This window comes from Phytomonospora endophytica, from assembly GCF_014202425.1.
GTDB classification, from domain to species: domain Bacteria; phylum Actinomycetota; class Actinomycetes; order Mycobacteriales; family Micromonosporaceae; genus Phytomonospora; species Phytomonospora endophytica.
Genome location: NZ_JACHGT010000001.1, coordinates 443,996 through 501,210 on the forward strand (window position 1 = coordinate 443,996; position 57,215 = coordinate 501,210).

Below are 57,215 nucleotides of genomic sequence, written 5' to 3' on the forward strand. Positions count from 1 at the left end.
ATCGTCAACGTCGACATCACCGCCTACATCAACGGCGTGCACGGCGACAACAACGCGACCTTCCTCGCCGGCGAGGTGTCGGAGGAGGCGCGGCTGCTCGTCGAGCGCACCTACAACGCCACGATGCGCGGCATCAAGGCCGTCGCGCCCGGCCGGATGCTCAACACCGTCGGCCGGGTCATCGAGGCCTACGCCAAGCGCTTCGGCTACGGCGTGGTCCGCGACTTCACCGGCCACGGCATCGGCGAGACCTTCCACTCGGGCCTGTACGTGCCCCACTACGACAAGCCGGACCTCGACGTCGTGATGGAACCGGGCATGACCTTCACGATCGAGCCGATGATCGACCTCGGCACGCACGACTACGACATCTGGGACGACACCTGGACCGTGGTCACCAAGGACCGGAAGTGGTCGGCGCAGTTCGAGCACACGATCCTGGTGACCGACACCGGCCACGAGATCCTCACGATGCCGACCGAGGGCCCGTCGGCGGGCACGCCCGTCGCCGCCTGAGCGCACCCGAGACGACGCCCCCGAAGGTGCCTGACCCGCACCTTCGGGGGCGTCGCCCTACCCCGCACCCCTATCAGACGGCGCGTCTCTCCACCGGCAGGCGAGACCTGGTGAACAGACCGGCGCCGAGCATCGCGATCACCGGGATCACCACAAGGGCGACCAGCAGGACCGGCCACGGAACCTCGACCGGGAAGAGCGGCTCACGCGGGTAGTACCGCCCGAACTGGACGTTGAGGGTCCACACGACCGCGAACATCGCGCCGAGCCCCGCCAGTACGCCCAGGAACGCGCCGAGCAGTGAGATCACGCCCGACTGGCACAGGGACAGCAGCCTGCGCACTCCCGGGGCCGCGCCGACCGCGGCGAGGGTGCCGAGGTCCTTGCGTCCCTCCGCCGCGGCGAGGCCGGTGGCCATGGCCGTGGCGCCGAGCGCGACGACTCCGGCGATGCCGGCCAGCACCCAGATCATGATCGTGTCGGGCGTGATGCCGCTGTCCTGCTTCACCACGTCGACGTAGACCTGGAGGGTCCCGCCCTCACCGGGGGCGCCCGGGAAGTCGTGGTTGATGCCACTGGTGTCGAAGGCGGCGGTGAAGCGCTCCTCCTCCTCGTCGGTCGGCATCCGGCTGGTGAGGGCCATGAGGAACTTGGTCTCCTGCTCGGTCTCCAGTCCGTCGAGGGCCCCGGGGCCGGCCACGAAGATGTTCTGCCGGAGGCTTCCGGTCGTCATCGCGTAGCCGGGGACGGTGACCGTCTTGAGGTCGGTGGACTTCGGGACCTCACTGTTGTAGTCGGTGGTGCGCAGGGCGACCGTGACCTTGCCGTCGACGATGTAGTCCGGGTCCTGGACGACCACGCCGCCCGCGTCGAGGACGGCCTTGGCGTTGGCGAGGTCCTGTCCCTCACCGTTGGAGAGGATCCCGAGCAGGTTGCCGTCGGCGACGAGCACACCCGGCGCCAGATCGGCGCTGCTCCAGGCCCAGTCGGTCGTGTTCGCCTTGCAGTACCGGTTGTCGACGGCCTCGGCCATCTGCTCGTCGGTGAGGAACTGCTGGTCGCTGTACGGGCAGGTCCGCTCGGGCGGCATCACCGCCGTGACCTGACAGTCCTCGCGCATGCCGGCCTCCTGCACGCAGGAGGCGTAGACGACCTCGTGGATGTCGCTGACCGGGTAATGCTGGCGCATCAGCGCCTCGGTGGCGGCCTTCGCCTCGGTCAGCTGCTGCTCGGCGTCGGCGGGGAGCTTCAGCGTCGCACCGGTCTGCTGGTCGTAGCCGGGCCACATCTCCACGTTGGCCATGACCGTGCCCTGCGGCAGGTTCGTGCCGAAGTTGTCGTTGTACCTGGACCGCTCCGCGACCGCGAACGCGCTGATCGCGATGGCCCCGGCGACGACCGCCATGACCGCCGAGATCGCCGGTGAGGTCGAGGCCCGGTTGCGTCCGGCGTCGCGCAGCGCGATCCGCGGCGAGAGCGGCAGGAAGCGCCCGAGTTTCGAGATCGCGCCGACGATCGCCGGGGTGCACATGACGAGCCCGAACTGGGCGAGCGCCGCCGCGCCGACGAGGAGCATCTCCGTGCCGCTGTAGGCGCCGCCGACCCCGACGAGTCCGCCGAGGGCGATCATCGAGATGCCGATGACGACCCAGCGCTTGCGGGACTTCGTGACGCCCCGGCGGCCGGTGAGGGCCTCGATGACGTTCTGCCGCGCGACGGTGAAGGCGGGGACGAGCGCCGCGAGGACACCGGTCAGCACCGCCAGGAGGGCCAGTGGGCCGGTGAAGGCGATCAGGAAGCGGATCCCGCCCGCCCGCTGGCCGATCATCGGTTCGATGAAGGGGATGGCGATCGTGGCCAGGAGGGCGCCGAGCACGACGCCCGTGATGGCCGCGATCGAGCCGAGGACGAGACCCCCGGACAGGACCGTGCGGCGTACCTGGGCGGCCGTGGCGCCGTTGGCCGACAGCAGCGCGTACTCCCGGGAGCGGCGCTTGGCGCTGATCGCGAAGGCCGGGCCCGCCAGCAGGACCAGTTCCAGCACGACCATGCCCGCGACGGTCGCGATGAGGCTCACCGTCTCGGCGCTGGCACCGTCGTCGACGTAGCTCCAGGGCGTGTCGATCGTCGGCGGGTCCAGGCTGACCGCCCGCGAGTAGACCACCACGCCCTTGGCGTTGAGGGCCGTGACCTGGTCCCAGGAGATCGGGCCGGGCGCGTCGACCAGGAACTTCGTGGCCGCGCCGGGGAAGGTCTCGGCACCGCCGATCATGTACTCGCCCTTGAGGGCGTTCGGGTCCTCGACCAGACCGGTCACCTTCAGGGAACGGGCCGGTTCGGTCAGTTCGACGCTGTCGCCGACGTCGAGGCCGAGCCTGTCGGCCGCGGCCGAGCTCAGCAGGACCTCGTCCTTGGCGGCCGGCGTCTTGCCGTCGAGGATCTCGTACATGCCCTCGGCGATCGGATCGGCGGCGTCGAACGCGACCCAGTCGATCTTCCCTATGCCCGACGGCGTCTTGACCGCGAGGCCTTCGCCGGAGCTGTAGGGGACGACCCGGCTGCCCGCGGGCAGAATCGCGGTCAGCTCGGCCACCGGGTCGGCGCCGAAGACGTGCGCGGGCGGCTCGACGTAGGGGCCGTCGGTCTGCGGCGGATAACCGCCCAGCCACTGGTTGTCGGGCTCCTGCTCGATGAGCCCGTCGTACTGCCACATGACGGCGGCGTCGGAGGTGCCGAGATCGCGGTCGAGCCGCTCCTCGGTGGTGAGTTCGAACCTGTCGTACAGGGTCGCGCCCAGGGCGATCGCGACCACGGGGAACGCCAGGAGGCAGATCACCAGGATCGAGCGCCCCTTGGTGCGCTGCGCGTCGCGCCTGGCGATGCGCAGCGCGAGACGGATGCCGGACATGCTCACGAAGCGGCCTCCAGCAGACCCTCGGCCTCGGGAAGCGGACCGGACGCGTCGACGACGAGACCGTCGCGCAGGAAGATCACCCGGTCGGCCCAGCCGGCGTGCCGGGCGTCGTGGGTCACCAGGACACCGGCCGCGCCGGCGTCACAGCGCGCGCGCAGCAGACGCAGCACCGACTCGCCGGTCTGCGAGTCGAGCGCACCGGTCGGCTCGTCGGCGAGGACGAGGCGGCGCTCGCCGACGACCGCGCGGGCGATGGCGACGCGCTGCTGCTGGCCGCCCGACATCTCGTCGGGGAAGCGCAGGGCGAGTTCGGAGATCGCCACGTCGTCGAGGGCCTTGGCGGCGACCGCGCGGGCCTTGCGCACCGACATGCCGTCGAGTTCGAGGGGCAGCGCGACGTTCTCGATCGCGGTGAGGCTGGGCAGCAGGTTCAGGTCCTGGAAGACGTAGCCGATCGCACGGCGGCGCAGCGCGGCGAGGCTGCGGCGGCTCAGTTGCGAGATGGCGGTGCCTTCGACGAAGACCTCGCCGCCGGTCGGGCCGTCGAGCCCTCCGGCGAGGTTGAGCAGCGTCGATTTTCCGGACCCGGAGGGGCCCATGACGGCGACGAGTTCGCCGGGCTGCACGGCGATGCTGACTCCCCGCAGGGCGTGGACCATCGCTTCACCCGCCCCGTGGGTGCGGTGTACGTCTCTCAGTTCGAGCACGGTCATCGTGGTGTCGTCTCCCCGGTACTGGTCGGCACGGCCTCGGGCGCCTGGTCGGGCACCTCGGTCTCGGCCGTGCTGGTCTCCTGTCGAGTGCGCTGGTGCCGCAGGAGCGAGGCTTCGCAGTGGTCGAGCCACCGCACCTCGGCCTCCACCCGGAAGATCATCGCGTCGATGATCAGCAGCCACGAGATGTCGTCGCCGCCGGTGGCCCGGTTCTTGAGCCGGGTGTACTCCTGAAGCGCCCGCACACTGGCGGTGCGCTGGGTCTGCACGACGGTCGTGATGTCGACACCGGGTGTGGACAGGGCGAGCGCGAGTTTGATGGCGAGCTCGTCCCGTGGGCGTTCGGTGTCGCCGACCGGAGTGGCGAACCAGGTGGCGAGCGCGGCGCGCCCGGCCATGGTGATCTCGTAGGGGCGCTGCCCCTGGGGGTTCTCGCCGAGGGCCTGCACGAGTCCGTCGCGTTCGAGGCGGGAGAGGGTCGTGTAGACCTGCCCGATGTTCAGGGGCCAGGTCGACCCCGTGGACTCCTCGAATGAGGCGCGCAGCTGATAGCCGTACGCCTGGCCTCGTTCAAGCAGGGCCAGCAGCCCGTACTTGATGCTCACGTCGGTTCCTCCTCGGCGATGGGTGGATACATACGTCGTATGTTCGTGCGCTTCGACAGTATGTATACCGGGTATGCGCAACGGCAATGGGGAGGGCTCCCCGTTTTTTGTGCCCTTGCGTCCCCTCCGCCGTGTTAGTCCAGGTCGAGACGGTAACCGCGTTTGATGACGGTGCGCGCGCAGGTGCGCAGGCCGAGTCCGTCGCGCAGGCGGGTCACGGCCATCTCGACGGCGTGGCCGTCGGCGCCGCGCGGCAGGTGCCGCAGCAGCTCGGCCCGGGACAGGACGCGGCCCTTGGCCGCGCAGAGCGCGCGCAGCACCGCCATGGGCGCGGGCGGCAGGGGGCGGGCGGCGCCGTCGACGAAGACGATGTGGCCGCGCAACTCCAGTCGGTGGCCGCTGGCCAGCCGGACCCGCCACGCCCGCCGGGGGAGCAGCGCGGCGACGGTACGGACGAGGGCGCCCAGGCGTGAGCGTTCCGGTCGCGCGACGGGGACGTCGAGTCGTTCCAGCGGCGCGGCCGTCACCGGTCCGACGGCGGCGGCGAGCACCGCGCCGCCGCGCAGCGAGTCGAGCATCTCCTCGGCCTGGTCGCCGGCGATGCGCAGGAGGGCGTTGACGGCGGGGGCGCTGGTGAAGGTGACGGCGTCGACGCGGCGGGCGCAGATCGCGTCGACGAGTCGCTGCACGGGCGCGAGGTCGGCCGGGACGGTCCAGCGGTAGACGGGTACCGGGATGGCGACGGCGCCTTCGGCGCGGATCGCCGAGAGGTAGTCGTCGCTGGGATCGCCGTGGAGCTGGACGGCGACGCGCCGCCCGGCGACGCCTTCGGCCCGCAGCCGTGCGAGGACGTCGCGCCCGTCGCCGCTCGGCGCCCACCACGACTCGGTGAGGCCCGCGGCCCGTATCGCGCCGAGGGCCTTGGGGCCGCGCGAGAGGATGCGACCGCCCGTGAGGACCGAGCGGAGCCGCGAGCCGAAGCCCCAGCCGTCGGCGGCGTCCATCCACCCCTGGAACCCGATCCCGGTGGTCACGACGGTGACGTGCGGGGGATCGCGCAGCAGCTCGATCGTGGCGGCCCGCAGCGCGTGGTCGTCGGCGAGGGGGACGATCCGCAAGGTCGGGGCGACGATCGTGCGGGCGCCCCGCCGCTCCAGCAGGGCGGCGAGCTCGCCGCCGCGACGTTGCGCGGTGACGGCGACGGTGTACCCGGTGAGCACCCCGGGCTCGGTCCAGTGTGGAGGGGACGCGGCAGGACGAGTCGGGATTGTCATGGGTCGAGCGTGTTGGGTGAGGGTTTCGTGGATTTGGCGACGATGTTTCGGGAGTGCTAAACGCGACACGGGGGAGACGTGAGGGGCGCCTTCGGCGACAGGCGCGCACCGGCCGATCCCCGCCGAGACGCCCACCACATCCGACATCGAAGCGGTTGACTTCAACCACCCTTGAAGTTGCACCCTTGTGTCATGACCGTGATCGCCGACGACGCGCCGCCACCCGCCGTTCCCGCACCACCCGCCACCACGGGCGAGAGCGCGACGAGGGCCACGCTCACGGCCGTGGCGCCGAACCGGGAAGGCCAGGGCGAGAACACATCCCCGGAGGCCCCTGGCAAGCCCTCGTCGCCCCCCTCCCTGTTCTCCCGCCCCTTCCGCGCCCTCTCCATCGGCTCGATCGCCCTCGCCGCCCTCATCGCCTTCGAGGCCCTCGCGGTCTCCACGGCCATGCCCACCGTCGCCAAGGCCCTCGACGGCCTCAGCCTCTACGCCGTCGCCTTCGGCGGAACCCTCGCCGCGGGCGTCGTCAGCATGGTCGTCTCCGGCCTGTGGAACGACCGGGTCGGCCCGGTGCGTCCCTTGTGGACGGGCGTCGCCCTCTTCGTCGCCGGTCTCGTCCTCGCCGGCACGGCCACGTCCATGTGGACCCTCATCGGCGGCCGCGTCGTCCAGGGCCTGGGCGCCGGGCTCCTGAGCGTCTCGCTCTACGTCGTGGTCGGCAAGGCCTACCCGAAGGACCTCCAGCCACGGATCTTCGCCGCCTTCGCCGCCGCGTGGGTCGTGCCCTCGATCGTCGGACCGGCGCTCACGGGCGTCATCGTCGAAAGGCTCGACTGGCGCTGGGTCTTCCTCGCCGTCCCGATGCTCGCGATCCCCGCCGCGCTCCTGGTCCGCCCGGCGCTGCGGGGCATGACGACACCCCTCGCCCAACGCGAAGGCGGCTGGTCGCGCGCCTCGACCGGAAAAGTCGCCTGGGCCGTCGCGGCGGCCTCCGGCGCACTGCTCTTCCAGTACGGCGGCCAGCAGACGGGCGTGTTCGCCATCGTCGTCCTCCTCGTCGCCTTCGGAGTCCTCGCGCTCGCCGTCCCCCGCCTGCTGCCCAAGGGCTCCTTCACCTTCAAGCGCGGCCTGCCCTCGACGATCATGCTGCGCGGCCTGGCCGGCGCCGCCTTCGCCGCCGCCGACGTCTTCATCCCGCTCATGCTGTCCCGCGAGCGCGGCCTCTCCCCGGCCATGGCGGGCCTGGCGCTCACCATCGGCGCCCTGTTCTGGTCCCTCGGCTCCTGGACCCAGAGCCGCCCGAAACCGCCCGTCGGCCGAGCCGGACTCGTCCGCGCCGGCATGGCCGGGATCCTCCTCGGCGTGGGCGTCGTCAGCCTCGCGCTGATCCCCGCGGTCCCGGTCGCCCTGGCGATGGCAGGCTGGTCGCTCGCCGGGTTCGGCATGGGCCTGGTCTACCCGACCCTCTCCGTCCTGACCCTCGCCGCCTCCGCACCGGGCGAGGCCGGACGCAACTCTGCGAGCCTCCAGCTCGCCGACTCCCTCGCCTCGGCGGCGGTGCTCGCGGTGGTCGGCGCCATCTTCGCGGCCCTCGTCACCCGGCCCGGCCCGCTGGCCTTCGTCGCCGTGTACGCGATCTCGGCGCTCTTCGCCGCCGTCGGCCTGATCTTCGCCGGGCGCGTCACGGCCGAAGAGGAGTGACCGCACGGGCCGCGCGCCACCCCGGCACGCGGCCCTCCACTCACATCAGCTGCCGGTACGCGGGCATCGGCAGCCCCTGCGCCGCGCACGCGCCGTCCAGCGCGGCCAGGTCGTCGGCGTAGTCGTGCCCACGCCCGTAGCCATAGATCCGGTACTGCTTCAAGACGGCCTCGTCGCGGAAGGCCGCGAAGCGATCGTCGTTCTCCACGAGCCCCGCCGTCGCCCGGATCGAGGGCGTCCTCGACAGGGAGGCGTTGTACCCGATCGCGTTCATCCAGAGGACCGGGAGGGCACCGTCGGGGTCTTCGAGCCAGTGCTCCAGACCCGTGCACGCCGACGCCCCACGCGGATCGGCCGCCTGGAAGCGGTCGAAGGGAGTCGGCTGATACGTCGCCACCCACACGACGTAACCGAGGATGGTGATGACCGCCATGACGAGCACAGTCCTGCGGTTCTGCGTCTTCTTCCTGAGGGTCTCCATGGATTTCACGGTATGCCCGCAGGCCACAGTGGACGAAGCCCGCGAGCGTGGACTGTCGGGACCTCTACACCGTTCTTGACGCGATATTGACGCGGCGGTCCGCGCGAGCCCTCGCGCGGACCGCCGGAACGCTAGAAGTCCTCGTCGAGACTGACCTGTCCCGAGACGGCGACCTGGTAGGCCGAGACCCGCCGCTCGAAGAAGTTCGTCAGCTCCTGCACGTCCTGCAGCGCCATGAAGTCGAACGGGTTCGCCGACCCGAAACGCGCGGGCATGCCCAGCCGCGCCAGACGCTGGTCGGCGACGTACTCCAGGTACCGGCGCATGTCACCGGTGTTCATGCCCGACAGGCCCTCGCCGCACACGTCCTCGGCGAAGTTCGCCTCGCAGTCCACCGCCTCCTCCAGCATCCGCGTCACCTCGGCGGTCAGCGCGTCGTCGAAGAGCTCGGGCTCTTCCCGGCGGACCGTCTCGATGACGCTGAAGGCGAAGTTCATGTGCATCGACTCGTCGCGGAAGACCCAGTTCGTGCCCGTGGCCAGCCCGTCGAGCAGGCCGCGCGAACGCAGCCAGTACACGTAGGCGAAGGCCCCGTAGAAGAAGAGCCCCTCGATGCACGCGGCGAAGCAGATCAGGTTCAGCAGGAACGAACGCCGGTCGGCGGCCGTGTCCAGCCGATCGAGACCGTCGATCGAGTCGATCCAGCGGAAACAGAAGTCGCCCTTCTCCTTGATCGACGGGATGTGCTCGATCGCGGCGAAGGCCTCGGCCCGGTCCTCGTGGTCGGGGAGATAGGTGTCGAGCAACGTCAGATAGAACTGGACGTGCACGGCCTCCTCGAACAGCTGACGCGACAGGTAGAGCCGTGCCTCGGGCGCGTTGACGTGCTTGTACAGGTTCAGCACCAGGTTGTTGGCCACGATCGTGTCACCCGTGGCGAAGAACGCGACCAGCCGCTTCACCAGGTGGAACTCGCCGGGCGTGAGCTTGGCCAGGTCGGAAACGTCGGCGGCGAGGTCGACCTCCTCGACGGTCCACGTGTTGCGGATCGCGGCCCGGTACTGCTCGTAGAAGTCCGGGTAGCGCATGGGCCGCAGGGTCAGATCCATGCCCGGGTCGAGCAGCGTCTGCCCGTTGCGCTGGCTGGGGACGGTCACTGGCATTCCTCGCAGGTGTCTTCGATGGAAGGGGAACGGGTCACTGGCAGGCCTCGCAGACCTCGGGGTTCTCCAGCGAACAGGCGACGGCCTCGTCCGGCGTGAACCGCGACGGCTCCACGAGGGACACCGGCGCGGCCGCCGCGACCGTCGTCTGCTGGATCCGCGTCGCCGGACGCGAACGCAGGTAGTAGGTCGTCTTCAGGCCCTGACGCCAGGCGTAGGCGTACATCGACGACAGTTTCCCGATCGTCGGCGCGGCCATGAACAGGTTGAGCGACTGGCTCTGGTCGATGAACGGCGTCCGGGCCGCCGCCAGCTCGATCAGCGCCTTCTGCGGCAGCTCCCAGGCCGTGCGGTACAGCGACTTGAGTTCCTCGGGCAGCCAGCCGAAGTCCTGCACCGAGCCCTCCGAGCTCAGCAGGGCGCCCCGGGTTGCCTCGTCCCAGCGGCCCAGCCGCTTGAGGTCGGCGATCAGGTACGGGTTGACCTGCAGGAACTCGCCCGACAGGGTCTCACGCTTGAAAACGTTCGACACGACGGGCTCGATGCACTCCGCCGAACCCGCGATGGCCGCGATCGTCGCCGTCGGCGCGATGGCGATGAGCAGCGAGTTGCGCAGACCGGTCCGCGCGACCGTCTTTCGCAGCGCGTCCCAGCGGGCCGGTTGGGTCACCGCGGCCCGCGGGAAGTGGTCGACGTGGAGCACCCCGTCGGCGGCCCGTGTGTCGGCGTACGACGGGTGCCGGCCCAGTTCCTCGGCGAGCGCCGCCGAGGTCTCGTAGGCCGTCAGCGCGATCTCCTCGGCGATCCGCGTCGACAGCTCCTTCGCCTCCGGCGAGTCGAAGGGCAGCCGCAACTTGAAGAACACGTCCGCCAGGCCCATCACGCCCAGGCCCACCGGCCGCCACTTCCGGTTGCTCCCGCCGGCCGCGTCCGTCGGGTAGTAGCTGCGGTCGATCGTCCGGTCGAGGAACTTCACCGCCGTGCGGACCGTCCGCGACAGGGCCGCGAAGTCCACCTCGCCGTCGGCGACGTGCTCCGACAGGTTCACCGAACCGAGGTTGCACACCGCGGTCGTCTCGTCGTCGGTGACCTCAAGGATCTCCGTGCACAGGTTCGACAGGTGCACCACGTTGCCTTCGCGGGCGGTCTGGTTGCAGGCGCGGTTGGCGGCGTCCTTGAAGGTCATCCAGCCGTTGCCGGTCTGCGCGAGGGTCCGCATCATCCGCGCGTAGAGCGTCCGTGCCGGGACCGACCGTTTCGCCAGGCCCGCGGCCTCGGCGGCGGCGTAGGCGGCGTCGAAGCGCTCGCCCCACAGGTCGGTCAGGTCGGGCACGTCCTTCGGGTCGAACAGCGACCACTCGGCGTCGGCCTCGACCCGGCGCATGAACTCGTCGGGGACCCACACGGCGAGGTTGAGGTTGTGCGTGCGCTGGGCCTCGTCGCCGGTGTTGTCGCGCAGTTCCAGGAACTCGTCGATGTCGGCGTGCCACGGCTCCAGGTAGACGCAGGCCGCGCCCTTGCGACGGCCGCCCTGGTTCACCGCGGCGACCGACGCGTCGAGGGTCCGCAGCCACGGCACGATCCCGTTGGAGCGGCCGTTGGTGCCCTTGATCAGCGAACCGCGCGAACGCACTCGGGTCCAGGAAACGCCGATGCCCCCGGCGAACTTCGAAAGGCGGGCGATGTCGGTGTAGCGGCCGTAGATCGCGTCGAGCTCGTCGCGCGGGGAGTCAAGGAGGAAACAGGACGACAACTGGGGATGGGCGGTGCCGGAGTTGAACAAGGTGGGGGAGCTGGGCAGGTAGGCCAATCGGCTGGTCAGGCCGTAGAGCTCGGCCGCCTCGTCCACACCGGACGACAGGCCCGCCGCGACCCGCAGCAGGAACCACTGCGGTGTCTCGATCACCTTGCGGGTGGTGGGATGGCGCAGGAGATAACGGTCATAGACGGTCCGGAGCCCAAAGTAGCCGAAGCGGTCGTCGGCCTCGTCGGCCTCGTCGCCAACGAGCGAGTCGAAGGCGGCCGCGTTCGCGCCCGCGAGTGCGGCGAGCGCGTCGTTGTGCAGTCCGAGTCGGTGCCCCTGCGCCACCGACTCGCTGAAGGTCCGCAGTCCTCCTGCCAGGACCTCGTCGCGGATGAGGCGGGCCAGCAGGCGTGCGGCGAGCCGGGAGTACTGCGGGTCGGCTCCGATGAGGGCGGCCGACGCGCGGACGGCCAGTTCGAGGTCCTCGACCGCGGTCGCGCCGGGTGCCCGGCCGCTCTCGACGGCACGGACGACGCGTGCCGGATCGGTGTCGGGCAGGCCCTCGGCGGCGAGCCTGATGTGGGTGTGGAGGGCCGGTGCCGCTTCCGCGGTCTCCGGATCCCCGGTGGTGCGCACAGTGGTGATTGCCATGACGAGACGGCCTCCTCGCGTACGTCGATCCGATCGCCGCTCGGTGACGTGGACGGAGGCGGACGCCTGGGCGGGGCGTGCGCTGCGGTCCTGTCCACGAGACCGGTGAGCGGTGCGCGCCGGTGGCGCGCACGCCTACGGCAGGTGTCCGGACTCGCGGCGAACCGCTCACCGTTGCGGGACAGTCCCGGAGTCGCACCGGGTTCCCTGTTGCCTCACGGGAAGCAAGTGGCCTCCTGTGAACCGTTGGCTGGATCAGACTACATGTTGGGGTTGCGAGAAATTGGGACCCCAAGATGTTCGGGCGTGGCGGCGATGAGGTAGAGCGAGGGCGTGTCGCGGAGGGCGCGGTCGCGCGCCATGCGGCGACGTCACCACGTCTCGCGCGGGGGCTTCGTGCCCGGGCCTTTCAGGCCCCGGGAAACGCCGTCGTGCCCGCGACCTCGCCGAGCCACCGGCGCCACAGCGCCGCCCGGGAGGCGGCGTTGCTCAACCCGTCGAGGGCGCGGCGGCGGTCGTCGCCGGTGGTCGTGGTGATCACGGTCCGCCACGTCACGGCGGTCGCGTCCTCCAGCGCGACGAGAGCGGCGATCGCCGCGCCCTCGTCGTCCATGGGGGCCATGGTGTAGGCGGCCTCGGGCGGCGGAGGGATCAGCCCGATCCCGGCCATGTACGCGGTCAGCTCGTCGCGAAGATCACGATGCGAGTACTCGGCGTCGCCCGCCAGGGAGCGGGCGCCGTCGTCGGAGATCTCCGCCCCCGCCACGCCGTAGGCGTAGATGAGGGCGTACTCGGCGGCCAGACCGGCGGCGAGGCCGTCGGCGGGCGCGGCGGTGGGTTCAGCCATGGAGCAGCTCCCGGTGTGCGGCACGGCTGGCCGCGATGGATGCGAGCAGGCGTGCGGCCTGCGGTTCCTCCGAGGCCACGCACTGGTCGACGGCCTCCTTGTGGGCCTCCGACTCGGCTTTGCGCAACTCCTTGACGGAGGGCTCGGCGTCGAAGGCGGCCGCGGTGATGAGCGAGGCGCCCGCGCCGATCCGCAGCGCCAGCGCCGAGGCGTGCGCCTCGTGGTCGGCGCGCAGGGCCGTCAGCAGCGCCTGCCGGTCTCCGTCGACGGTGGGAAGGACGGCGTCGTAGCGGGCGATCATGGTGCGGGACGTGCGAAGGGCGCCGTCGAGGAAGTGTTCGACGACGTGGACGTCGGGGGAGCAGGCGACCGACACGGCCGAGAACAAGGCGAGTCCGCCGAGGAGGACGGCACGCCGGGAGGCGCCGCGGCGTCGCGGGGAAACAGGCACCCGACCAGTTTTCCAGACGCCGGGCCGATCTCGCGGCACCGTGACGTGGGTGACGAGCCGGGGCAAGTTAGGCTGCTTCAACGATGACGTACCCGCCGAACAGCGGGCTTCGAACGGGCTGGAGGTGTGGCATGGGGGATCCGACATCGGATCGGCTGGAGGCGGTCATCGCCCCGGTCGTCGAAGACGCCGGATACGACCTGGAAGAGCTCAAGGTGTCCAAGGCGGGCCGCCGCAGCCTGGTCAGGCTGCTGGTCGACCGTGACGGCGGGATCAACCTCGACGCCGTCGCCGAGGTTTCCCGCCTGGTGTCCAAGGCCCTCGACGAGGCCGAGGAGACCGGTGGCCCCTTCGCCGCAGGCGCCTACACCCTTGAGGTCAGTTCGCCCGGCGTCGACCGTCCCCTGACGCATCCCAGGCACTGGCGCCGCAACGTCGGACGCCTTGTTTCGGCCCGTATCGGGGACCAGACGCTGACCGGACGGGTCAAAGAAGCCGACGACCGGGGTGTCAGCCTCGAAGTCGAGGGCGAGACCAGCACTGTGCCGTACGGTGAGCTCGGGGCCGGACGGATCCAGTTGGAGTTCTCCCGGTCCGACGCGGCCGAGGATGAGAAGGAGTAACGCAGTGCATATCGACCTCGCCGCCCTCAGGTCGCTGGAGCGGGAGCGGGACATCTCCTTTGAGACGATCCTCGGGGCGATCGAGACCGCGTTGCTGACCGCCTACCGGCACACCGACGGCGCCCAGTCCCACGCGCGCGTCGACATCGACCGCAAGAGCGGCGCCGCGAGCGTCATCGCCCAGGAGATCGGCCCCGAAGGCGGCGTCGTCCGCGAATGGGACGACACCCCCCACGACTTCGGCCGCATCGCCGCGATGACGGCCAAGCAGGTGATCCTCCAGCGCCTGCGCGAGGCCACCGACGAGATCAACTTCGGCGAGTACGCCGGTAAGGACGGCGACCTCGTCACCGGCGTCATCCAGGCCCACGAGGCGCGTGCCGAGAAGGGCATCGTCGTCGTCGACCTCGGCAAGATCGAGGCGCTGCTGCCCCCGACCGAGCAGGTCCCCGGCGAGTCCTACGACCACGGCAAGCGCATCCGCTGCGTCGTCGTGCACGTCTCGCGCGGCTTCCGCGGCCCGCAGATCACGCTGTCGCGTTCGCACCCGAACCTCGTCCGGCGCCTGTTCGCCATGGAGGTCCCCGAGATCGCCGACGGCTCGGTGGACATCGCCGCCGTCGCCCGCGAGGCCGGGCACCGCACGAAGATCGCCGTGCGCTCCACCGTCGAGGGCCTCAACGCCAAGGGCGCCTGCATCGGCCCGATGGGTCAGCGCGTCCGCTCCGTCATGAGCGAACTCGACGGCGAGAAGATCGACATCATCGACTGGGCGGCCGACCCGGCCGAGTTCGTCGGCAACGCGCTCTCCCCGGCCAAGGCCCTGCGGGTGGAGATCCTCGACGAGGCGACCCGCACCGCCCGAGTCATCGTCCCGGACTTCCAGCTCTCCCTGGCCATCGGCCGGGAAGGGCAGAACGCGCGTCTCGCCGCCCGCCTCACCGGCTGGCGCATCGACATCCGGCCCGACGTGGCCCCCGACGGTCAGGCGGACGAAGCCGCCGCGGTGTGAAACCCGTCTCAAGCCCCCGGTGAAATGCGATGACCGGGGTCCCGGGCATCGTTACGCCCCATCGCCTTGCGGGGGCGAGTCCCGCTTACTCGTTAGGAACGGTAGACTTTCCTGTGGTCCGACGCGCACCGGTCATCCGCACTTGTGTGGGTTGCCGTTCCCGCGTGCGGTCCACCGAGTTGTTGCGGGTCATCGCGGTCGACGTCGCCGGTCTCCGGCTGGTCGTCGATCCCGCTCGCAGACTGCCGGGCCGGGGAGCGCACGTGCATCCCGACCCAGCCTGCTTCGCATTGGCCGAACGCCGCCGCGCCTTCGGGCGTGCGCTTCGCCTGGCCGGTGTCGTGGACACCGCCCCGCTGGCGGAGTACATCGAGCAGGCCCGTGCGGCGGCTCTGGCCATCGAAGACGGACGCGAACCCGCGGCCGTCCTCAACGACCAACAGGTTAGGTAGACCGACATGAGCACACGATGAAGTCGCTGAAATGACCAGGCTTCAAGTGCACAAGTGAGGTCGCGCGGGCCGATGCCCGCACGACCTCGAGATGAGGAGTGCAGTGGCAGGCAAGGCCCGCGTACACGAGCTCGCCAAAGAGCTCGGCGTGTCAAGCAAAGACGTTCTCACCAAGCTCAGTGATCTGGGCGAGTTCGTCAAATCGGCGTCGAGCACGGTAGAGGCTCCCGTTGCGCGCCGGTTGCGTGAGGTTTACGCGACCGACCAGACCCCGGCCGCCCCGGCCCCGGCGGCTTCCGCCCCGGCCGAGACGGCGACGAAGAAGCCGGCGCCCGGTGGCGCCGTGAAACCAGGACCCCGCCCGGGCCCGAAGGCCCCGGCGAAGAAGTCCGACGACGAGAAGACCACGCCCGCGAAGCCCGCGGCCGAGCAGGTCGCCGAGAAGGTCGAGGCGGCGGCGACGCCGACCCCGGCTCCGGCGCGCAAGCCCGGTCCGGCCGGCCCGCGTCCCGGTCCTCGTCCGGCGCCTCCGGCCAAGCCGGCGAGCGCGCACGACATCGAGGTCGCCGCGGCCGAAGCCCGCGCGGCCAAACTGAAGCAGGAGCAGGAGGCCGCGGTCAAGGCCGCGACCGAGGCCGCCAAGCGTAAGAAGGACGAGGGCGGCGACAAGCCTCCCGCGCGTCCGGCGACGCCCGGTGGTCCCGCACCCGCGCGTGCCCCGGGTCCGCGTCCCGGTCCCCGTAACCCCTTCGGGGTCGGTGGCCAGCCCGCGCCCGCGCCTCGTCCCGGTCCGGCGGGCGCCAAGCCCGCCGCGCCCGGTGGCGGCGGCGAGCGTCCCGGCGGTCCGCGTCCCAGCCCGTCGAACATGCCCCCGCGGCCGAGCCCGTCGATGATGCCTTCATCGCGTCCGGGCCCCGGCGGCGGTCGTGGCGGCCCCGGTGGGGGTCGTGGCGGTCCCGGCGGCGGTCGTGGCGGCCCAGGAGCGGGTGCTCCGGGTCGTGGCGGTCCCGGTGGCGGCGGTGCCGGCGGCGGCGGTAACTACCGCGGCGGCGGTGCCGGTGGCGGTGGCGGTGGCTTCCGTCCCGGCGGCGGCGGTGGCGGTGGCTTCCGCGGCGGTGCCGGCGGTGGCGCCGGTGCCGGTGGCGGCGGCGGTGCTCCGGCCGGTGGCGGCTTCCGCGGTGGCGGCGGTCGTCCCGGTGGCGGCGGCCGTGGTCGCGGCGGCGGTACCGCGGGTGCCTTCGGGCGTCCCGGTGGTCGCCCGTCGCGCGGTCGCAAGTCGAAGAAGCAGCGCAGACAGGAATTCGACAACCTGTCGGCCCCGACGATGAGCTCGGGCGCCCCGAAGGGCCAGGGTCAGACGATCCGGCTCGCGCGTGGTGCCTCCCTCGCCGACTTCGCCGACAAGATCAACGCCAACCCGGGCACGCTCGTCCAGGAGATGTTCAACCTGGGCGAGATGGTGACCGCGACGCAGTCGTGCACCGACGAGACGCTTCAGCTGCTCGGCGAGCACCTCGGCTTCGACATCCAGATCGTCAGCCCGGAGGAAGAGGACCGCGATCTGCTGGCCCGCTTCGGCATCGAGCTCGGCGACGACGATGACGACTCGGAAGAGCCGCAGCGTCCGCCGGTCGTGACCGTCATGGGTCACGTCGACCACGGTAAGACGAAGCTGCTGGACGCGATCCGCCGTGCGAACGTGGTGGACCGCGAGGCCGGTGGCATCACCCAGCACATCGGCGCCTACCAGGTGCAGGTGGAGCACGATGGTGAGCAGCGCGCGCTGACGTTCATCGACACCCCGGGTCACGAGGCGTTCACCGCCATGCGTGCTCGTGGTGCTCAGGTGACCGACATCGTCGTGCTGGTCGTCGCCGCGAACGACGGTGTCATGCCGCAGACGATCGAGGCCTTGAACCACGCCCAGGCCGCCGGTGTGCCGGTGGTCGTGGCCGTCAACAAGACCGACCTCCCCGACGCCAACCCGGCCAAGGTGCGCCAGCAGCTCACCGAGTACGGGCTCGTGGCCGAGGAGTACGGCGGCGACACGCTGTTCGTCGACGTCGCGGCGAAGCCGGGTATCGGCATCGACACGCTCCTCGAAGGCATCCTGCTGACCACCGACGCGGCGCTCGATCTGCGCGCCCCCGTCGACGGTCAGGCTCAGGGTGTCGCGATCGAGGCGCACCTCGACAAGGGCCGCGGTCCTGTCGCGACGGTGCTGGTCCAGCGCGGCACGCTCAAGGTCGGTGACTCGATCGTCGCCGGCGACGCGCACGGCCGCATCCGGGCCATGCTCGACGAGCACGGGAACACCGTCGCCGAGGCCGGTCCTTCGCGTCCGGTCCTGGTGCTCGGTCTGACCTCGGTGCCCGGTGCCGGTGACATGTTCCTCGTCGTGGACGAGGACCGTGTGGCCCGCCAGATCGCCGAGCAGCGTCAGGCACGCGTCCGCGCCGCCCAGCAGGCGGCGAGCCGTGGCCGACCCACCCTTGAGAACTTCATGGAGACGATCAAGGAGGGCGAGCGTTCGACCCTCTCGATCATCATCAAGGGTGACGTGTCCGGTTCCGTCGAGGCTCTGGAAGACGCTCTCACGAAGATCGAGATCTCCGACGAGGTCCAGCTGCGGATCATTCACCGCGGCGTGGGTGCCATCACGGAGAACGACGTCAACCTCGCCCGTACCGGCGACTCGACGATCATTCTCGGCTTCAACGTGCGGGCCGACAACCGGGCGCGCGAGATGGCCGACCGCGAGCACGTGGAGATCCGGTACTACACGGTCATCTACCACGCGATCGAGGAGATCGAGGCCGCGCTCAAGGGTCTGCTCAAGCCGATCTACGAAGAGGTCGCCCTCGGTTCGGCGGAGGTCCGCGAGGTCTTCCGTTCGTCCAAGGTGGGTCTCATCGCGGGTTCGATCGTTCGCGACGGCATCCTCAAGCGGAACGCCAGCGCGCGTCTTCTGCGCGACGGCGCGGTCGTGGCCGACAACCTCACCATCGCGTCGCTGCGGCGCTTCAAGGACGACGCGACCGAGGTCCGCGAGGGCTTCGAGTGCGGTGTGACCTTGAAGGGTTACAACAACGTGGAGGTCGGCGACATCATCGAGACCTTCGAGATGCGGGAGAAGGAGCGCGTGTAACGCTCTCCCTCGCAACGTTGAGAACCGCCCCGGGCCCTGTGCCCGGGGCGGTTCCGCGTACTCCGGCGGGCGTAGTCCGGCGGGGTGTCGGCCGGGTGGGGTAGCCGGAAGTGTCTCCACCGGTCCGACGCCGGGCGGGTCGCCGGGCGACAGGCTTGGGGGACCGTTTCCGCCTGGACAGGAGTCCTCCCGTGTTGCTCATCACCGGTGCCACCGGCACCGTCGGCCGCCCGCTCGTCACCGCTCTGCACGCGAAGGGGGTGCGGGTCCGTGCCGTGACGCGCGACCCCGGTACGGCGTCGTTCCCCGAAGGGGTCGAGGTCGTCGCGGGGGACCCGTCGTGCCCGGCGACGCTCGCCGGGCACCTCGACGGTGTCGAGGCGGTGTTCCTCAACTCCAGCGCGGTTCGCGACGCCGCACCCGAGCTGGCCGCGCTGGCGCGTGAGCGCGGTGTGCGGCGGCTGGTGGCGCTGGCGGCGTCGAACGTGGAGCAGGATCTCGCGTTCCAGCCGTCGCGCTACATCGGTGACCGCAACCGCGAGTGCGAGGCGGCGGCCGAACACAGTGGGCTGGAGTGGGCGAGCCTGCGCCCGACGGTCTACGCCAACATGGCCCTGCCGTTGTGGGGCGGGCAGTTGCGGGCGGGCGACGTCGTGTCGTGGCCGTTGCCGGATTTCGCCGACAGTGTGGTCGACCCGCGCGACGTGGCCGAGGTCGCCGCGCACGCGCTGACCACCGACGGCCTGCTCGGCCGCAAACCGGTCCTGTCGGGTCCGGCGCCGGTCACGAACGCCGAGATGGTCGCCGTGCTCGGCCGGGTGCTGGGCCGCGAGTTGCGCTACCGGGAGATCTCAGCCACGGTGTTCGCCGAGGTCGTGGCCCGGATGGGCCTGCCGCCGGAGCTGACGGCGTCCTTCCTGGCGCGGTGGGCGGCGCTGGCGGCGGAGCCTCCGGAGGTGTCCGGCGAGGTCGCGGCGGTCCTCGGGCGGCCGCCGCGGTCCTTCGCCGCGTGGGCCGCCGATCACGCCTCGGCTTTCGGCGCGTAGTGGCCACACGGTAAACCAGCTGGGCCAACCGGCCCGCCTCGGCGTAAGCTGGCGCGGTGTTCACCGGTACGGCGATCTTCGACATGTTGTTGCCCGGGGATTCGCGGTCGCTGAAGGCGAAACGGTCTTATGTGAGGCCGATCGTCGCGGCTCTGCGGAAGCTCGATGTGGCGGTCGCCGAGGTAGGCGGCCAGGACCTGCACGGGCGTGCGTCCATTGGGGTCGCCGCGGTCGCCGACGAGCCCGGCCATGTGGCCGATGTGCTCGACGCGTGCGAGCGCGCCGTCGCGGGACGTCCCGAGATCGATCTGCTGTCGGTTCGCCGGCGGCTCTACGGTGCGGACGACTGAGTCGTGGGTGGGCACGATAGTCAGGCCAGTAGGCATACGTGCGGAAGGTGTGATTGACATGAGCGAGGCACGAGTGCGACGGCTCGCGGGACGCATCCACGAGCTCACCGCCGCGGCGCTGCGCAAGCAGGTCAAAGACCCGCGCCTGGGCATGGTGACCATCACCGACGCGCGACTCACCAACGACCTGCGCGAGGCGACGGTGTTCTACACCGTTCTCGGTGACACCGAGGAGCGCGCGGCCAGCGCCGCCGCCCTGGAGAGCGCCAAGGGCCTCATCCGCACGAGCGTCGGCCGGGCCCTGGGCCTGCGGCACACCCCGTCGATCGCCTTCGTCGCCGACTCCGTCCCCGAGACGGTGCAGCACATCGACGACCTGCTGGAGAAGGCCCGCGCGGCCGACGCCCAGGTGCAGCGCCAGGCGGCCGGGGCCCGCTACGCCGGTGAGGCGAACCCGTACCGAACCGCCGACGAGGACGACGAGATCTGAGCCGGGCGGGCGTGTCCGTTACGCCCGCCCGAAGTACGCACCGAGCGCCTCCGCGAGGCGCTCGGTTTTTCGTGGGCTCCTCACTCGGGGCTTCCGAACCACCGTTCCAGCGCCGCGCGCAGGCGCGCGGCCTCCTGGTCGCCGCCACGCGCGCTGTAGGCGAGGTATCCGTCCGGCCGTACGAGCAGCGCCTCGGCGTTGACCTGTTCCTCCGGTGTGGCGTGGACCACGTCGACGTGCCCGGACCAGGCGGCGGCGAGCTCGCGCAGTTCGGGCCGGTCGGCGAGGTCGAGGAGGACCGGGCGGCCGGTGCGCAGTAGTTCGGCGAGGCGGACGGCGGTGTCGGCGGTCTTGAGGTGGAGGTCGGGGGCGAACACGCCGGCGAAGGGGTCGCCCGGCTCGCCGAGGTCGTAGGCGATGTCGGCGCCGCTGATCATGCCGCCGAGGTGGACGTTGACGTCGTCGAGGTGCATCAGTTCGCGGAACAGTTCGCGCAGGGAGTCGACGCGCGGATCGGGGTTCATCAGCGCGACCTGCGCGCGGACGTTCTCCAGCACGCGGGCGGCGACGGGGTGCCGCTCGCGGTGGTAGGTGCCGAGCAGGTCCCCGGGGGCCCGGCCGTGGACTTCGGCGGCGAGTTTCCAGCCGAGGTTGACCGCGTCCTGGAGTCCGAGGTTGAGGCCCTGGCCGCCCGCCGGGAAGTGGACGTGGGCGGCGTCGCCGGCGAGGAGGACCCGGCCGCGTCGGTACTCCTCGGCCTGGAGGGCGGCGTCGGTGAAGCGGGTGAGCCAGCGCGGCGAGTCCATCGGGACGGGGCGGCCGGTGATGCGGTCCATCTCGCCGCTCAGTTCGCCGATGGTGACGGGGGAGTGGCGGTCGGGGTGGGGGCCGCGGAAGTCGTAGGTGGCGACGCGGCTGAGGCCGTAGGGGTTTGGCCACACCATCGTCCAGCCGCGCGGGGTGCGCACCCAGCCTTGCGGGGCGTCGCGCAGGTCGGTCAGCCGGACCTCGCCCATGAGCGCCGAGAGGGTGGCGGGGGTGCCGGTGAACGGGATCCCGGACAGGCGGCGGACCGCGCTGCGGGCGCCGTCGGTGCCGACCACCCAGGACGCGGTGACGGTGCGGACGGTCCCGTCGGGGCCGGTGACGTCGAGGCGGACGTGGTCGCTTTCCTGGGTGAGGCCGACGACTTCGGCGCCGCGCTCGATGCGCGCGCCCAGGCGCGTCGCCAGTGCGGCGAAGACCTCCTCGGCGTAGGCCTGGGGGCTGCCGACCAAGGCGGGTCCCTCGTTGACGACGCGGGCGAGGTCGAGGTCGAACATCCCGGCGAAGTGGAAGCGGACGGGCCGTCCGGGAGCCGTGCGCGCGAGCCCGGGGCCGGGCTGGACGGCTTCGAGGAGGCCGCGCCGGTCGAGGGTCTGGGCCGTCCGCGCGTGCAGCGTCCCAGCCTTGGACTCGCCGGTCGGCTCGGTCAGCCTCTCCAGCACGAGTGTGCGCACGCCGAGGCGGGCGAGTTCGGTGGCGAGCAGCATTCCGACGGGACCGCCGCCGACGACGGCGACCTCGGTATCAGTGTTCATGGCGTCCTCGAAGCAAGTGGTTCCAATTTGAACTATTGAACCGTACCAGAAGGGTCGTACGGTTCATCGAGGTCGTACATGTAATGACCCTCGTCTTCTTGACTCATTACCGAGCCGGTGCCAGGATGATCGCGTGACCACGACCGCACCCACCCCCGTGACGCTGCGGCGCATCACCGCGCTCGCCCTCCCCGCGCTCGTGGTGCTCGCCGCCGAACCCGTCTACGTCCTCGTCGACACCGCCGTCGTCGGTCACCTCGGCCGCGTGCCCCTCGCCGCCCTCGCCATCGGCGGCGGCGTCATGAGCGCCGCGGCGTTCCTCGGTAACGTCCTCGCCTACGGCGGCACCGGCCGCGCCGCCCGCCACTTCGGTGCCGGCGACCGCGGCGCCGCCGTCGCCGAAGGCGTCCAGGCCACCTGGCTCGCACTCGCCGGCGGCGTTCTGCTCGCCGCCTTCGTGCAGATCTTCGCCGGACCGATCACCCGCGCCCTGGCCGGCAACGGCCCCGACTCGGCCGTGATCGCCGCGGAGTCCGAGACCTGGCTGCGCGTGGCCATCCTCGGCGCGCCCTTCATCCTCATCGCCCTGTCCGGGCAGGGCTGGATGCGCGGGATCCAGGAAACCCGCAAACCCATGTACATCGTCATGGGCGCCAACCTCCTGTCGGCCGCCCTCGTCCCGCTGCTGGTCTATCCGCTCGGCCTCGGGCTCGTCGGTTCCGCGATCGCCAACGTCGCCGCCCAGGCCGTCTCCGGCGTGTTCTTCATCCGCGCCCTGCTCGCCGAAAAGGTCCCGCTGGGCCCGGACTTCGGCCGCCTGCGCCGCCAGCTGTCGACCAGCCGCGACCTCATCGTGCGCGGCGTGGCCTTCCAGGTGTGCTTCCTGTCGGCGGCGACCGTCGCCGCCCGCTTCGGGGCGGCGTCCCTGGCCGCCCACCAGATCGGCCTCCAGCTGTGGATGTTCTGCGCCTTCGCGCTCGACGCGGTGGCCATCGCGGCACAGGCCCTCATCGGCGCCGACCTGGGCGCCAGTGACGCCGAGCGCGCCCGCGCCACCGCCCGCAAGGTCGGCTGGATGGGCGTCGTCAGCGGCGGCGCCCTGGCGCTGGTGATCGGCGTCGGTGTGTTCTTCCTCCCCGGCCTGTTCACCTCCGACCAGGCCGTCCACGAGCAGGCCTACGTCCTGTGGCCCTGGTTCGTGGCGATGATGCCCGCCGCCGGACTGGTCTTCGCCCTCGACGGCGTCTTCATCGGCGCCGGCGACATCACCTTCCTGCGCAACCAGATCGTGCTCGCCGCCACCGGTTTCCTGCCGCTGATCTGGCTGGCCTACCTCCTCGACCTCGGCCTCGCCGGGGTCTGGGCCGGGCTGACGCTGTTCATCGCGATCCGGCTCGTGACGCTCCTGCTCCGGCTGCGCGGAGGACGATGGGCGGTCACCGGCACCGCCGCCTAAGCTGGACGATCGTGACTGAACCTACGCCCGGATTCGTGGTCGTCGACAAGCCCGGCGGGATGACCTCCCACGATGTCGTCGGCCGCATGCGCCGCCTGGCCAAGACCCGCAAGGTCGGGCACGGCGGAACGCTCGACCCGATGGCCACCGGCGTCCTCGTACTCGCCGTGGGGCGCGCCACCCGCCTGCTCACCTACGTCTCGGGCAGCGACAAGGCCTACGACGCCACGATCCGCCTCGGCCTGGCCACCGTCACCGACGACGCCGAAGGCGAGGTCACCGCCACCGCCGACGCCTCCGGCGTCACCCGCGAGGCCGTCGAGCGGGTCCTGGCCGGGATGACCGGCGAGATCGACCAGGTGCCCAGCTCGGTCAGCGCGGTCAAGATCGACGGGAAGCGCTCCTACGCCCGCGTCCGCGCCGGCGAGGAGGTCGAACTCAAGTCCCGCCGCGTCACGATCTCCCGCCTCGACGTGCACGACTTCCGCCCCGGCGACACCACCGTCGACCTCGACGTCACCGTCGAATGCTCCTCGGGCACCTACATCCGCGCCATCGCCCGCGACCTCGGCACCGCGCTCGGTGTCGGCGGGCACCTCACGGCCCTGCGCCGCACCCGTGTCGGCGGCTTCACCCTCGCCGAGGCCCACACCCTCGACGGCCTCGCCGAGCTGGACGACCCCGTCACCCTCGACCTCGCCGCGTCGGCCGGGCGTCTCCTGCCCCGCCGCGACGCCGACGAGGCCGAGACCCGGACCCTCGCCTACGGCGGTTTCCTGGAGACGAACGGCATCGACGGCCCCTACGCGGTCTACTCGCCCGCGGGGGCCGTCGTCGCCGTCGTTCGTGAGGAGCGGGGGAAGGCGCGGCCGGAGATCGTGCTGACCACTCCCGCCGAGCTCTAGTCCAGGCTCGCCCGGCGCAGCTGCCGCATCGCCAGCGTCAGCACCGCCGCGGCCAGGCTCATCAGCGCGCTCGCCGTGAAGGTCGCCTCCAGTCCGAAGGCGTCGACGGCGACACCGGTCGCCGCGATGGCCAGCGGGGTCACGCCGAGGTTGGCGAACATCGACACGCTGGAGACCCGGCCGCGGTAGGCGTCGTCGGTGTTCGTCTGCACCAGCGAGGAGGTGGTGACGCCCAGGAGCCCGGCGACGATGCCGGCGGTGAAGGTCGCGATCACGCCGAGGGTGAGCGAGCCGGCGAAGCCGAGCCCGGCCATGCAGACGCCCTCGATGACGGCACCGGCCGCGAGCAGGTAACCGAGCCGTCCCTTCGGCTTGACCTTGAGCAGGACCAGCGCGGAGGCGGCGGCGCCGATGCCGAACCCGGCGAGCAGCAGGCCGATGCCCCGCGAACCCCAGCCGCGCTCGTCGGAGACCAGGGCGAGACCGACGTTCATCGGGCCGACGAAGCCGAGGTTGAGCAACAGCGAGGTCAGCACGAGGCCGCCGACGAGCCGGTTGCGGCGCAGGTAGGCCAGTCCGTCGCGGAGGGCGGTGGTCGTCTTCTTCGCGGGGGCGGTCTCGCCCTCGGCCGGGCGGGGGCGGACGGTCCAGAGCATGACGGCCGACAGGATGAAGGTGACCGCGTCGACCAGCGCGGCGAGGGGCAGGCCGCCGACCGCGACGAGCACGCCGCCGAGCGGGGCGCCGAGCGTGAGCGCGGCCCGGCTGGTCAGCTCGCGCAGTGCCGCGCCGCTGGAGTACTGCTCCTTCGACAGCAGCCGGGGCTGCATGGCGCCCGCGGCGGGCATGAAGATCGCGTCGGCGGCGCCGAACACCAGCGAGACCACGACCAGGAGCGCGATGCTCGGGCTCCACAGCGCGACACCGGCGGCGCACAGGACGATCGCCGCGCGGACCGCGTCGCTGCCGATCATCAGCTTGCGCGGGCCGAAGCGGTCGACGAACACGCCGCCGAAGAGCATCAGCGCCAAACGCGGGATCGCCGAGACGGCCAGGACGACACCGGCGGCGGCGGGGGAGGCGAGCTGCACGGCGGCCCAGGACAGGGCCACGTACCAGACCTGGTCGCCGACGATGGAGACCGTCTGACCGGCGATGTAGCGGAGGTAGGCGGGCTCGCGGTAGGCGGCGCGGGCGACGGGGGCGGGGGCGGTGACGGTGGCCATGCTGGGGCTCCTCAAGAGCGCGAAGGGGTGCACCGGGACGATGGCGGCCGTCTCGGCTGGTGGCGGGTGAGGCTATGGGGGAGAGGTCAGGGTCGTTCGGGGAAGTTGTGCATGAAGTGGAAGACGACCTCGCGGCCCTCGACACGGCCCTCGGCGCGGGCCTGCTTGCCGACCGCCGACCACTTCACGACCAGCGCGGTGAGCTCCTCGTTGAAGGCGACGGTCTCCTCAGGGGTGAGGAAGAGGTTCGACTCCGAGGAGGTCGCGATCCTCGTCCAGGGCTCGCCCCACTCGTCGCGCGCCTTCTCCCACTCGATCGCCCGCTCGAACTCGTCGGCCATCATCTGCGCCTTGACGGTGTCGGCGATGGCGCGGGCCTCGGGGGTGTCGAAGTCGGCGGTGTCCCAGGTGTTCGAGCCGGGGGTGGCCTTCCACCAGCGCTCCCGCTTGTCGCGGGCGAGCTCGGGGGCCTCCTCGATGTATCCGTGCTTGGCCAGCGCGCGCAGGTGGTAGCTGATCTGCCCGGGGTCGCCCTCGACCTTCTTCGCCAGCACGCCGACCGTGGACGGGCCGAGCTGGATCAGCAGGCGGTAGAGCCGCCGGCGGAGCGGCTGGCTCAGGGCCTTGAGCGTCTCGGGGTCGGTGATGCGGCGTTTCTCGGTCATGAGGCAACAGTAGATCCAGTAGAAAACTTCTGCAATAGATTTACCGGAACTTTTTTACTGGATCTTGCGAAGCCTCTCCGGAAGGCTCCCGAACGTGGCGCCGCACACCCCCCGGCGGCAAACGCGCGTTCGCCGCGACGTGAAAAGATGGCGATCATGCAGCGATGGCGTGGCGTGGACGAGACCCCGGCGGACTGGGGCCGGTCGGTGGTGACGATCGGCGTCTTCGACGGCGTCCACCTGGGACATCAGCAGATCATCCGGCGCGCGGTCGCCGACGCGCGCGAGCGCGGCCTGCGCAGCGTCGTGCTCACCTTCGACCCCCATCCCTCGGCGGTCGTCCGCCCGGGTGCGCACCCGGCGATCCTCACCGAGCTTGAGTACAAGGGCGACCTCCTCGCCGAACTCGGCGTCGACGGCATGTGCGTCGTGCCCTTCACGCACGAGTTCTCCCAGCTCGCGCCCGACTCCTTCGTCCACGACGTGCTCGTCGAGCACCTGCACGCCGCGACCGTCGTGGTCGGCGAGAACTTCCGCTTCGGGCACAAGGCCGCCGGTGACGTGACGATGCTCACCGAGCTCGGCAAGACCTTCGGCTTCAGCGTCGACGCCGTCCCGCTCGCCGCGCAGGCCGAGGGTGGCGAGACCGTCTACAGCTCGACCTATGTCCGCTCCTGCGTCGCCGCGGGTGACGTGACCGCCGCGGCGGCCGCGCTCGGCCGCCCGCACCGGGTCGGCGGGCTCGTCGTGCGGGGCGCCAACCGGGGCGGTTCGCAGCTGGGCTTCCCGACCGCGAACCTCCACCACACCCCCGATGTGGCCGTCCCCGCCGACGCGATCTACGCGGGCTGGCTCACCCGCGCCATCGACGGCAAGCCGCTCCCGGCGGCCATCAGCGTCGGCACGAACCCGACCTTCGCCGGGCGCGAGCGGACCGTCGAGGCGCACATCATCGACTTCTCCGGCGACCTCTACGGCGAGCAGGTCGCGCTCGACTTCGTCGAGCGCCTGCGCGAGCAGCGCGCCTACGACGCCCTGGAGCCGCTGATCGCGCAGATCACCGCCGACGTGGCCGAGTCGGGGAAGATCCTGGGCCTGTTAGGCTTAGACGGTCCGCTGTGAGCGGACCACTCCTGTGTGCCTGCACGACGCCGCGGGTACGCGAGAGAATTTCCTGTTCCACACCCACTAAGGGAGATCATGGCGCTCGATACAGCCGCCAAGGCCGAAATCATGACCCAGTACGCCACCACCGAAGGTGACACCGGGTCGCCCGAGGTCCAGGTCGCGGTCCTGTCCAAGCGGATCAGCGACCTGACCGAGCACCTCAAGGTGCACAAGCACGACCACCACAGCCGCCGCGGCCTTCTGCTGCTGGTCGGCCGTCGCCGTCGTCTGCTGAAGTACCTGCAGAAGAACGAGATCACCCGCTACCGCGCGCTCATCGAGCGCCTCGGTCTGCGGCGATAGACCACTCCGGGGGAGCGACACGAGGTCGCTCCCCCGAGTCATACGGTCACCCGGTGTGTATCCCGGGTACCGTGCAGAAAGTAGTAGCGGCGCGTCGCAGCCGTCGGCGTACCGGTCCTCGGTAGTGGCGTCCGGGCAACAAGACAGCCCGTGCGCTTCGATCGAAGACCGGCCGCGGACAGCTCCAACCAAGACGACGTGCCTTGACACGAAGGAGCTGTAGACACACATGTCCGCAGAATCAACCGCGCGTATTCCCGAGGTAACCGAACTCGGTACGCATTCCGCGACGGCCACCGTCGACAACGGGAGCTTCGGCACCCGGGAGATCACCTTCTCCACCGGTCGCCTCGCCCGCCAGGCCGGCGGTTCCGTCCTCGCGCAGCTCGGCGACACCGTCGTGCTCTCGACGACGACCGCGAGCAAGGCGCCCAAGGAGCACTTCGACTTCTTCCCCCTGACGGTGGACGTCGAGGAGCGCATGTACGCCGCGGGCCGCATCCCCGGCTCGTTCTTCCGCCGCGAAGGCCGCCCGAGCGAGGACGCCGTCCTCACCTGCCGCCTCATCGACCGCCCGCTGCGTCCCAGCTTCGTCAAGGGGCTGCGCAACGAGGTCCAGGTCGTCGAGACGGTCCTGGCCCTCGACGAGGCCCACCCGTACGACGTGGTGGCCATCAACGCCGCCTCGGCGTCGACGCAGCTGTCCGGCCTGCCCTTCACCGGCCCGATCGGCGCCACCCGCGTGGCCCACATCGACGGCCAGTGGGTGGCGTTCCCGACCCACGCCGAGCTTGAGCGCGCCACCTTCGACATGGTCGTCGCCGGCCGTGTCACCGAGGCGGGCGAGGTCGCGATCATGATGGTCGAGGCCGAGGCCACCGACAAGACCATCTCCCTCATCGCCGGTGGCGCCCCCGCCCCGACCGAAGAGGTCGTCGCCTCCGGCCTGGAGGCCTCCAAGGTCGCGATCCGCGAGCTCTGCCGCGCGCAGGCCGCCCTCGCCGCCGAGGCCGCCAAGCCCGTCCGCGAGTTCCCGGTCTTCCTGGACTACCAGGACGACGTGCTGGCCGCGGTCGAGGCCGCCGTCACCACCGAACTCGCCGAGGCGCTCACCATCGCCGACAAGCAGGACCGCGAAGAGCAGCTCGACCGGGTCAAGGAACTCGCGCACGAGAAGGTCGACGCGTCGTTCCCCGAGCGTGAGAAGGAGGTCGGCGCGGCCCTGCGCTCGCTGACCAAGAAGCTCATCCGCAACCGGGTCCTGCGCGACAAGGTCCGCATGGACGGCCGCGGCACCCGCGACATCCGTTCGCTCAACGCCGAGGTCAAGATCCTCCCGCGCGTGCACGGCTCGGCCCTGTTCGAGCGCGGCGAAACCCAGATCCTGGGCGTCACCACGCTGAACATGCTGCGCCTGGAGCAGGCCCTGGACACCCTGTCCCCGGTCACCAAGAAGCGCTACATGCACAACTACAACTTCCCGCCCTACTCGACCGGTGAGACCGGCCGGGTCGGTTCGCCGAAGCGCCGCGAGATCGGCCACGGAGCGCTCGCCGAGCGTGCCCTGGTCCCGGTCCTGCCGGCCCGCGAGGAGTTCCCCTACGCGATCCGCCAGGTCTCCGAGGCGCTGGGCTCCAACGGCTCGACGTCCATGGGTTCGGTCTGCGCCTCGACGATGTCGCTGATGGCGGCCGGTGTGCCGCTGAAGGCGCCCGTCGCGGGCATCGCCATGGGCCTCATCTCCGATGAGGTCGACGGCAAGACCGAGTACGTGACGCTGACCGACATCCTCGGTGCCGAGGACGCCTTCGGCGACATGGACTTCAAGGTCGCCGGCACGCGCGAGTTCGTGACCGCGCTGCAGCTCGACACCAAGCTCGACGGCATCCCCTCGGACGTCCTCGCGGCCGCTCTCCAGCAGGCCAACGAGGCCCGCCACGCGATCCTCGACGTCATGGGCGAGGCCATCGCCACCACCGGCGAGATGGCCGACTCCGCGCCTCGCGTCACCACGGTGAAGATCCCGGTCGACAAGATCGGCATGGTCATCGGCCCGAAGGGCCAGACGATCAACGGCATCACCGAGGAGACCGGCGCCGACATCTCCATCGAGGACGACGGCACGATCTACGTCGGCGCGACCAACGGTCCCGCCGCCGAGGCCGCCGTGGCGATGATCAACGGGATCGCCAACCCGACGCTGCCGGAGGTGGGCGACCGCTTCCTCGGCACCGTGGTGAAGACCGCCGCGTTCGGCGCGTTCATCTCCCTGGTGCCCGGCCGCGACGGTCTGCTGCACATCTCGAAGATCGGCGACGGCAAGCGCATCGAGAAGGTCGAGGACGTGCTCAACGTCGGCGACAAGATCGAGGTGCAGATCGCCGACGTCGACAACCGCGGCAAGATCTACCTGGACAAGGTCTACCCCGAAGGCCAGGAGCCCCCGAAGCGCCCGGCCGGCGGCCGCCCCGAGGGCGACCGCGGACCCCGTTCGGACCGCGGCGACCGCGGCCCGCGCGGTGACCGTGGACCCCGTGGCGACCGCGGTGACCGCGGCCCGCGTCGCGACGACGCCCCCCGTGAGGGCGGCGACGGCGGCGGCGAGGGTGGCGGCGAAGGCGGCGACGGCGACTCCGACGGCCCGCGCCGGGAACGCCGTCGGCACCGCTGACCCGCGATCCCGACAATCGAATGAGCGACGCTCTCACCCGCACTCTCGCGGATGACCCGCTGGGCGGCACGGTACGGCGTACCGTGCTGCCCAGCGGGCTGCGCATCCTCACCGAGTCGATCCCCGCCATGCGCAGCGTTTCGGTCGGCGTGTGGGTGGGGATCGGCTCACGGGACGAGTCCGAGGAGTTCTCCGGGGCCTCGCACTTCCTGGAGCACCTCCTCTTCAAGGGCACGACCCGGCGGTCCGCCCTGGACATCACCGCCGAGATCGAGGCGGTCGGCGGCGACACCAACGCCTTCACCGCCAAGGACCACACGTGCTTCTACGCGCGCGTCCTCGACGAGGACCTGCCGCTGGCCGTCGATGTCCTCGGTGACCTGATCTGCGACTCGCTCCTCGAAGAGGACGATGTCGAGACCGAGCGCGGCGTGATCCTCGAAGAGATCGCCATGCACGACGACGAGCCCGACGACGCCGTGCACGACATGCTCGCCACGGCCGTCTTCGGCGCGCACCCGCTCGGGCGCGAGATCTCCGGGACGGTCGAGACGATCGAGTCGATGACGCGCGCCCGCATCAACGACTTCTACCGGCAGCGGTACACGGCGCCCAACATCGTCATCGCCGCCGCCGGGAACCTCAGCCACACCCGGGTCGTCGACCTCGTCGCGGAGGCCTTCGCGCCCCTCGCCGTGGCCGACGCCGCGCCCACGCCGATCCGGTCGGCCTTCGAGCCGGTCGCCGATCTCGGACCGTTCCTCACGGTCGCGCGGAAGGACACCGAGCAGGCGCACCTGGTCGTCGGCACGCGGGGACTGGCACGCCGCGACTCGCGCCGGTTCGCCCTGGAGACCCTCACCCAGATCCTCGGCGGGGGCATGTCGAGCCTGCTGTTCCAGCGCATCCGCGAGGAACGCGGCCTGGCCTACTCGGTGTACGCGTACACGGCCGGGTACGCCGAGACCGGTCTGCTCGGCGTCTACGCCGGGTGCCAGCCGGGCAAGGCCGACCAGGTCCTCGACCTGACCCTGGCCACGCTCGACGAGGTCGCCAAGGACGGCTGCGTCGAGGTCGACGTCGCCCGCGCCAAGGGGGCCTTGAAAGGCTCGATGGTGCTCGCGATGGAGGACACCAGCTCGCGCATGAGCCGGCTGGGCAAGGGCGAGTTGCTGTTCGGCGACCTGCTCAGCCTCGACGAGCTCCTCGCGCGCGTCGACGCGGTGACCGTCGACGACGTGCGCGCGGTGGCGACCGAGGTGCTCGGCCGTCCGCGTTCGCTGGCGGCGATCGGGCCTTTCGACGACAGCCACTTCACCTGGCCGACGCGCTGAACGAGGCTTCACCGACCGGCCCGGCCTCGCGCCGGGCCGGTTTTTCGTGGGGCGCCTCATGGCCCGCCGCGATCGTCGACGATTATGGCCGGGTACCTGCCGTGCGTACGTGAGGAGAACACCGTGAGCGACCAGACCGAGGCCCTGCGGGTCGGCGTGATCGGCGCCCGGGGCCGGATGGGGACCGAGGTGTGCAAGGCCGTCGACGCCGCCGCGGACCTCGAACTGGTCGCGACGGTCGACGAAGGGGAGCCGCTCTCGGCCTTGCCGGACGCCGGTGCCGACGTGGTCGTCGACTTCACGCGCCCCGACGTCGTGATGGACAACCTGCGATGGTGCGTCGACCAGGGCGTGCACGTCGTCGTCGGCACGTCCGGTTTCACGCCGGAGCGGGTCGGCGAAGTGCGGGAATGGCTGGCGGCGAAGCCCGGGGTCGGTGTCGTGATCGCGCCGAACTTCGGGATCGGTGCGGTGCTGATGATGCAGTTCGCCGCCAAGGCCGCGCGCTACTTCGAGTCCGCCGAGATCATCGAGCTGCACCACCCGAACAAGGTCGACGCCCCCAGCGGCACCGCCACCCACACCGCCGAGCTCATCGCGGAGGCACGCGCGGCGGCGGGCCTCGGCGCGCAGCCCGACGCGACGGCGCAGGAGCTCGCCGGTGCGCGCGGCGCCGAGGTCGAGGGCGTCCGCGTCCACTCCATCCGCGCACGTGGCCACGTCGCGCATCAGGAGGTCGTCTTCGGCGGCGAGGGGGAGACCCTCACGGTTCGCCACGACTCGGTCGACCGCGTGTCGTTCATGCCCGGCGTGCTGCTGGCGGTGCGGAAGGTCGTCGAGCGGCCCGGACTGACGCACGGCCTGGACTCCCTGCTCGACTAGCCGCGGGCGCAAGTCGGCCACAAGCGACATTTGATCTCAGGCCGCCATTTTCCTTGGTGCGACTACGATGTCGGGATGTCCCCCAAGCCCTTCTCACGTGTTGCCGCGTGTGCCGCCGTCGCGTCGACGGCCGCGCTCGCGCTGTCCGCCTGCGGTGCCGACGGTCCCGACGCCGGTGACGCCATAGAGCGGGTCGCCGAGGACGGCGGGGACATCGGCCTGGTGCTGCTGCTGACGGTCGTCGGCGGGCTCGGCCTGGCCGCGCTGGTCATCTGGCTCGTGGTGAAGCGCAACCGCGCGGCGGCCGCGCGGGCGAAGCAGGTCAAGCGGAGCCCCGACGAGGTGCCGAAGTTCAAGTCGGCGGTCGTCGCGACGGGCAACGTGCCGACGGTGCCGCCCGCGCAACGGACGCGGCTGCCGCGGAGGACGCCCGGCGGGGCGGCCGCGAGTGGGCCGGCGGCCGCGGCTCCCGAGCCGACGAAGAAGCACCCGGCGGTGCGGCCGGAGGATCTGGGACGGCGGCAGCCTCCGGCGCCGGTCGTGCCCGAGCCGACCAAGCTGGAGCCGGCGGTGCGCCGGGAGTACCTGGCCGATCCGAGCGAACCGACCGAGAAGCAGGCGGCGGTGAGCCCGGACGCGGTGGCGCCCGCCGACGCCGGGGAGGCGACGCCTGCCGGGAAGCGGCCCGACGCGGGTCCCGAGGTGTCCGCCGAGCCCGTCGCGCGGCCGCTGTCCGACCCGCAGCGGGCCGGGGACGCCCCGGTCGCCCCGGAGGAGACCGTCCTCATGCCCGCCATCCGGTTGGAGAACCTCCCGCCCAAGGGCGAGCCGGACGCACCCACGTGGGGTGCCGAGTACACCGCGCCCATGGACGCCGTGTCCGAGGACGATGTGAACGAGGAGGCCGCCGCGGAGGAGAGGGCCGAACCGGCCCCCGCGGTTCCCGAACGGCCCCACGATGTCGCGGTGCTAACGGGAGCCGAGATCGTCGAACCGGCCCCCGCCGGTCCCGAGACCGCGCAGGACCCTGCCGCCACCACCGACGCGAGCGAAACCGCTCCGGCGGACGAGACCGAGGCGCCCGAGCACCCGGACGATGCCGCTCCCGAGGTGCCCGCGTCCGCCGAAGAGGCACCGGCACACGAGCCCGGCGCGGGCGACGACCCGGCTGAGCCCACCCCGCACCGCGACGAGCCCGAACCCGCCCCCAAACCCACCGGCCGGGCCACCGCCCCGCTCCCACCCGAGCCTCCCGCCCAGCCGGGCCAGCGGCCGGTGTTCCCCGAATGGCCGACCGAGCCCTTCCAGATCCCGCCGAAGCAGCCGCCGGCGGAATGATCCGCGCGAGGTGACCGCGATGTCCACGTCCGAGCTTCTCATCCGGCCCGTCGCCCTCGACGACGTACGGGCCGTCGTCGAACTGCACCACCGCTGCTGGCGGGCCGCCTACGCCGGGCTCGTACCGGACGAGGCGCTCGACGCGATGGACCTCGGCCGCAGCGTCGAGCAGTGGCGCAGGGGAGTCCTCGACCCGCCCGCCGATCGTTTCCGCCTGCTCGCCGAACGCACCGGCTCGGTCGTCGCGTTCATCACCTACGGGACCTACCGGGAGGACCACGATCCCGATCGCCGGGACGCCGCGCTCGGCGGTGAGATCTACGCCGTCTACGCCGATCCGGAGGCGTGGGGCACCGGGGCCGGGCACGCGCTCATGACGACGGCGCTGGCACGCCTGCGGGAGCTGGGCCTGTCACCGATACGGCTGTGGGCCCTGGACGGCAACGAACGCGCGGCCCGCTTCTACCTCCGCCACGGTTTCGCCCTCGACGGCGCCCGGACCGTCCTGGACTTCAACGGCGCGTCGCTGCCGATCTCGCGTTACGAGCTCGGGGCCGCCGCGGGCTGAGGTTCGGGGGCCGCCGACTTCCACGGGATCGGCCACCACACGCCCGGTCGCGAGTCGGTCGCGTCGACACCGCGCCGGATGGGCATCCACAGCAGCAGCGCCACCAGCGCGAAGACATAGGTGTTCTCGGCGAGGAACCAGCCGAAACCGTGGTCCCAGTGCTTCCCGGGTTCCTCGGCGAACAGCCACACGAAGCCGTACATGAACGGCAGGTACGCGAACAGCGCGAGGGCCCCGTAGCCCCACCATCGTCGGCGGGACATGCGGGCGCGGTCGGTGCGCATCACGTCGAGGGTGATCAGCAGGGCGGGCACGATCCAGTAGATGTGGTGCGTCCACGACACCGGCGACATCAGGATCCCGACGATGCCGGTGAGCGTGAGCCCGGCGATCTCGTCGCCGTCGCGTCCGGCCTTCGCGGCCTTCCACATGCCGTAGGCGACCACCGCCGCCACCAGCACCAGCCACAGCCACTGCGGGTAGGCGTTGGGGTCGAAGATGCGTGCGAGGAGGCCAGCGACCGACTGGTTCGAGGTGTTGTCGTTGTGCCCGACGCGACCGGAGTCCCAGGCCGTGATCAACCAGAAGCGGATCGACATGCGTGGATCGACGAGCGCCGCCAGCAGCGAGACGACGGCCGCGGTGATGATCGATCCGGCCGCGGCCCGCCATCGTCTGGTCACCAGCAGATAGATGATGAAGATGCCGGGCGTGAGCTTGATCGCCGTCGCCAGTCCGATGCCGACGCCGGCGAGGGAGGACTTGCGGCGGACCAGGAAGAGCACGTCACCGAGGACCAGGGCGATCAGCATCAGGTTGACCTGGCCGAAGCTGAGGGTCTCGCGGATCGGTTCGACGCTGACGATGAAGCACCCGGCGACGGTCAGGCCGAGCCACAAGGGGATCCTGTGCCGTCGCAGTACCGGTGTGAGCAGCCAGTACGACGTGATCGCCAGGCACACGACCATGGCACCGATGTGGGTCCACTTGGCCATGTCCCACGGCAGCGCGCCCATCGGCGCCATCAGCACCGACGCGAACGGCGGGTAGGTGTACCCGAGGGTCCCGTTGATGACGTCTTCTTGCCAGTAGTCGTAGACGTTGCCGCCGGCCAGCCAGTAGCGGACGGCCTTACGGTAGATCCGCAGGTCGAAGAGGCGGTGGTGCCCGCCGTAGGTCGAGACGAGGTACCAGGTCACGACCACGAGGGCGACGGCTCCCGAGATCTGGGCGGGGAGCAGCCAGCGGGGGCGCCGGGCGCGTGCGGGGGCCGCTTCGCCGCCGTCCCGCTTCTCCTCGCCCACTGCCACCTCTTTCAACAAGTTCCGCAACCCCAACCGGTGCCGTCAACGCCACAAGATCGTGCCCGTACCCTTGCCGCATGGCGCTCGGTTTTGTCCGTCCGGCCCGTGCAGAGGACGCGGCCGAGATCGCACGGCTTCAACTCCTCACCTGGCGAACCGCGTACACACGGCTCATTCCCCCACACATTCTCGACCGGCTCGACAAGTCCTGGCTGACCGACCGCTGGCTCGCGGCGGTGGCCTCGCCACCGACGCCGGGGCACCACGTCCTGGTCGCCGTCGAGCAATCGGAGCCCGGAGCGCGGGCCGTCGGATTCGCGGCAATCGGTCCAGCCGACGACGATACCGCAGCACCCACCGATCCCCACCGACAGGAGCGCCCCGCCGGGCCCCTCGCGGCCATCACCGATCTGTTGGTGGAGCCGCGTTTCGGAAGGCGGGGACACGGCAGCCGCCTGCTGTCGGCGGCGATGGCCCACTGGAGCGACGACGGCTTCGCCTCGGCCTGGGCGTGGGCCTTCGCCGAGGACCCCGCGACGACCGGCTTCCTCCAGTCCGCGGGCTGGGAGTTCGACGGTGCGACCAGGGGCCTCGACATGGACGGCGTGGTCGTCGTCCAGCGGCGACTGCATGTGTCGGTACCCGAACGCGAGGGTGAAGTTCGATTACGATCAACCCGTGACCACGAAGGGTAATCGGGTGATCGCGCGTACGCGCGCGAAGCGAGCCGTCGCGGTGGGCGTGCTCGCGATCGTCGGGGCGTTCGCGCTGACCGGGTGCGTCAAGTTCGACATGGACGTCACCGTCAACCGGGACGACACCGTCAGCGGCACGCTCGTCGTCGCCTTCGACAAGAACGTCCTGACGCGGCTCGGTGGCGACGGGGACCCCCTCGGCGACGGCGCCGTCCAGGGCGTGACCAGTCAGCGGCCCTACGACGACGGCACCTTCACGGGCACCGAGTACGTGTACGAGAACACGCCGCTGTCGGAGTTCAACGACACCGACGCCGACGACGGGGACTTCATCCGCATCGACAGGGACGGCCAGAACTACGTCCTGAAGGGCGTCGCCGACACCAGATACGAACCGCCCGGCGACGGTGGCCCCCTCGACCAGGCGATCGCTGCGGCCATGCCGCGCGCCGACATGCGCGTCTCGGTGACCTTCCCGGGCGCCGTGCTGAGCACCAACGGCGAGATCTCCGACGACGGCCGGACCGTGACCTGGCAGCTGAGGATGGGCGAGCGCAACGAGCTCGACGCCGTCGCCGGGCCGGGCGGGAACCCGGAACTGGCGCTGTGGGTGCTGTGGATCAGCCTGGCGGCGGTCGCGCTGGTGTTCCTGCTGATCGTGTTCCAGCTGATGCGGGTCAGCCTGCGTCCTTGACGGCCGGCGGCTCCGGCGGGGTTTTTGTCACACCCGCCCGTTAACCTGCGCCCGTGGCCTCTATGCGCAGACAGAAGACGACCATCACCAACGCCGAGGCGCGCCGGATCGCGCTCGCCGCGCAGGGCTTCGGCGAGCCGCGGCCGGACGCCACCCCGACCCCGCGGCACCTCAAGAAGGTCCTGGCCCGCACCAACGCCCTCCAGATCGACTCGATCAACGTCCTGGTGCGCGCGCACTACATGCCGGTCTTCTCGCGGCTCGGGCCTTACCCCGCCGAGCTGGTCGACCGGGCCGCCTACCAGGGCAAGCGCGAGCTCTTCGAGTACTGGGGACACGCGGCCTCGCTCCTGCCCGTGCGGCTCCAGCCGCTGCTGCGCTGGCGCATGGCCCGTGCCGACGAGCACGCCTGGGGCGCGATGAAGCGGATCAACAAGGACCACCGGGTCTTCGTCGAGCGCGTCAAGGAGGTCGTCGGGGAGCACGGTCCGCTGCCCGCGCGCGGCATCGAGGCGGTCCTTGCCGAGGAGGACGCGTCTCTGCTGGTCCGCCGCAAGGACAACTGGGGCTGGAACTGGGGTGCGGTGAAGGCCGCGCTGGAGTACCTGTTCTGGGCGGGTGAGGTCACGACCGCCGCGCGGCCGAACTTCGAACGCACCTACGACCTGACCGAACGCGTCCTGCCGCCGGAGATCATCGCGACGCCGACCCCGGATCCCGCCGACGCCCACCGTGAGCTGATGGCCTTGTCGGCGGCGTCGCTGGGGGTCGCCACCGAGACGGACCTGCGCGACTACTTCCGCCTGCGCCCCGAGGGCGCCCGCAAGGCGCTCGCCGAGCTGGTGGAGGCGCAGACGGTGTTCCCGGTGTCGGTGGAGGGCTGGGCGAAGCCGGCGTATGTGCACGAGAGCGTGATCGTGCCGCGCGCGATCCGGGCGGCGGCTCTGGTGAGCCCGTTCGATCCGCTCGTGTGGGAGCGGGACCGGACACTGCGGTTGTGGGATTTCCACTACCGGATCGAGATCTATGTGCCGGAGGCGAAGCGCAAGCACGGGTACTACGTGCTGCCGTTCCTGCTGGACGAGCTGTTGTCGGCTCGCGTGGACTTGAAGGCGGACCGCAAGGAGGGCGTCCTGCGCGTCCCGTCGGCCTGGAAGGAGCCGCACGTGGACGCCGGCGGCGACTCGGCGCGTGTCGCGGCCGAGCTGGCGGCCGAGCTGCGGCGGATGGCGACGTGGCTGGGTCTGGAGAAGGTCGAGGCGCCGATGCGCGGTGACTTCGCCCGGGAGTTGACGGCGGCGTTGTGAGGGGGCGCATGCCGGAGGCGGGCGGGGTGGGGCGGCGTGGTGCGCCGTGAGCCCGGTACGGCCGCGGGGGCGGTCCGGTGCCGCTGTGCGGCTCGCGCCGGAGGGGACCCGGCCGCGGTGCTCGCGCCAGGGGCGAGGCTCGCCCGCTCGCACGCCGGCTCACCCAGGCGGGGAGCTCGGGGCACCGGCCCGGCATGCGCGAGTGCCGCTTCGCAGCTCGCCCGGGAACCCAAGGCGCGGCCCCGCGAGCACGAGTCCTCCGGTCCCGCTCACAGCGAGCCTCGCTTCGCTCGCCCACGCCGGGTACCGGCCGCGTTTCCCTGCCCTGGCCGGGAACTTGGCACCGGCGGCGGGTCGCAGCCCGATCCCCTGCCCTTCAGGCGGCTTTGTTCGCGCCGCCCGAACGAGCACAGCGGCGTTCACCCACTCAGGCCGGGAAGCCGAGTCATCCGACTCAAGAGCGCGAGTCCCCGCTCGCGGTTCACCCGCGCCGGGTGCCCCGCCGCGGTCACCCCGCCCACGCCGGGTACCCGGCCACGTCCGCACCCGCCTTGGGAACCTCGCACCGGCGGCGGGCCGAGGCCCGATCCCCTCAGGCGGTTTCGTTCGCACCGCCTGGACGAGCAGCGCTACTCTGAATCTGACTCGGCTGCGGCCATGGAAGGGATCTCGCGATGACGGAGGCGGCTGCGGCCCCCGAAGGGAGCGTCGAGGCGCTGGATGCCTCCGCGCCGCCTTGTGGTCCGGATTGCACGGTGCACAAGGTGCATCAGGCGGTGGTGTTGGGTCCGGACGGCCGCTACTATCCGGCGCCGGATTATCCGAAGCGGCCGGCGACGCGGTTGGGGCGTTTCTTCGGCCGGGTCGTGAACGGTCCGGCGTGGTTGGCGCCGTTGGCGTTGGTGATGTGCATGACCTTGCCGGTCTGGTATGTCCTGGCGAACAATCCGACGGACGCGGAGCCCGATCTGGGTGCGTGTGCCTTCAAGATGGTCACGGGCTTCGATTGTCCGGGTTGTGGTGGGACGCGGGCGTTGTGGTACGTCCTGCACGGGAATCTGCCGGAGGCGGCGCGCTATCACGCGATCGCGGTCTTCGCGGCGCCGTTCCTGGTCTACATGTACCTGTCGTGGGCGTGGCGGCGGATGTTCCCGAACGCGAGGTTCACGCTGCCGAAGTTGCGGCTGGGGCCGAACACGATCAGTGTCTTCCTGGCCGTGTGGGGCGTGTTCTGGGTCGTCCGCAATCTGCCGTGGGCGCCGTTCACGAGTCTCTACGTATAGCCCGGGGGCGATCGCCTTCCGGCAACCGCCCCCTGATGGATGAGCCCCGCACCCCTGGGACCACGTCTGGCGTGTCAGGCCTGGGTGCGCACGACCTCGATGTCCCCGCTGACCGTGCGGATCTGCAGGTTGAGGTCCGGTGTCGCGACCGCGACGGGCGTGTCGCCGACGGCGAGGTCGCTGCTGGTCCGGCCGCTGGTGCTGCTGAGGTCCAGCCAGACTCCGGTTCCCTTGGCGACGCCGACCGAGACCTCACCGGAGACGGTGCGGATCTTGTAGACCCCGCGGGCGCCCTGCCGGATGAGCACGTCGCCGGAGGCGGTGGTCGCCGACACGGAGCCGCCGGCCTCGCCGACGCGCACGTCACCGCTGGCGGAGCGGGTGGTGATCTCGCCTTCGGCGCGGTCGATCTCGATGTCGCCGGAGGCGGTGTTGGCGTGCACGCGCCCGAGGGCGTCGATGATCTTCACGTCGCCGCTGCCGCTGTTGGCGGAGATCTCGTCGGCTTCGGCGACGTGGACGCCGCCGCTGGCGGTGATGACGGTGACCTTCCCCGCACGTCCGCGGAGTGTGACGTCGGCCGAGGCGGACTTGGCGCGGACGTTGGAGCCGAGCGGCAGCCGGACGGTGATCCGCAGCGCCGGGAGGCGCTTGAAGAGCCAGCCGATGCCCGCTTCGGGGGTCCGCACGATGAGCGTGTCGCCGTCGAAGGTGACCTCGGTGGCGTCGGCCGCCTCACGGGCGTGGGCGTCGTTCGGGTTGTGCGGGACGACGTCGACGCTGGCCGACTCGCGTTCCTCGGCGGTGATGTCGAGCGTGCCGGAACCGATGCCGATGTCGGTGTTCACCGGTGTCGCGCAAGGAAAATCTGGCATGACGATCCTATTCGGACTCGAAGGCTTCAGGCTTGTGCGTAACCGGTGATGCGGCGGCCGAAGCGGGCCCGCCCGGTGGTGGAGCTGGTGGGAGGACCGCCGTGCACGGAGGCGTTGATGGCGCGGACCAGCCAGGCGTTGACCGAGATGCTCTCGGCGGAGGCGGCCTGTTCGACGGCCTCTTTGAGCTGCTCGGGCAGGCGCAGGGTGATGCGCGCGACATCGCCGGAGTCTCCGGCGCTGGTCGGCGGGGGAGCGGGCGCGGCGGCCGGGGCGTCGGTGACGACCATGTCGGCCTGGCGTCCGCGCATGCGAACCTCGACGGTGGCGGGGTGCCCGCTCTTGTCGAGTTCGTCGGTGATCTCATCGGCGGCGGCGGAGAGGACCTCCATCATCGACAGGCGGATGGCCGCCTCGATGGAGCCGGCGAGCAGCTCGGCGGTGCGGGTGACGTCCTCGCCGCCCGGTGCCGCGCTGCTGACGAAGTCACGCCGGAGTGTCTCAAGGTAAGGGCTCAAATCCATGACGCCAGTATGACACCTCCAGTGGCGTCATGCAATGCCAACCCAGCACAGAACTATTCTCAAGGCCAATCAACCGTCACTGACCGAGGGGCTACACCGTGTCCGCTGAGCCGGTAACCACCACGCCAGAGTTCAGGCTCATCGCCTGGACCCACTTCGAGCCCCCGGCCGACGTGCCGTGGTCGACCGACGCCGACGGCGGGGAGGGCCTCGCCGAGTTCGCCGGCCGCGCCTGCTATCAGTCCTGGAAGAAGCCGAACCCGGCCACCGCCACCAACGCCGGCTACCTGGAGCACATTCTCCAGGTCGGTCACCTGTCGGTCCTGGAGCACGGCTCGGCCACCTTCTACATGACCGGCATCTCCCGCTCGCTCACCCACGAGCTGATCCGGCACCGCCACTTCTCCTACAGCCAGCTCTCCCAGCGCTACGTCCCCGAACGTGACGCCATGATGGTCGAGCCGGATGTCATCGCCGAGGACCCGGAGCTGCACGCGAAGTTCCTGGCGGCGGCCGCCGCCTCGCAGCAGGCCTACATCGAGCTCCTCGAAGGCCTGGAGAAGAAGTTCGCCGACGTCCCCAACGCGACCCTCCGCCGCAAGCAGGCCCGCCAGGCCGCGCGCTCGGTGCTGCCCAACGCCACCGAGACCCGCATCGTCGTCACCGGCAACTACCGCGCCTGGCGCCACTTCGTCGCCATGCGCGCCACCGAGCACGCCGACGTCGAGATCCGCGCCGCCGCCGTCTCCTGCCTGCGCGAACTCCAGAAGACCGCGACGAACGTCTTCCGCGACTTCACCATCACCGCCCTCGAAGACGGCACCGAGGTGGCCAGCAGCCCCTACGTGCACGAAGGCTGATCGGGGCCCCCACGCAGTCAGTTAGGTTGGATCCCATGACGACCCACTCCGCGCGCCCGTTCGGGCGTTTGCTCACCGCGATGATCACGCCCTTCGGCGCGCGATCCGAAGTGGACGCCGACGGTGTGCGGGAACTCGCCGCGCACCTGGTGGACACGCAGCGGTGCGACGGTCTCGTGCTCAACGGCACGACCGGCGAGTCGGCGACCACCAGCGACGCCGAGAAGGAGGCCGTGGTGCGCGCGGTCGTCGAGGCCGTCGGCGACCGTGCGAAGGTCGTCGCCGGTGTCGGCACCAACGACACCGCCCACTCCATCGAGCTCGCCCGCCGGGCCGAGGAGGCCGGGGCGCACGGTCTGCTGGTCGTCACCCCGTACTACAACAAGCCGCCGCAGGCCGGGCTGATCCGGCACTTCACGGCCATCGCCGACGCGACGGGCCTGCCGGTGATGCTCTACGACATCCCGGGCCGCTCGGGCGTCCCGATCGAGACCGAGACGATCATCCGGCTGGCCGAACACCCCAGGATCGTCGCCGTCAAGGACTCCAAGGGCGACCTCTTCGCCTCGCAGCGGGTCCTGGCGGCCACCGATCTGTCGCTGTACAGCGGCATCGACGAACTCAATCTCGCCACGGCGGCGATCGGTCAGGTGGGCGCGGTCAGCGTCGTCGCCCACCTTGTCGGTCACCGCCTGGCCGAGATGTACGACGCGGTAGACCGGGGCGACCTCGCCACGGCACGCGCGGTGAACCTCGCGCTCGTCCCCGCCGTCGCCGGTCTCATGACCCGCACTCAGGGCACGATCGCGGTGAAAGCCGCATTGGACATGAAAGGTCTTCCGGCGGGGCCGGTGCGCTCTCCGCTGGTCGACGCCGATGGCGTCCTCCGGGAGCAGCTGCGCGCCGATCTGGCCGCCGCCGGAGAGACGTTGTGAAAAGGGGAGACACAGTGAGCCAAGGAAGTACCGAATTGGGCCCGCCGCCCCCTCTCAGCGAGGGCGCGCTGCGGGTCATCCCGCTCGGCGGGCTCGGCGCGATCGGCCGCAACATGGCCGTGTTCGAATACGACGGCAAACTGCTGGTCGTGGACTGCGGGGTCCTTTTCCCCGACATGGATCAGCCCGGGGTCGACCTCATCCTGCCGGACTTCTCCCCGATCCTCGACCGGCTCGATGACGTGGAGGCCGTGGTCCTGACCCACGGGCACGAGGACCACATCGGAGCGGTCCCGTACCTGCTCCAGCACAAGCCCGACATCCCGCTGGTGGGTTCGCAGTTCACCATCGCCCTGGTCGAGGCGAAACTCGCCGAGCGCCGGATCAAGCCCTACTCGCTCGTCGTCGCCGACGGCGGCACCGAGCAACTGGGTGCCTTCGAGTGCGAGTTCTTCGCGGTCAACCACTCGATTCCCGACGCGATGGCCGTGGCCATCCGCACGCCGGCGGGCACGGTCCTGCACACCGGTGACTTCAAGATGGACCAGCTGCCGCTCGACGGGCGCATCACCGACCTCGCCGGTTTCGGCCGCCTCGGCGCCGAGGGCGTCGACCTGCTCATGTCGGACTCGACGAACGCCGAGATCCCCGGCTTCGTCACCTCCGAGCAGGAGATCCGGCCCGTCCTCGACGACATCTTCCGGACCGCCACCGGCCGCATCATCGTCGCCTCCTTCGCCTCGCACGTGCACCGCGTGCAGCAGGTCATGGACTCCGCCCACCAGCACGGCCGCAAGGTCGCGCTGATCGGGCGGTCGATGGTCCGCAACATGGGCATCGCACGCGACCTGAAGCTGCTCAACATCCCCGGCGACCTGCTGGTCTCGATCGACGACGCGGCCTCGATGAGGCCCGAGGAGATCGTGTTCATGTCGACCGGTTCGCAGGGCGAGCCGATGAGCGCCCTCGGCCGCATGGCCTCCGGCGACCACCGGCACATCACCGTCGGCGAAGGCGACACCGTCGTGCTGGCCTCGTCGCTGGTGCCGGGCAACGAGACGGCCGTCTACGGCGTCATCAACCGCCTCTCGCGGGCCGGCGCCACGGTCATCCACAAGGACGTCGCGAAGGTCCACGTCTCCGGGCACGCCCCGGCCGGTGAGCTGCTGTACCTGCTCAACATGGTCCGGCCCAGCAGCTTCATGCCCGTGCACGGCGAGTGGCGCCACCTGCGCGCCCACGCTCGCCTCGCGGTCAAGACCGGTGTCCCCGCCGACCAGGTCGCCCTCGTCGAGGACGGCGACGTCGTCGACCTCATCGACGGTGTCGCGCGCGTCGTCGGGCACGTCCCGAACCGCTACATCTTCGTCGACGGCCTCGCCGTCGGCGACGTCGGCGAGAGCCTGCTCAGCGAGCGGCGCATCCTCGGCGACGGCGGCTTCATCGCCGCGACCGTCGTCATCGACTCGGTCACCGGCAAGGTCGTCGGCGGCCCGACGGTCTCCGCGAAGGGCTTCAGCGAGGACCCCGCGGCATTCGACCCGGTCCTGCCGGTCATCACCGCGGCCCTCGACCGGGCCTCGGAGGACGGCGTCACCGACCCGCACCAGCTCCAGCAGCTCGTGCGCCGCACGGTCGGGCGCTGGGTCAACGAGACCTACCGCCGCCGCCCGATGATCGTCCCGAACGTGCTGGAGGTCTAGGCACCACCGCGACACAGGCACCGCCCCGGCCCACCCGGCCGGGGCGGTGCCGTGTGCGCGTTCGGTGACTCCCGCGGATCTTGCCCGCCGTCGGCGCCGTTGATACCTTCACCCGATGCAGCGTCATCGAAAGCCGCTCCGCCGGCTCGCCGTGCTCGGCATGGCCTTAATAATGGCCGCGACGATCTCCCCCCAGGCGGCTTCGGCCGACCCCCTCCCCAAGGCCGACGGCCGCCTCGACCTGTCCTGGGAACTCACCGACACGGGCGTCACCGGCCAGTTCCGCGGCCTGTCGGCGGTCAGCTCGAAGGTCGCCTGGGTCGCCGGCAGCGGCGGCACGATCCTCCGCACCGTCGACGGCGGCGGCTCCTGGCAGAACGTCTCCCCGGCCGAGGCGGCGGGCCTGGAGTTCCGCGACATCGAGGCCTTCGACGCCCGGCGCGCCGTCGCGCTGACCATCGGCCCGGCCGAGGAGTCGCGCGTCTACGTCACCGACGACGGCGGCACCACCTGGACCAACACCTTCACCAACGCCGAACCGACGGCCTTCTACGACTGCATGGCCTTCTTCGACACGCGCCACGGCATCGCCATGAGCGACCCCGTCGACGGCCGGATCCGCTTCATCCGCACCGCCGACGGCGGCCGGACCTGGAGCGTCCTCCCGGCCGAGCGCTCGCCCGAGGCCCTGCCCGGCGAGTTCGCGTTCGCCGCCAGCGGCCAGTGCCTCGTCGCCGCCGACCGGCACAACGCCTACCTCGTCACCGGGGGAGCCGAGACGGCCCGCATCATCCACACCGCCGACCGCGGCGCCACCTGGACCGCGCACGACACCGCCGTCAAGAGCGGCCCGAGCGCCGGCATCTACGCCGCCGCGTTCGCAGACGCCAAGCACGGCATCCTCGTCGGCGGCGACTACACCACGCCCACGTCGGCCCCCGACGCCTTCGCCTACACCGGCAAGGGCCCCGCCGGACTCGAACTCTCCGGCGACAGCCCCGGCGAGTACCGCTCCGGCGTGTCCTTCCTCGCCGGTCCGCTCGCCGTCACCGTCGGCCCGACCGGCAGCGACCTCACCTTCGACGGCGGCCGCAGCTGGCACCGCTTCGACGACGGCGCCTTCGACAGCGTCGACTGCGTCCACGGTTTCGCCTGCTGGGCCTCGGGACCGAAGGGACGGGTGGCGAAACTCAGCCTCGGCTGACCCTTCGCCGACGCACCTGAGCCCCCGGTCGTGGCCACGGTCTACTGTGGCCACTACCGGGGGTGTCTCGTGGAAAGGATGAACGCGCGACATGAGCGCCGACAGCCTCGCCTGGCAGCGCACCCTGCTGCTGGCGGACGACGCCGACCCCGACGCCGTGGCCAAGCACGCCGCCGACCGGGACTGGCCCACCTGCGAAGAAGGCGGTGACTGGCCGGGGGCATCCGTCCTCGCCGCCTGGCGCACCACCGACGACTCACTCGTCCGGTACGCCGAACACCAGCTGTACGGGACCCGGTTCGTGTGCCTCTCGGCGGCGATCCCGGAAGCGGGCGAGGCCCTCGCGGCCGAACTCGCCACGGTCGTCCCGACGGTGACCCTCGCCGACGCGCTCGCCGTCCTGGCCACCGAACCCGCCGCCGAGCCGGTCGCGCTGATCCGCGCGGCCCGTGAACTCGCGACGCTGCGGGTCATCCGCACCGCCGACGGCGGCGAGGACCCCGGCCACGAGGCGATCGACCGCCACGCCGGGCACGCCAACCCGCACGTCCGGCGGGTCGTGCGACTGGTGATGGGGGAGTAGCCCGGGAATCTCCCACGCGCCCGAAGAAAACGGCGAACCCGGGCATAGGTCCCGCACCCTCGCCTTGTCTCCGCTTTCGGTGCGCTCCCCCGGGCGTGCCATCGTCCAGTTAGGAGACACGAGTGCGAACGAGACCCACCCCGTTCACTCGCCTGTTCACCGGTGTCGCGGCGCTCGCCGTCGCGGCCGGGACAGTGGTCGCGGCCCCGGTCGCTGCCCTCGCGGCGGGCCCGCCCGCGGACAGCCCGGACACGTCCGCCGGGAGCGTCACCCTCATCACCGGCGACGTGGTCACCGTCCGATGGGCCGACGGCCAGGAGATTCCCGACGTGCGACCGGCCCCGGGACGCGCCGACGTCGACTTCGAGGTCCGGCGCCGCGACGGCCACCTGCACGTCCTGCCCGCCGACGCGCTGCGTCCCGTCGCGGAGGGCCGGGTCGACGCCCGCCTCTTCGACATCACCGCTCTGCTCGCCGCCGGGCACGGCGACGAGCGGTCCGGCGCGGTGCCGCTCATCGTGCGCGGCGGAACCGTCGCCGGAGTCACGGCCCGCATCCCGGGCCTTGGCATGTCCGCGGTGGCCCACGACAAGGACGACACGAGCCTGTGGCGCCGGCTCGCCGAAGGCGATGTCGACCGCGTGTGGCTCGACGGCGTCCGGCAGGTCACGCTCGCCGAGTCGGTTCCGCAGATCAGGGCACCGCAGGCATGGGAGGCGGGTTACGACGGTGCAGGCATCACCGTCGCCGTCCTCGACACCGGCGTCGACGCCACCCATCCCGACCTGGCCGGCCGGATCGCCGGCTCCCGCAACTTCACCGAGGCACCCGACGTCGACGACACCGTCGGTCACGGCACGCACGTCGCCTCCACGATCGTCGGCAGTGGCGCCGCCTCGCAGGGCCGGTACAAGGGCGTCGCGCCCGGAGCCGAGCTGCTCATCGGCAAGGTCTGCCCCGACACGTCCTGCCCCGACTCGGCGGTCCTCGCCGGTATGGAATGGGCCGCGAAGTCCGGTGCCGACGTCGTCAACTTGAGCCTCGGCGGACCCGACACCCCCGGCATCGATCCCCTCGAACAGGCGGTCGCCGACCTGAGTGCCGCGTACGGGACGCTGTTCGTCACCGCCGCGGGCAACAGCGGCGCCGACGCGAGCGTCGATTCGCCCGGGAGCGCCGACGCGGCCCTGACCGTCGGAGCCGTCGACAAGTCGGGCGTCCTCGCGGAGTTCTCCAGCCGTGGCCCGCGCCTCGGCGACTCCGCCCTCAAGCCGGACATCACCGCCCCCGGTGTCGGCATCGTCGCCGCGAAGGCCGCCAACGGATGGCTCGGTGAACCCGCCGGGGACGGCTATGTCTCGATGGACGGCACGTCCATGGCCACACCGCATGTGGCGGGTGCGGCGGCGATCCTCAAACAGCGGCACCCCGGGTGGTCCGGGCAGCGCCTGAAGTCGGCTCTCATGGGCTCGGCCGTCCCCGCCGAGGGCGTCAGCCCGTTCGCCCAGGGCGCCGGGCTCGTCGACGTCGCCGCGGCGGTCGAGCGGAAGATCACCGCCGTCCCCGGCTCGATCTCGGCGGGTGTGGCGCAGTGGCCGCACGCCGACGACGCCCCGGTCACCCGGACCCTCACCTACCGCAACAGCGGGAAACTGCCCGTCGTGCTGCGTCTGTCGGTCGCCGCCATCGGCCCGGACGGCGCCACCGCGCCCGCCGGGACCTTCACGCTCGACCGCACCCGCCTGACCGTGCCCGGCAAGGGCACCGCCAAGGTGAAGGTCACCGTGGACACCCGCCGTGGCGGCCCCGACGGCCTGTACACCGGCCGCGTCACCGCCACCGGGCCCGGAAACGCCGTCACCACGCCGATCGCGGTCGACAAGGAACCCGAGAGCTACGACCTGACCCTGACGGTCACCGACCGGGACGGGTCGGCGGCGAGCGACTACGTGCTCGGCCTCGTCGATCTCGACCGCCTCGTGTACCACTCTCCCTACGACGCCGACGGAACCGTCACCCTGCGGCTCCAGAAGGGCCGCTACCACCTCGACGCGGTCGTCTACGAACCCGGCCAGGTGCAGTCGCGGCTCACCCGGCCGACCTTCGCGCTCACCGCCGACACCACGCTCGCCTTCGACGCCGCCGACGCGAAACGCGTGACGATCACCGTCCCCGACCCGTCGGTGTCGGCCGCGCGGGTCACCGTCGGCTACCAGCGCCTCTTCCCTGGTGGCGCCTTCGACTCCCTGGTCCTCGGCTCCCGGCTGGAGGCGATGTACACCGGGACCCTCGGCGAGCCCAGCGACGAGCTCACCGCACTGATCGCCGGTACCTGGGCGGTCCGCGGCGAGGACGGCACGACCTACGCCAGCCCCGTCGCGTTCCACCTCACCTGGTACACGCACGGCTCACTGCCCAACGGCTTCGTCCGGGACGCGACCTATGGTGACCTGGCCCGGATCAACACGACCTATCGTTCGCAGGGCGAGGGCAAGAGCGGCAACAAGGGCTGGATCGCGACCGATCCGCGCGGCTGGAGCAGCGGCATCTGGCTGCGCGTCGCGAGCCTGCCGACGACCCGCACCGAGTACCACAACCTCGCCGACGGCATGATGTGGCGCAGCGAGTTCGAGCAGGTCCACCTCGACGCCGAGGGCCTGACCCACACCGAGCACCTGGTCCGCACCGGCCCGTACGACCACGTCGCCGGCGGGGTCTACTTCCAGACCGTCAACTCCGCGGTGACCGGCCCGGGCCTGCGCGACTGGGGCTCCCCGATGCTCTACCGCGCGGGTGACGCCATCACCGCCGACGCGATCTCGCTGACGAGCGACGCCACCCCGGAGTCGCACGGGTACACCTACCTCGACAGCTCCCGCACCGCCCTCTACCGCGAGGGCACCCTGGTCAAGGAGTTCTTGTTCCGCGAGGGCTTCGGGTTCTTCCCGGTACCGGCCGCCGAGGCCGGCTACCGGCTGGAGGCCGAGGCCGTCCGGAGTGAGTCGCCGTTCTCCACCAGGGTCGAGGCCGTCTGGACCTTCCGGTCCGGCCACAGTGACCGGCCCTGCGACGACCCCGAACCGCTGCCGCTGACCATGGTCAGGTTCGCACCCGAGGGCCTCGACCTGTACAACTACGCGCCCGCCGGTGCCGCCGTGCGGGTGCCGATCACCGTGCAGCACCAGACCGCCGCCGGACTCGCCTCGTTGAGTGTGGAGGTGTCCTTCGACGACGGTGGAACGTGGACACCGGCCGCCGTCGACGGGATGGCGCTGACGATCGACGGCCCGTCCGCACCCGGCTTCGTCTCCCTGCGCGTCACGGCGACCGACACCGAGGGCAACACCGCCGAACACACCATCATCCGCGCCTACGGGGTGCGCTGACCCGAACGACGGGCCGGGGTCCCACCCCGGCCCGTCGCCGGTAACGGCGCCCTCTCCACCAGGGCCCTGGCAGACTGACCCCGTGCTCTTCCGACGCGCCGCACTCGACCGCATCGCCGCGGGCGAGGACGACCTCGCCTTCCGCCGATGGCGGCGGCCGGCCGTCAAGCCAGGCGGCACCCTGCAGACCGCCGTCGGTGTGCTGCGCGTGACCGCCGTCGAGACCATCGCCGACGACGCCGTCACCGACGACGACGCCCGGCGCGCCGGGTTCGCCGACCGCGCCGAGCTGCTCGCCGCGTTTCCCGCGAGCGAAGACCGCGAGCTGTACCGCGTCGAACTCCACCGCGAAGGCGACGATCCCCGCATCGCCCTGCGGGAAGACGCCGACCTCACCTCCGGCGAGCTCGCCGCCGTCACGGCGCGCCTCACGAGCCTCGAATCCCGGCGTGGGCCGTGGACGCGCGAAGTCCTGCGCCTCATCGCCGGCAACCCCGGCACGCGCGCGGCCGACCTCGCCGCCCGGCTCGGCCGCGAGACCCCGCGCTTCAAGGCCGACGTCCGCTCGCTCAAGGAGCTGGGCCTCACCGAGAGCCTTGAGGTCGGCTACCGGATCTCTCCGCGTGGACGAGCGATCCTCGACACGAGCGGCTAGCCTTCCCCGAACTCGTCCTCCAGGCCTTCGAAGATCCACTCCCAGAAGTGCGCATCGCCCCAGCCGAGCCCGCCGATCGTGGCCCTGAGATCCGCGATCGCCGCCGGGGCCTCGCCGGCCTCGATGCGCTCCTCGCAACGCTTGAGCAGCGCCATCGCGCCCGCCAGCTCGGCGATCCCGTCGAAGGCGAGTCCCTGATGGCCTTCACCGTGGTCCCAGCCGCTCGGGTAGTACACCTCGACGGCGCCGGTCTTCCCGTCGACCATGAGGTGGTACTCGTTGTAGGTCGCGAAGGCATAGGACACGGCGGTCGGCGGCGAGTCGTCGTCGGGGTCGCGGCGGCCGAAGATCTCGTCGGCGTCGGCCTCCCAGGGGCCCTTGACGGGCAGGGTCGACGAGTCGATGTCGAAACGGCCGAACTTCACCGCCGGGAAACCGGTGGTGCGCAAGAACTCCAGCGTCTCGGCGTCGACGAGCTTCGCGGGCGTCTCGGTGGGCCGCCACAGGGCGCCGGCGCCGAACACCTCGGCGAGGTGTTCGGCGGTGGGGCGGGTGATGATCTTCAGGTCATGGGTCACGGCCACAGTGTCCACGGCCGTGCAAGCCCTAGCGTCCGGGCATCCGCGTGGGGTGCGGGATCGGGTTCGGGGGCACCATCCGCAGGTCGACGACCATCGCGTCGGCCGGCATGTCGAGCACCTGCGCGATCGTCGCGGCGACGGTCGCCGCGCTCGTGGCGCGCGAAGGGTCGTAGTCCGCCTGGAGCTCGGCGCGCAGTTGTCGCTGCATGTCGGTGTCGGTGTTGCCCGGGTAGACCGTGCTCACCCGCACCACACCGGTCTCCTCGGCGCGCAGGGCGTCGGCCAGGGACTTCAGCCCGGCCTTGCTGGCGCCGTAGGCGGCCCACAGGGGGCCGGTGCTCAGCCCGGCGCCGGAGTTGACGAACACGACCTGCCCGCGCGCCGAACGCAGCGCCGGAAGCAGGATCCGGGTCAGTTCCGCCGGAGCCACGAGGTTCACGTTCAGCTCGCGCTGCCACAGTTCCACGCCGATCCCGTCGACCGGGCCGGGGTCGGAGATCCCCGCACAGTGGACGAGCGCGTCGAGGTGGCCGACGGCGGGCAGGGCGCTCGCGAGCCGCGCGGGATCGGCGAGGTCGGCGACGATCGCCTCGGCGCCCTCGGGGAGACCGGCGGGGTCCCGGACCAGCGCGAGGACGCGATCGCCGCGGGCGGTGAGGATCCCGGTGAGTTCGGCACCGATGCCGCGGCTCGCGCCGGTGACCATGATCGTGGACATGGTCACGAGGGTATCGCCGTCTCGATCCGGCAACGATCGGACCGAACGCCCTACCGGCCGTGTCGTCGTTACCGGTACGTTGCCTCTTTCTGCTTGGCTATCTGCGGCAGATCCCCCTCTTAAGGAGACCGACACCATGACCGTACGGCGACGTCGCGTACTGGCGGCGTTCGGCGCGGTGGCTGTACTCGGCGGAGTGGCCTTCGCCGCTCCCACGAGCGCCAGTAAGCCCGGCAAGACCACCGACATCCAGATCCTGGCGTTCAACGACTTCCACGGGAACCTGGAGCCCCCGGCGGGCTCGTCCGGGACGATCCAGACCGGCGTCGGTTCCGACGGCAAGCCGGTCACGGTTCCGGCCGGTGGCGTCGAGTACCTCGCCACCCACCTGGAGGCCGCCCGCGCCGGACACGAGAACACCGTGACCGTCGCCGCCGGCGACATCATCGGCGCCAGCCCGCTGCTGTCGGCGGCGTTCCACGACGAGCCCACCGTCGAGGCGATGGAGAAGCTCGGCCTCGACATCACCGCCGTCGGCAACCACGAGTTCGACGAGGGCATCGACGAGCTGCGCCGCATCCAGTCCGGCGGCTGCCACGCCGTGGACGGCTGCGCCGACCCGGAGAACCCCTACGACGGCGCGGACTTCCCGATGCTGGGCGCCAACGTCGTCGACAAGAACACCGGCCTGCCGGCGCTTCCCCCGGTGTGGGTGAAGAACTTCCAAGGTGCCCGCGTCGGCTTCATCGGCATGACCCTTGAGGGCACGCCGAACATCGTGGCCAAGGAAGGCATCAAGAACCTCGCGTTCAAGGACGAGGTCAAGACCGCCAACCTCTACGCGGGCCTGCTGCGCCTGATCGGCGTCAAGTCGATCGTCGTGCTGCTGCACGAGGGCGGCATGCCGGCCAGCAACGTGTACAACTACAACTGCGACTCGCCCGGACCCGGCGACGGGATCTCCGGGCCGGTCACCGACATCGCCAAGAAGCTCGACTCGTCGATCGACCTGGTCGTCACCGGTCACACGCACCAGTCGTACACGTGCAACATCCCCGACCCGTCGGGTAACCCGCGGATGGTCACGTCCAGCTCGTCCTTCGGGCGGTTGTTCACCGAGATCAACGTGACCTACGACCACAAGACGCGCGACATCGTGCGCACGTCGGTGGACGCGTCGAACCACATCGTCACCCGCGACGTCACCAAGGCCGAGGACCAGACGGCGCTGATCGCCAAGTACAAGGAGCTGGTCGACCCGATCGCCAACCGGCAGATCGGCTACATCTCCGGCGACATGCCCGGTCGCGGTTCGACGAAGCCGGAGTCGCCGCTGGGCGACCTGATCGCCGACTCGCAGCTGGCGGCGACCGCCGCGGCAGACAAGGGCGGCGCGGTCATCGCGCTGATGAACCCCGGCGGCGTGCGCTCGGACCTGGTGTACAAGGCGTCCGGCGCCGAAGGCGACGGCGTGGTGACCTATGGCGAGGCGTTCACCGTCCAGCCGTTCAACAACAACCTCACCACGATCAGCCTGACCGGAGCGCAGCTCGTCACCGTGCTCCAGCAGCAGTACAGCGGGCCGAACCAGGCCAGCCCGAAGGTGCTCCAGCCCTCGGAGGGCTTCACCTACACGGTGGACAACTCCAAGACGGGCGCGGACAAGATCGTCACCGGCAGCGTCAAGCTGAACGGGACGGCCCTCGACCCGGCCGCGACCTACCGGGTGACGGTGAACATCTTCCTCGCCGACGGCGGGGACGGCTTCGCCGAGCTGGCCAAGGGCACCGACCGCCTCGTCGGCGGGCTCGACATCGACGCGCTGGAGGCGTGGTTCACGGCGAACACGTCGGCCACGAACCCGGCGGCGCCGCTCCCGGCGAACCGGATCACGTTCATCTAAGGCGATCGCGCACCGAAGGGCCCGGGGACGACTCCCCGGGCCCTTTCGCGTGTCAGGGACGGGCGAACAGGTCGCCCAGACCGTTCTCCAGCAGGTCGAAGGCCCGCTCGGCGTTGACGATCGCCTCCGGCAGGACCTCGGCGGGCGCGCGGCCGCCGTCGAGGGTGCCGCGGTTGAGGTGGATGAGCACGTTGCGGGTGGCCATGATCTGGCCGGCCATGATCTCGGCGGTCGCCGCCGTCGCGCCCTCGCTCACCAGCTGGTCGGCGAGCATGCGCTCCCCGAGTCCGTTGTAGGCGAGCATGCGCATCATCAGCGTCGGGGTCTTCGTCACCAGTTGCTGGATGTCACGGACGAGCGGTTTGGCGTTGAGTCCGGTGGCGGCGTCGAAGCGCCGGAGAGCGGCGATGAAGTGCGCGCGGAAGGCCGCGTGGGGCGTGACACCGCTGGGCCGGTCGCGTACGACGCGCATGGGCTCGTCGATGTGCTCGGCCATGGGGTGCATGACGAGGTCTTCCTTGGTGGGGAAGTAGTTGAAGACCGTCATCTTCGACACCGATACGGCGTCGGCGATCTCCTTGACGGACACGGCGTCGAAGCCGCGCTCGCGGAACATTGCCAGCGCCGTCGTCCAGATGATGCGCCCGGTCTCCCGCTTCTTGCGTTCCCGCAGGCTGAGCTCCTCGGTCATGCCCTAACTATACTCGACCAAAAAATTGACCGCACCAAAATATTGACCGGGTCAAAAAATATGCCTATGGTTGCGGGCATGACCGAGAAGCAGAAGAAGATCGGCATGGTCGTCTGCCTGGCGACGATCGTGCTGGCCGTCCTCGACCAGAACATCGTTTCGGCGGCGACCGTCCCGATCGTCCGGGAACTCGACCCACTGCACGGCGTGGAGCGCATGCCCTGGCTGGTCAGTGCCTTCGCATTGGCGTCGACGGCGGCGCTGCCGCTGTACGGGAAACTCAGCGACGTCTACGGCGCCAAGCGCGTCTTCCTCGGCGCGGTGACCGTCTTCATGCTCGGTTCGGCGCTGTGCGGCACCGCCCAGGACATGGGCCAGCTGATCGCCTACCGCGCCGTCCAGGGCATCGGTGGCGGCGGGCTGATGAGCGTGACGATGGTCGTCATCGCCCGCGTCAAGGAAGGCGACCCCGACGCCGGCGCCAAGGGCGGCGGCATGGGCGGGATCTTCGCCGGCTTCGGCATGGCCGTCGGGCCGCTGATCGGCGGCCTGTTCGCCGACGCCGGGAACTGGCGCTGGATCTTCTACATCAACCTGCCGCTGGGCGCGCTCATCGTCGTCGCCGGCGCCCTCACCCTGCGCTTCCCGAAGCACACCACCGGCCACCGCATCGACTACCTCGGCGCCGCGCTGGCCGCCGCCTTCGCGTCCGGGCTACTGCTGGTCACCGAGTGGGGCGGCACCACGTACGCCTGGGGCTCCCCGCAGGTCATCGGACTGAGCGCGGCCGTCGTGGTCGTCCTCGCCCTGTTCCTGTGGCGGCAGGCGACCGCGGCCGAGCCGATCCTGCCGCTTCGGCTGTTCCGGATCCGCGCCGTGGCGATCGGGTTCGCGATCCAGGGACTCATCGGCGTGGCGATGATCGGCGCGATCATGTACGTGATGACCTACCTCCAAGTCGCCCGGGGCATCTCCTCGACCGACGCCGGAGCCTTCCTCATCCCCTTCGCGGGCGGGCTCGCCCTCGTCGGGCTGCTCACCGGCCGCCTCGGCTGGTCCGCGCGGACGCTCATGATCTCCGGGACCGCGGTGTCGGCCGTCGCGATGGGCCTGCTCGCGTTCACCGCCGTCGACACCTCGCTGTGGGCGATCCGGGGCGAGATGCTGCTCCTCGGAGTCGGATTCGGGCAACTGCTCGGGACGCTCATCTTCACCGTCCAGGAGGCCGCGCCGCCGAGGCACCTCGGGGTGGCCACCACCGGGATCCGTTTCTTCCAGACCCTCGGCGGCGCGCTCGGCGCCGCGGCCTTCGGCTCGCTGCTGTTCCGGCTCTACGACGCCGACGTGCCGGGCGTCCCCGTCGCCGCGATCGCCGGACTGGAGCCGGGTGCGCGGGCGGACGCGATCGCGGCCTTCGTGTCGGCCGTCGACGTCGTGTTCGCGACCGGAGGCATCGTGCTGCTCATCGCCCTCGTCCTCGCGACGCGGCTCAAGACCACTTCGCCGAAGCCGCGGCGGGCGGCGGATTCCGCGCTCGCCGCCTGAGCGGTCTCTCGACCGGCGCGGCCGCCGCCTGGGCACGTGCGTGTCACGAGGGGTTGGGGTTCTGGCTCCCCAACCCCTCCACGAACCCCGCCACCAACCCCTCCAGCCTCGCCACCGGAAACGCCGCCGGATCGAACAGCGCCTGCGTCACCAGCCCGTGCGTGAACGCCGCCGCCGACACGGCCACGTCGTCGACATCCGCACCATCCGGCAGTTCGCCGCGTGCGACCGCCGCCTCCACATGCCCGCGCAGCCGAGCGCGCCAGCGGTCGTAACGCTCACGCTGCGCCTCGCCAAGGGTGGGGTCGGCCAGGGCCAGGTCCCACGAACTCACCCAGACCCGGTTCATGGCCACGCGTTCGGGATCCACCGGCACCACGTCCAGGATCGCCGCGCGCAGTCCTGCCAGGCCAGGCGCGGAGGGCACGTGCCGCTCCATCGTGTCCACGCGTTCGGCCGCGAGTTCCAGTGCGTGCCTCACCAGCGCCGCCTTGCTGGGGAAATAGTGCGTCACCAGGCCGGTCGACGCGTCCATCTCGGCGGCGACGGCGCGCATCGTCAGTCCCGTGAAGCCCTGTTCGGCCACGACCCGCCAGACGGCCTCCGACAGGTCACGGCGGCGGGCGTCATGGTCTCCGCGTGCGGGCATCTCGGTTGTCCTTCCGGTGGGGGCGTGCCTATGCTACGTACCAAACATTTGTTATGCACCTCGGAGGCATCATGTTCGCCCACCCCCTCGACGACTCCGCCGAACTCCGCCCGCTCGAACCCTGGCGGGCCGCCGAGTTCGCCGACTACTGCGTCCGCGACCTCCCCAACCTCTCACCATGGCTGCCCTGGGCCGAGAAGATGGTCGAGGTCGACGCCGCCCGCGACTGGCTCCGGCTCTTCGCCGAGGGCACCGCCGCCGACGGCCGCCGCATCTTCGGCATCTGGGACGCCGGGAAACTCGTCGGCGGCACCATGTTCCGCACCTTCGAGACGCGCTTCGCCACCTGCGAGATCGGCGTCTGGCTCGCGCCGGAGGCCGGCGGCCGCGGCTTGATCACCAAGGCGGCCGGCCACATGATCGGCTGGGCCGTCGAGGAGCGCGGGATCAACCGCGTCGAGTGGCGTTGCGAACCCGCCAACACCCGCAGCGCCGCCGTCGCCGAACGACTCGGCATGACCAGGGAAGGCGTCCTGCGCGGTGCCTTCCCGACGCGCGGCACCCACGTCGACGTCGAGCTGTGGTCACTTCTCGCCGACGAGTGGCGCGCCCGGGCTTGACCTCAACCGCGGTTGGGGGATCACGCTCGACGTGAGAACGCCGATGGGCGCGTTCGTCTGCTGAAAGGATCGGCTCATGCCGAATGCTGTCGTCATCAACCGTTTCGGCGGTCCGGAGGTGCTCGAACTCGTCGACCGCCCGCTCCCCGAGCTCGGTCCCGGCCACGTGCGGGTGCGCGTCAAGGCCGCCGGCATCCAGCCGGTCGACACCTACATCCGGC

At 71.1% G+C, this 57,215-nt stretch carries 52 protein-coding genes and 1 riboswitch (2 of these 53 running past the window's edge); of the genes, 33 read left to right on the forward strand and 19 right to left on the reverse strand.

Annotation, left to right across the window (positions count from 1 at the left end; translation table 11 throughout):
- Positions 1–516: the 3' portion of a type I methionyl aminopeptidase gene (gene map, locus HNR73_RS01820; RefSeq protein WP_184785412.1), read on the forward strand. The gene continues 378 nt to the left of window position 1, outside the view; the window shows 516 of its 894 coding nt (coding positions 379–894); the start codon falls outside the window, past its left edge; its stop codon occupies positions 514–516.
- A 73-nt stretch (positions 517–589) separates the two neighbouring features.
- Here map and HNR73_RS01825 read toward each other — a convergent pair whose 3' ends face one another.
- The 4 genes from HNR73_RS01825 to HNR73_RS01840 all read right to left on the reverse strand — a co-directional run bounded on the left by HNR73_RS01825 (position 590) and on the right by HNR73_RS01840 (position 6,022).
- Positions 590–3,424, reverse strand: a complete 2,835-nt coding sequence (locus HNR73_RS01825; protein ID WP_239122099.1) for an ABC transporter permease — start codon at positions 3,422–3,424, stop codon at positions 590–592.
- A 2-nt stretch (positions 3,425–3,426) separates the two neighbouring features.
- On the reverse strand, positions 3,427–4,143 hold the full coding sequence (locus HNR73_RS01830; protein WP_184785414.1) for an ABC transporter ATP-binding protein: 717 nt from the start codon (positions 4,141–4,143) through the stop codon (positions 3,427–3,429).
- Positions 4,140–4,748: a PadR family transcriptional regulator gene (locus tag HNR73_RS01835; RefSeq protein ID WP_184785415.1), complete on the reverse strand. Its 609-nt coding sequence runs from the start codon at positions 4,746–4,748 to the stop codon at positions 4,140–4,142. Before HNR73_RS01835 ends, HNR73_RS01830 begins: the two co-directional genes overlap by 4 nt.
- 134 nt (positions 4,749–4,882) lie before the next feature.
- The gene (locus tag HNR73_RS01840; RefSeq protein ID WP_184785416.1) at positions 4,883–6,022 is read right to left on the reverse strand and encodes a uroporphyrinogen-III synthase; all 1,140 of its coding nucleotides are present in this window, start codon (positions 6,020–6,022) and stop codon (positions 4,883–4,885) included.
- Between the two features lie 192 nt (positions 6,023–6,214).
- Here HNR73_RS01840 and HNR73_RS01845 point away from each other — a divergent pair, with 192 nt between their 5' ends.
- Positions 6,215–7,726, forward strand: a complete 1,512-nt coding sequence (locus tag HNR73_RS01845) for an MFS transporter (protein WP_184785417.1) — start codon at positions 6,215–6,217, stop codon at positions 7,724–7,726.
- Positions 7,727–7,766: 40 nt separating this feature from the next.
- Here the strand turns inward: HNR73_RS01845 and HNR73_RS01850 are convergent, their stop codons facing one another.
- The 5 genes from HNR73_RS01850 to HNR73_RS01870 all read right to left on the reverse strand — a co-directional run bounded on the left by HNR73_RS01850 (position 7,767) and on the right by HNR73_RS01870 (position 13,063).
- Entirely contained in the window at positions 7,767–8,207 is a 441-nt protein-coding gene (locus HNR73_RS01850; protein ID WP_184785418.1) for a hypothetical protein, read from the reverse strand.
- Positions 8,208–8,338: 131 nt separating this feature from the next.
- Entirely contained in the window at positions 8,339–9,370 is a 1,032-nt protein-coding gene (locus HNR73_RS01855; protein ID WP_184785419.1) for a ribonucleotide-diphosphate reductase subunit beta, read from the reverse strand.
- A 34-nt stretch (positions 9,371–9,404) separates the two neighbouring features.
- A complete protein-coding gene (locus HNR73_RS01860) occupies positions 9,405–11,765 on the reverse strand; it encodes a ribonucleoside-diphosphate reductase subunit alpha (protein ID WP_184785420.1) in 2,361 nt (786 codons plus the stop codon).
- A 122-nt stretch (positions 11,766–11,887) separates the two neighbouring features.
- A riboswitch (cobalamin riboswitch) is annotated at positions 11,888–12,028 on the reverse strand.
- 146 nt (positions 12,029–12,174) lie between these two features.
- Positions 12,175–12,612, reverse strand: a complete 438-nt coding sequence (locus HNR73_RS01865) for a DUF4439 domain-containing protein (RefSeq protein ID WP_184785421.1) — start codon at positions 12,610–12,612, stop codon at positions 12,175–12,177.
- Positions 12,605–13,063, reverse strand: a complete 459-nt coding sequence (locus tag HNR73_RS01870; RefSeq protein WP_184785422.1) for a hypothetical protein — start codon at positions 13,061–13,063, stop codon at positions 12,605–12,607. The genes HNR73_RS01865 and HNR73_RS01870 overlap by 8 nt, the downstream gene beginning before the upstream one ends.
- Before the next feature lie 131 nt (positions 13,064–13,194).
- On the opposite strand from HNR73_RS01870, the gene rimP reads away from it, so the two are divergent.
- The 7 genes from rimP (at position 13,195) to rbfA (ending at position 20,184) form a co-directional block, all read left to right on the forward strand.
- Positions 13,195–13,686, forward strand: a complete 492-nt coding sequence (rimP, locus tag HNR73_RS01875) for a ribosome maturation factor RimP (protein ID WP_260336853.1) — start codon at positions 13,195–13,197, stop codon at positions 13,684–13,686.
- A gap of 4 nt (positions 13,687–13,690) precedes the next feature.
- Entirely contained in the window at positions 13,691–14,698 is a 1,008-nt protein-coding gene (gene nusA, locus HNR73_RS01880) for a transcription termination factor NusA (RefSeq protein ID WP_184785424.1), read from the forward strand.
- 164 nt (positions 14,699–14,862) lie between these two features.
- Positions 14,863–15,150, forward strand: a complete 288-nt coding sequence (locus HNR73_RS01885; protein ID WP_239122092.1) for a YlxR family protein — start codon at positions 14,863–14,865, stop codon at positions 15,148–15,150.
- Positions 15,151–15,253: 103 nt separating this feature from the next.
- Positions 15,254–18,298 (forward strand): translation initiation factor IF-2, encoded by a 3,045-nt coding sequence (gene infB / locus HNR73_RS01890; RefSeq protein ID WP_184785426.1) that lies wholly within the window; start codon positions 15,254–15,256, stop codon positions 18,296–18,298.
- Between the two features lie 191 nt (positions 18,299–18,489).
- A complete protein-coding gene (locus tag HNR73_RS01895; RefSeq protein ID WP_184785427.1) occupies positions 18,490–19,344 on the forward strand; it encodes an NAD(P)H-binding protein in 855 nt (284 codons plus the stop codon).
- 56 nt (positions 19,345–19,400) lie between these two features.
- Entirely contained in the window at positions 19,401–19,694 is a 294-nt protein-coding gene (locus tag HNR73_RS01900; RefSeq protein WP_184785428.1) for a DUF503 domain-containing protein, read from the forward strand.
- A gap of 58 nt (positions 19,695–19,752) precedes the next feature.
- Entirely contained in the window at positions 19,753–20,184 is a 432-nt protein-coding gene (gene rbfA, locus HNR73_RS01905; protein WP_184785429.1) for a 30S ribosome-binding factor RbfA, read from the forward strand.
- Positions 20,185–20,264: 80 nt separating this feature from the next.
- Here rbfA and HNR73_RS01910 read toward each other — a convergent pair whose 3' ends face one another.
- Positions 20,265–21,764, reverse strand: a complete 1,500-nt coding sequence (locus tag HNR73_RS01910; protein WP_184785430.1) for an FAD-dependent monooxygenase — start codon at positions 21,762–21,764, stop codon at positions 20,265–20,267.
- Positions 21,765–21,897: 133 nt separating this feature from the next.
- Between HNR73_RS01910 and HNR73_RS01915 the strand changes: the two genes are divergently transcribed.
- Together HNR73_RS01915 and truB are read left to right on the forward strand one after the other, a co-directional pair.
- Positions 21,898–23,220 carry an MATE family efflux transporter gene (locus HNR73_RS01915; protein ID WP_184785431.1) on the forward strand — a complete coding sequence of 441 codons (1,323 nt, stop codon included), beginning with the start codon at positions 21,898–21,900 and terminating at the stop codon, positions 23,218–23,220.
- Complete coding sequence (gene truB, locus HNR73_RS01920) at positions 23,193–24,125, forward strand: tRNA pseudouridine(55) synthase TruB (RefSeq protein WP_184785432.1); 933 nt, start codon at positions 23,193–23,195, stop codon at positions 24,123–24,125. Before HNR73_RS01915 ends, truB begins: the two co-directional genes overlap by 28 nt.
- Here truB and HNR73_RS01925 read toward each other — a convergent pair.
- Together HNR73_RS01925 and HNR73_RS01930 are read right to left on the reverse strand one after the other, a co-directional pair.
- A complete protein-coding gene (locus HNR73_RS01925; protein WP_184785433.1) occupies positions 24,122–25,351 on the reverse strand; it encodes an MFS transporter in 1,230 nt (409 codons plus the stop codon). The two genes, truB and HNR73_RS01925, sit on opposite strands and share 4 nt — an antisense overlap.
- A gap of 86 nt (positions 25,352–25,437) precedes the next feature.
- Complete coding sequence (locus HNR73_RS01930) at positions 25,438–26,016, reverse strand: winged helix-turn-helix domain-containing protein (protein WP_184785434.1); 579 nt, start codon at positions 26,014–26,016, stop codon at positions 25,438–25,440.
- 156 nt (positions 26,017–26,172) lie between these two features.
- On the opposite strand from HNR73_RS01930, the gene HNR73_RS01935 reads away from it, so the two are divergent.
- The 7 genes from HNR73_RS01935 (at position 26,173) to HNR73_RS01965 (ending at position 34,279) form a co-directional block, all read left to right on the forward strand.
- Positions 26,173–27,138: a bifunctional riboflavin kinase/FAD synthetase gene (locus HNR73_RS01935; protein WP_184785435.1), complete on the forward strand. Its 966-nt coding sequence runs from the start codon at positions 26,173–26,175 to the stop codon at positions 27,136–27,138.
- Between the two features lie 78 nt (positions 27,139–27,216).
- Positions 27,217–27,486, forward strand: coding sequence for a 30S ribosomal protein S15 (gene rpsO, locus HNR73_RS01940; RefSeq protein WP_184785436.1), 270 nt, complete (start codon positions 27,217–27,219; stop codon positions 27,484–27,486).
- Between the two features lie 229 nt (positions 27,487–27,715).
- Positions 27,716–30,157: a polyribonucleotide nucleotidyltransferase gene (locus HNR73_RS01945; protein ID WP_184785437.1), complete on the forward strand. Its 2,442-nt coding sequence runs from the start codon at positions 27,716–27,718 to the stop codon at positions 30,155–30,157.
- A 20-nt stretch (positions 30,158–30,177) separates the two neighbouring features.
- Positions 30,178–31,491 carry a M16 family metallopeptidase gene (locus tag HNR73_RS01950; RefSeq protein WP_184785438.1) on the forward strand — a complete coding sequence of 438 codons (1,314 nt, stop codon included), beginning with the start codon at positions 30,178–30,180 and terminating at the stop codon, positions 31,489–31,491.
- 123 nt (positions 31,492–31,614) lie between these two features.
- Entirely contained in the window at positions 31,615–32,373 is a 759-nt protein-coding gene (gene dapB, locus HNR73_RS01955; RefSeq protein ID WP_373316604.1) for a 4-hydroxy-tetrahydrodipicolinate reductase, read from the forward strand.
- 75 nt (positions 32,374–32,448) lie between these two features.
- Entirely contained in the window at positions 32,449–33,711 is a 1,263-nt protein-coding gene (locus tag HNR73_RS01960) for a hypothetical protein (protein ID WP_184785440.1), read from the forward strand.
- 19 nt (positions 33,712–33,730) lie between these two features.
- A complete protein-coding gene (locus HNR73_RS01965; RefSeq protein WP_184785441.1) occupies positions 33,731–34,279 on the forward strand; it encodes a GNAT family N-acetyltransferase in 549 nt (182 codons plus the stop codon).
- Here the strand turns inward: HNR73_RS01965 and HNR73_RS01970 are convergent.
- On the reverse strand, positions 34,252–35,583 hold the full coding sequence (locus tag HNR73_RS01970) for a glycosyltransferase family 87 protein (protein ID WP_184785443.1): 1,332 nt from the start codon (positions 35,581–35,583) through the stop codon (positions 34,252–34,254). The genes HNR73_RS01965 and HNR73_RS01970 overlap by 28 nt on opposite strands.
- A 77-nt stretch (positions 35,584–35,660) precedes the next feature.
- Here HNR73_RS01970 and HNR73_RS01975 point away from each other — a divergent pair, with 77 nt between their 5' ends.
- The 4 genes from HNR73_RS01975 (at position 35,661) to HNR73_RS39395 (ending at position 39,562) form a co-directional block, all read left to right on the forward strand.
- Positions 35,661–36,278 carry a GNAT family N-acetyltransferase gene (locus HNR73_RS01975; protein ID WP_184785445.1) on the forward strand — a complete coding sequence of 206 codons (618 nt, stop codon included), beginning with the start codon at positions 35,661–35,663 and terminating at the stop codon, positions 36,276–36,278.
- Positions 36,262–36,972, forward strand: coding sequence for an LppM family (lipo)protein (locus HNR73_RS01980; protein WP_184785446.1), 711 nt, complete (start codon positions 36,262–36,264; stop codon positions 36,970–36,972). Before HNR73_RS01975 ends, HNR73_RS01980 begins: the two co-directional genes overlap by 17 nt.
- Before the next feature lie 62 nt (positions 36,973–37,034).
- Positions 37,035–38,279 (forward strand): winged helix-turn-helix domain-containing protein, encoded by a 1,245-nt coding sequence (locus tag HNR73_RS01985; RefSeq protein ID WP_184785725.1) that lies wholly within the window; start codon positions 37,035–37,037, stop codon positions 38,277–38,279.
- A 674-nt stretch (positions 38,280–38,953) separates the two neighbouring features.
- On the forward strand, positions 38,954–39,562 hold the full coding sequence (locus tag HNR73_RS39395) for a DUF2752 domain-containing protein (protein ID WP_239122091.1): 609 nt from the start codon (positions 38,954–38,956) through the stop codon (positions 39,560–39,562).
- A 74-nt stretch (positions 39,563–39,636) separates the two neighbouring features.
- Here the strand turns inward: HNR73_RS39395 and HNR73_RS01995 are convergent, their stop codons facing one another.
- A complete protein-coding gene (locus tag HNR73_RS01995; RefSeq protein WP_184785447.1) occupies positions 39,637–40,437 on the reverse strand; it encodes a DUF4097 family beta strand repeat-containing protein in 801 nt (266 codons plus the stop codon).
- 26 nt (positions 40,438–40,463) lie between these two features.
- The gene (locus HNR73_RS02000; protein WP_184785448.1) at positions 40,464–40,961 is read right to left on the reverse strand and encodes a toxin-antitoxin system HicB family antitoxin; all 498 of its coding nucleotides are present in this window, start codon (positions 40,959–40,961) and stop codon (positions 40,464–40,466) included.
- A 98-nt stretch (positions 40,962–41,059) separates the two neighbouring features.
- Between HNR73_RS02000 and thyX the strand changes: the two genes are divergently transcribed.
- From thyX to HNR73_RS02035, 7 genes are all read left to right on the forward strand, one after another.
- Positions 41,060–41,821 carry an FAD-dependent thymidylate synthase gene (gene thyX, locus HNR73_RS02005; protein ID WP_184785450.1) on the forward strand — a complete coding sequence of 254 codons (762 nt, stop codon included), beginning with the start codon at positions 41,060–41,062 and terminating at the stop codon, positions 41,819–41,821.
- Between the two features lie 35 nt (positions 41,822–41,856).
- Positions 41,857–42,756: a 4-hydroxy-tetrahydrodipicolinate synthase gene (gene dapA, locus HNR73_RS02010; RefSeq protein WP_184785451.1), complete on the forward strand. Its 900-nt coding sequence runs from the start codon at positions 41,857–41,859 to the stop codon at positions 42,754–42,756.
- A gap of 14 nt (positions 42,757–42,770) precedes the next feature.
- Positions 42,771–44,459, forward strand: coding sequence for a ribonuclease J (locus tag HNR73_RS02015; protein WP_184785453.1), 1,689 nt, complete (start codon positions 42,771–42,773; stop codon positions 44,457–44,459).
- 115 nt (positions 44,460–44,574) lie between these two features.
- Complete coding sequence (locus tag HNR73_RS02020; RefSeq protein ID WP_203686109.1) at positions 44,575–45,663, forward strand: WD40/YVTN/BNR-like repeat-containing protein; 1,089 nt, start codon at positions 44,575–44,577, stop codon at positions 45,661–45,663.
- Between the two features lie 91 nt (positions 45,664–45,754).
- Positions 45,755–46,246 carry a hypothetical protein gene (locus tag HNR73_RS02025; protein ID WP_184785454.1) on the forward strand — a complete coding sequence of 164 codons (492 nt, stop codon included), beginning with the start codon at positions 45,755–45,757 and terminating at the stop codon, positions 46,244–46,246.
- 122 nt (positions 46,247–46,368) lie between these two features.
- Positions 46,369–49,632, forward strand: coding sequence for a S8 family serine peptidase (locus HNR73_RS02030; RefSeq protein ID WP_184785456.1), 3,264 nt, complete (start codon positions 46,369–46,371; stop codon positions 49,630–49,632).
- An 82-nt stretch (positions 49,633–49,714) separates the two neighbouring features.
- Positions 49,715–50,287 carry a hypothetical protein gene (locus HNR73_RS02035; protein WP_184785457.1) on the forward strand — a complete coding sequence of 191 codons (573 nt, stop codon included), beginning with the start codon at positions 49,715–49,717 and terminating at the stop codon, positions 50,285–50,287.
- On the opposite strand, the gene HNR73_RS02040 is transcribed toward HNR73_RS02035, so the two are convergent.
- Both HNR73_RS02040 and HNR73_RS02045 read right to left on the reverse strand, forming a co-directional pair.
- Positions 50,284–50,865, reverse strand: a complete 582-nt coding sequence (locus HNR73_RS02040; protein ID WP_184785458.1) for an SUKH-4 family immunity protein — start codon at positions 50,863–50,865, stop codon at positions 50,284–50,286. The two genes, HNR73_RS02035 and HNR73_RS02040, sit on opposite strands and share 4 nt — an antisense overlap.
- A 28-nt stretch (positions 50,866–50,893) precedes the next feature.
- On the reverse strand, positions 50,894–51,586 hold the full coding sequence (locus HNR73_RS02045; RefSeq protein WP_184785459.1) for an SDR family oxidoreductase: 693 nt from the start codon (positions 51,584–51,586) through the stop codon (positions 50,894–50,896).
- Positions 51,587–51,722: 136 nt separating this feature from the next.
- On the opposite strand from HNR73_RS02045, the gene HNR73_RS02050 reads away from it, so the two are divergent.
- A complete protein-coding gene (locus tag HNR73_RS02050) occupies positions 51,723–53,489 on the forward strand; it encodes a bifunctional metallophosphatase/5'-nucleotidase (RefSeq protein ID WP_184785460.1) in 1,767 nt (588 codons plus the stop codon).
- Positions 53,490–53,541: 52 nt separating this feature from the next.
- On the opposite strand, the gene HNR73_RS02055 is transcribed toward HNR73_RS02050, so the two are convergent.
- Positions 53,542–54,180 (reverse strand): TetR/AcrR family transcriptional regulator, encoded by a 639-nt coding sequence (locus tag HNR73_RS02055; RefSeq protein ID WP_184785461.1) that lies wholly within the window; start codon positions 54,178–54,180, stop codon positions 53,542–53,544.
- Between the two features lie 78 nt (positions 54,181–54,258).
- Here HNR73_RS02055 and HNR73_RS02060 point away from each other — a divergent pair, with 78 nt between their 5' ends.
- Entirely contained in the window at positions 54,259–55,725 is a 1,467-nt protein-coding gene (locus HNR73_RS02060) for an MFS transporter (protein ID WP_184785462.1), read from the forward strand.
- Positions 55,726–55,768: 43 nt separating this feature from the next.
- Here HNR73_RS02060 and HNR73_RS02065 read toward each other — a convergent pair whose 3' ends face one another.
- On the reverse strand, positions 55,769–56,374 hold the full coding sequence (locus HNR73_RS02065) for a TetR/AcrR family transcriptional regulator (RefSeq protein WP_184785464.1): 606 nt from the start codon (positions 56,372–56,374) through the stop codon (positions 55,769–55,771).
- Positions 56,375–56,445: 71 nt separating this feature from the next.
- Here HNR73_RS02065 and HNR73_RS02070 point away from each other — a divergent pair, with 71 nt between their 5' ends.
- Positions 56,446–56,994, forward strand: coding sequence for a GNAT family N-acetyltransferase (locus tag HNR73_RS02070; RefSeq protein WP_184785466.1), 549 nt, complete (start codon positions 56,446–56,448; stop codon positions 56,992–56,994).
- Positions 56,995–57,070: 76 nt separating this feature from the next.
- Positions 57,071–57,215, forward strand: the start of a protein-coding gene (locus tag HNR73_RS02075) for an NADP-dependent oxidoreductase (protein ID WP_184785467.1). 773 nt of this gene lie beyond the right edge of the window; the window shows 145 of its 918 coding nt (coding positions 1–145); the start codon lies at positions 57,071–57,073; its stop codon lies off the right edge, out of view.

Bases quoted from the DNA above. Each gene is read 5' to 3' on its own strand.
- HNR73_RS01960 (WP_184785440.1), top strand. From the start codon at position 32,449: ATGTCCCCCAAGCCCTTCTCACGTGTTGCCGCGTGTGCCGCCGTCGCG.
- HNR73_RS02045 (WP_184785459.1), bottom strand. From the start codon at position 51,586: ATGTCCACGATCATGGTCACCGGCGCGAGCCGCGGCATCGGTGCCGAA.
- HNR73_RS01925 (WP_184785433.1), bottom strand. From the start codon at position 25,351: ATGGCCACCGTCACCGCCCCCGCCCCCGTCGCCCGCGCCGCCTACCGC.
- HNR73_RS02020 (WP_203686109.1), top strand. From the start codon at position 44,575: ATGCAGCGTCATCGAAAGCCGCTCCGCCGGCTCGCCGTGCTCGGCATG.
- HNR73_RS01855 (WP_184785419.1), bottom strand. From the start codon at position 9,370: ATGCCAGTGACCGTCCCCAGCCAGCGCAACGGGCAGACGCTGCTCGAC.
- HNR73_RS01840 (WP_184785416.1), bottom strand. From the start codon at position 6,022: ATGACAATCCCGACTCGTCCTGCCGCGTCCCCTCCACACTGGACCGAG.
- HNR73_RS01965 (WP_184785441.1), top strand. From the start codon at position 33,731: ATGTCCACGTCCGAGCTTCTCATCCGGCCCGTCGCCCTCGACGACGTA.
- HNR73_RS02060 (WP_184785462.1), top strand. From the start codon at position 54,259: ATGACCGAGAAGCAGAAGAAGATCGGCATGGTCGTCTGCCTGGCGACG.
- HNR73_RS39395 (WP_239122091.1), top strand. From the start codon at position 38,954: ATGACGGAGGCGGCTGCGGCCCCCGAAGGGAGCGTCGAGGCGCTGGAT.
- HNR73_RS01860 (WP_184785420.1), bottom strand. From the start codon at position 11,765: ATGGCAATCACCACTGTGCGCACCACCGGGGATCCGGAGACCGCGGAA.
- HNR73_RS01950 (WP_184785438.1), top strand. From the start codon at position 30,178: ATGAGCGACGCTCTCACCCGCACTCTCGCGGATGACCCGCTGGGCGGC.
- rpsO (WP_184785436.1), top strand. From the start codon at position 27,217: ATGGCGCTCGATACAGCCGCCAAGGCCGAAATCATGACCCAGTACGCC.
- HNR73_RS01830 (WP_184785414.1), bottom strand. From the start codon at position 4,143: ATGACCGTGCTCGAACTGAGAGACGTACACCGCACCCACGGGGCGGGT.
- rbfA (WP_184785429.1), top strand. From the start codon at position 19,753: ATGAGCGAGGCACGAGTGCGACGGCTCGCGGGACGCATCCACGAGCTC.
- HNR73_RS01845 (WP_184785417.1), top strand. From the start codon at position 6,215: ATGACCGTGATCGCCGACGACGCGCCGCCACCCGCCGTTCCCGCACCA.
- dapA (WP_184785451.1), top strand. From the start codon at position 41,857: ATGACGACCCACTCCGCGCGCCCGTTCGGGCGTTTGCTCACCGCGATG.
- HNR73_RS01850 (WP_184785418.1), bottom strand. From the start codon at position 8,207: ATGGAGACCCTCAGGAAGAAGACGCAGAACCGCAGGACTGTGCTCGTC.
- HNR73_RS01945 (WP_184785437.1), top strand. From the start codon at position 27,716: ATGTCCGCAGAATCAACCGCGCGTATTCCCGAGGTAACCGAACTCGGT.
- HNR73_RS02050 (WP_184785460.1), top strand. From the start codon at position 51,723: ATGACCGTACGGCGACGTCGCGTACTGGCGGCGTTCGGCGCGGTGGCT.
- HNR73_RS01910 (WP_184785430.1), bottom strand. From the start codon at position 21,764: ATGAACACTGATACCGAGGTCGCCGTCGTCGGCGGCGGTCCCGTCGGA.
- HNR73_RS02025 (WP_184785454.1), top strand. From the start codon at position 45,755: ATGAGCGCCGACAGCCTCGCCTGGCAGCGCACCCTGCTGCTGGCGGAC.
- truB (WP_184785432.1), top strand. From the start codon at position 23,193: ATGGGCGGTCACCGGCACCGCCGCCTAAGCTGGACGATCGTGACTGAA.
- HNR73_RS01865 (WP_184785421.1), bottom strand. From the start codon at position 12,612: ATGGCTGAACCCACCGCCGCGCCCGCCGACGGCCTCGCCGCCGGTCTG.
- HNR73_RS01985 (WP_184785725.1), top strand. From the start codon at position 37,035: ATGCGCAGACAGAAGACGACCATCACCAACGCCGAGGCGCGCCGGATC.
- rimP (WP_260336853.1), top strand. From the start codon at position 13,195: ATGGGGGATCCGACATCGGATCGGCTGGAGGCGGTCATCGCCCCGGTC.
- HNR73_RS01975 (WP_184785445.1), top strand. From the start codon at position 35,661: ATGGCGCTCGGTTTTGTCCGTCCGGCCCGTGCAGAGGACGCGGCCGAG.
- HNR73_RS01930 (WP_184785434.1), bottom strand. From the start codon at position 26,016: ATGACCGAGAAACGCCGCATCACCGACCCCGAGACGCTCAAGGCCCTG.
- HNR73_RS01995 (WP_184785447.1), bottom strand. From the start codon at position 40,437: ATGCCAGATTTTCCTTGCGCGACACCGGTGAACACCGACATCGGCATC.
- HNR73_RS02000 (WP_184785448.1), bottom strand. From the start codon at position 40,961: ATGGATTTGAGCCCTTACCTTGAGACACTCCGGCGTGACTTCGTCAGC.
- HNR73_RS01935 (WP_184785435.1), top strand. From the start codon at position 26,173: ATGCAGCGATGGCGTGGCGTGGACGAGACCCCGGCGGACTGGGGCCGG.
- HNR73_RS02070 (WP_184785466.1), top strand. From the start codon at position 56,446: ATGTTCGCCCACCCCCTCGACGACTCCGCCGAACTCCGCCCGCTCGAA.
- HNR73_RS01825 (WP_239122099.1), bottom strand. From the start codon at position 3,424: ATGTCCGGCATCCGTCTCGCGCTGCGCATCGCCAGGCGCGACGCGCAG.
- HNR73_RS02055 (WP_184785461.1), bottom strand. From the start codon at position 54,180: ATGACCGAGGAGCTCAGCCTGCGGGAACGCAAGAAGCGGGAGACCGGG.
- HNR73_RS02065 (WP_184785464.1), bottom strand. From the start codon at position 56,374: ATGCCCGCACGCGGAGACCATGACGCCCGCCGCCGTGACCTGTCGGAG.